The sequence below is a fragment of the uncultured Romboutsia sp. genome, assembly GCF_958366745.1.
Taxonomy (GTDB): domain Bacteria; phylum Bacillota; class Clostridia; order Peptostreptococcales; family Peptostreptococcaceae; genus Romboutsia; species Romboutsia timonensis.
Genome location: NZ_CATXCO010000002.1, coordinates 1 through 49,793 on the forward strand (window position 1 = coordinate 1; position 49,793 = coordinate 49,793).

A 49,793-nucleotide genomic window follows, 5' to 3' on the forward strand; every position below is an offset into this window, starting at 1 on the left:
TTATATCTTTAGTTTTTCTATACTTTCCCTTAGTTTCTCAGCTTTTATTCTTTCTTCTTCAGCTTTTATTCTATTTTTTTCTGCACTTTGTAATATGTCTTCTAATTCTATATTATCAGTATCTATAAATTCCTTAGCTCTAGTTATTATATAATCACTAAGTCCTAATTTTTTAGATATTTCAAAGGCATTTGATTTACCTGGAACACCTATTAATAATTTATAAGTAGGACTTAATGTATCTAAATCAAACTCAACTGCAGCATTTTCTACACCATCTTTAGTAAGTGCATAATTTTTTATTTCAGTGTAGTGAGTTGTAGCTATACATCTAGCTCCAGCCATAGCTACATCTTCAAGTATTGCTATAGCAAGTGCTGCACCTTCTATAGGATCTGTACCTGCACCTAATTCATCAAATATAACTAAAGAATTTTCAGTTACATCTTTTAATATAGACACAATATTTGTCATATGAGATGAGAATGTTGATAAACTCTGTTCTATACTTTGTTCATCACCTATATCCGCAAATATGTTGTCATATACACACATGCTACTTCCATAATCTGCGGATATATGAAGCCCACTTTGAGTCATAAGAGCAAATAATCCAACAGTTTTTATTGTTACAGTTTTACCACCTGTATTTGGCCCAGTTATAACTAAAGTATGAAAATCTCTTCCTAAATACACACTATTAGGTACTACAGTTTTTCTATCTAATAATGGGTGTCTACCATTTTTTATATTTATAAACTTATCTTTATTTAATGTAGGTTCTACACCTCTCATTTTCATTGATAACTTACCTTTTGCAAAAGCAAAGTCAAGTCTACCTAGTATCTCTTGATTTGATATTAAATCTTCACTTACTTCACCAACCATAGCTGATAATTCTTGAAGTATTCTTTCTATTTCTTCTTGTTCACTAAGCCTTAATTGTCTAAGTTCATTGTTCATATCAACTATACTCATAGGTTCTATGAATAATGTAGCTCCTGATGAAGATTGATCATGAACTATCCCTGCAACTTGAGATCTATATTCAGCTTTTACAGGAACGACAAATCTATCTCCTCTTACTGATATTATTGCATCCTGTAAATATTTTTGATATGTAGTTGATGATATTATAGAGTTCAATTTAGATCTTATAGATTGATTCTTTTGAACTATTCTTCTTCTAATATCTCTAAGTGTTGATGATGCATTATCTGATATTTCTAATTCACTTATTATTGCATTATATATTGCATCTTCTATCTCTCTATATGCATATAATCCATTTGATAAAGATTGTATTATTGGATAATTAAAATCTTCTTCATCACTACCTGATAGACTATTTCTTAATGTTCTAGCAGCTCTTAAAGTATCTGCTATCATTATTAAACTTCCTGGATCAAGGCTTGCTCCTACCCCAGCTCTTTTTACTTTATCTTCTATATCATGTATTCCTTGTAATCCAACATATCCTCTTTTAGTAAGTATTGATTGCGTTTCACTTGTTTCTTGCTGCATATACTTAACTTCTTCAAAATCTGAACTTGGAACTAACTCTTCTATATATTTTAAACCTAACGAAGATGAAGCTTTACTTTTCAATAATTCAATTATTTTATTGAATTCTAAAACTCTCAGCGATTTTTGGTTCATAATGCCTCCTTAAATTTTCATTTTTTTATTTCTATTTTACTATGTGTATTTTACACATTTTGTATTATACTATTTATATGGCTATTTTATATTATACATAATGATACTTTATTTGTGATATAAAAATATTATTTACTATTTTTTAAATATCTATCTTAACTTAATCTAAAAGGAGTTGTTTTTATGGAAAATGTTTTAAATGGATTACAACCTGAACTTGTTTTCAAATATTTTGAAGAAATATCTCAAATACCTCGTGGTTCTGGAAATGAAAAAGCTATAAGTGATTATCTAAAAAAGTTTGGTGAGGATTTAGGCCTTGAAACTATACAAGATGATACTCTTAATATAATAATAAGAAAACCTGCTACAAAAGGGTATGAAAATTGTCCTGGTGTAATACTTCAAGGACATATGGATATGGTTTGTGAAAAGAATAAAGATACCGACCATAACTTTGTTACTGATCCTATAAAATTAAGAGTTGAATATGATATGATATATGCAACTGGAACTACTCTAGGTGCTGACAATGGTATAGCTGTAGCTATGGGAATGGCAGTACTTGCATCTAATAACTTAGAACACCCTGCTATAGAAGTTTTAATAACGACTGATGAAGAAGCTGGAATGAGTGGCGCTATGGCTTTCGATGGCTCTCTATTAAAAGGTCAATACATAATAAATCTTGACTCTGAAGAAGAAGGATATTTACTAGTTAGTTGTGCTGGTGGAGTTACTGCATTATCTGAACTAAATGCTGAGTATACTAATATTGATTCTAATAAACAACCTTTATTAGTAGAAATAAAAGGATTACTTGGTGGACACTCTGGAATTGATATAATAAAACAAAGAGCCAATTCTAATATATTAATGGGAAGACTTTTAAATTTATTATGTATTGATTACGACTTAGCTAAAATTCAAGGTGGTTCTAAAAACAATGCAATACCTCGTGAGTGTGAAGCTATAATAGTTGTAGATAAAAATGATGTTGAAAAAACTAAAAATTGTATAAATGAAATAATGAATACATTTAAACATGAATTCAGTACTTCTGACCCAGGCATAAATATAGAATGTACTGAAACTACTGTTGATAAAGTATTTGATGATAAAACAAAAACAAATGTAATTAGTTTACTAAACTTAATACCTAATGGAATACAAACTATGAGTATGGATATAGAAGGTCTTGTTGAAAGTTCAACAAACTTAGGTGTTGTTCATACCACTGAAAATTCAGTTACATTTGAGTGTGCTGTTAGAAGTTCTGTAAAAACATTAAAAGATGATATAACTAATAAAATGGATCTACTTGCTACAAACTTAAATGGAAAATTAATTTTAGATAGTGATTATCCAGCTTGGGAGTATGCTAAAGGTTCTAAATTAGAAAAAATATGTGTTGAAACTTACGAAAAATTAACTGGTAAAAAGCCAATTATAATGGCTATACATGCTGGTCTTGAATGTGGATTATTATTAGATAAAATGCCTCATGCACAAGCTATATCTCTTGGACCTGATATGTTTGAAGTTCATACGCCTAATGAGCATTTAAATATATCTTCTACTAAACGTACTTGGGATTATTTAGTTGCTATATTAAAAGGTATGAATCAATATTAATATATACGTTTCTCGTTAAACATAACAATGAGCTATCTGCAAATTTAATTTGCAAATAGCTCATTTATTTTTATATAATTTATATCTATTCTGTTATAATCTCTCCAGTATATTTATCTATCTTTATATTTCCTAGGCTTTGTCTATGTGTATGTGTTTCATGACTTCCATCATCACTATCTACTACTTCAACATAAACATCTATGAAATATAAATCTCCTATTAATTTTATATCCTTATCTTCAACTAATATATTATCTCCATACTCTGCCTTTAATATATTTATAGCTGTATCTTTTGATATAGGATTTATGCTATCTTTATCTATACTATTTAAATTAGTATCATTATTTTCTTGAAATTTACTGCAACCAAATATAGATGAAGTTATTATTAATATAAATAAACTTATGCCTATAATTTTTTTATTCATAAAAAACTCTTACTACTATATAAGTGTTTAATTATCTTTTTTTAGATTTAAAGTTAACTTTTGTAACCTTTGATTTTTTGTTATTTATAGTATTTCTTTCTGTAGTTAACTTTCCTTCTTTAAATCCTAATAATACTTCTACTTCATCTTGATTTAAGTGTAATCCCCAATTTGATAAATTCATTACTAAACTAGCCTTACTTATTATATTATTATCTATTAATACATCTATAGATTTTTTTAATAGCATCGGACTTGTAGCTTTTATATTTTCTTCTAGGGGCTCTTTCTTTAACCATCCCTTTTTATCCATTTCATTCATTAAGTACATATATTTTTTGTAACTTATTTCACCTAATTGATATGATCTTAATATTATAGCTGATATTGGAACTATCCACTTTTTCTTTAATTCAACATAATCTTCTAAGTCATTTACCATTTTTAAATCTTGTATAAAACTTTCTTTAGGCATTAAAAACGCACAAGCAAATTCATCTTTAGAAAATTTCTTTGACTGTATATTTGCCTCAGTTGCTACGATATATGCTAATTCATATGCTAAATCATAGTTTCTTGTACATGCTGATTTTTTATCATTACCTAAAGATACAAAGTATCTACTATTTCCATTTACAGTTTGTTTTTGACTAAATGATAAGGCTCCTTTTTTGTTTATATTAGCATCAGATACTATCATTCCATTTATCTCAAGTAAGGTTAACATGTTACCTATAATGCCATCCCCTAAATTCCAGTATCTTCTTACCTTAGTTGCTAACTCTTCTATATCTTCATTTTTATTTAAATCAGTTGGTATATTCATTTGTGGGAATTGGATATACCCTTCTAAAAATGTTAATATCCTATGAGTCATAGCTAATTTTTCTTTAAAAGCTATTTGCTCTACTTTTGGTATTGTACATTCTGGTCTTATATGTGTAGAATCTATAGTCATTTTTATATTGTCTGCATATTTAAAGAATTCTCTTGGAAATCCTAGTGCATTTGATAGCTTCATTTCATTTTCTAATGTTGGTTTATATTTATCTTCTTCAAATGCAATTATATCTTTTTTATTTATATTAGTTTCTTTAGCTAATACATCTATTGTTTTACCTCTATACATTCTAGCTTCTCTTAATTTTCTTCCTATAAATGCTTTTTTGCTCATATTTAAGTCTCTCTTTCATTGTTTATAGAATTTATTTTAATAAAAAATTCGCTACGCTCATATCGCCAACGATATGACACTCGCTACCACTTTGATCAACATGTTGGCGAAGCATTTCGGTCACATCCGTTGCTTGAGCCACTGCGTGGGCGAAATATTTCAAAATGTCATTTTTTAAATTTCTTCATTTTTAAATTATTAATGCTCTGGATAATTTTATACCCAGAGCATTATTTAACTTTTATTATTTTGTAATATTATCATATTTGCTTAATATAGTCAATTTTACATATTATAGCACTAGAATATGATTTATTATTCTACACCTTTGTAGTAATGACCTGCTGTTGTACCCTTTTCATCTAATTTATTATAAAGTTTAGTAGCTTTTGTTGCTAATTTATAATCATTAGATAAAACTTCTTGATAGGCTTCTATAACTTCTTTAACAGTCTCTTTATCTTCTAATGTAAAGTCTAATCTAAGTACATTTATACCTATTTCATGTAATTCATATAAGTTGTCTAGCATACAAGTTACATTTGAATTATATATTGTACTCCTACAGAATATATCTTGTGAAACTCTAAATTCATCACCTTTAGAATTTCTTAATGCATATATACTTTCTTTACATTTAGCAACTCTTTTATCCTTTTTACAATCACGAACAATTACTCCCATAGGACAGTATTCTGTTATCATAAGTGGAGTATATCCATATACTACAGATTCTATATTTATATCAGTGTACTTTATTGTTTCTTTTATCTCGTTTATATTTAACTCTTGAGATATACATAAAGTATCTGCACCTATTTCTTTATAGTAATTTATAGTTTCACTATTAAATGCATTTAAGTAGTAATCTATGTTTAATTTTTTATCTTTAAAGTAATCTATTGAACCATAGTTTCCTACTTGTACAGATTCTACACCTGCATTATTAGCTTTTGCTAAATGATTATATTCTTTATTTCTTATTATTCTAGGTGCTGAGTATATTACTTTTTTATTATACTTCATAGCTAAACTCATACCTTTATCTATTGTGTTAGTATCTTCATAATATATTCTATCTACACCACATTCTAATGCACTTTCTAGTTGTTCTAAGTTTTTAACTTTAACAGAAATTTCCTGTTGTTTATTTCTATTATATAGTACTGGCTTATACTTAACTATTTTATTTTTATATTTTCTATTTTTTATACTTACTCTTTCTTTATCTAAAAGTTCAATACAATCTCTTCTCATTTGATTTAGTAAACTTATTGGTAAACTAACATTATCATCTAATTCAATTTCTAATAAGTCTAATTCATAAGGTGTATTTCCAAGTTTTCTTAGTTGAGTTTCTACTTTTTCCTTACTTAAAGCAACCTTCATAGCTTCTTCAACTATTTTATCACCTTCTATAGTGGCTTCATTACTATGTCTATCTTTTAATGTAAGTATTGGCTTTTGACCTAATTTTATAGTAATTTTTGCATCAATTATATTTTTTACAAATTCTTTATCTTGTGTAAATGTAGCTTGAACTCTATCCATTAGTTCACTATCTGATGTTTTAAATACTATTTGTCCTTTTCTAGCTTCCCCAACAAAGTCAAGCTCTATAGTTTCACCTTTATATCCTATAGTTTCTATATTTCCATTTTTTATTATTCTACCTATAGTACCGCCGCCAAGGTTTATACCATCACCCTTTTTAAGAGTATTTGCTAGTTTTATTTTTAATCTTTTTGCTTTTTTATTATAATCTACTACTGTACCAACATATAGTCCTTGGTTGTTTGGAAGTTGTGAGTTCATCATATCCTTACCAACATCACCTAGTAATAATCCTTTAGTGAATTTTCTATTAAATATTGTATATAAATCATTTATTGTTTCATCTGAAACATTTAATTTATTTGTAGCTAAATATTCATCTATAGTTTTTCTGTATCCATCTATAACAGTTGCAACATACTCTGGTCTTTTCATTCTACCTTCTATTTTTAGAGAATGTACTCCTGCATCTATTACTTTATCAATTTCTTCTATTGCATTTAAATCTCTTGGACTTAGTAGATAATCTCCGTTGCTATTTACAACTTCTCCTGTGTATACATCAATCAGTTCATATCTTTGTCTACAAGGTTGTGCACATCTACCTCTGTTACCTGAACGATTTCCTATCATAGAACTCATTAAACATTGTCCAGAATAGCATACACACAATGCTCCATGAACAAAAACTTCTATATCTGCTTTACAATTGTCACATATATACTTAATTTCTTCTACTGTAACTTCTCTCGCAAGTACTACTCTATCAAATCCTACACTTTCTAAATATTTAACATCTTCTAATGAGTGTGCAACCATTTGAGTACTTGCATGTAATTCAAAATCAGGTAATTCTCTTTTTATAAGTCTAGCCATACCTATATCTTGAAGTATTATTGCATCTACATCTATATCATATAAAAACTTTGCATATTCTAAGAAATCTTCTATTTCATTTTCTTTTCTTAATGTATTTGTAGTTACGAAAACTTGTACACCTCTTATATGAGCATATTTTACAGCTTCTTTTAATTCATCTCTATCAAAGTTATTTGCAGATGCTCTTGCTCCAAAATCTTTTCCTCCAAGGTATACTGCATTTGCCCCATTTTGTACCGCAGCTTTTAATGCTTCAAAAGACCCAACGGGTGCTAATAATTCTACATCTCTCATATTGTCCTCCTTCAAGGCATATTTATACTACCTATATAATATACCTTAAATACTAAAATTAAAACCTTCAGGTTCCCCTGAAGGCTTAATTTATTTTTTATCTAGTTGCTTTATAAAATTTTAATTCATTTTCAATCTCTATCTTTTCCAATTGTACTCTATATGCGTCATTTTGGAATTTAGAAGACATTTGCTCAGCAACTCTAGCTTTTTCTTCAGCAATTTTAGTTAAATCTTTAAGTTCATTAACTTCAACCTTATACTCTTCAATTTGCTTATCTTTAGATTGAATATCACTTTCTAATTTAAAAATTTTACTTTTTTGCTCTTCAATTAACTTATTCAACTCATCTATCTTTGTCTTTAAGTCTTCTTCTTCTTTTGCTTTGCCTTGTAGAGATAATTGTAATTTCTTCATCTCTAATTTTAATTCTTCTTCACCAGTACCAACCTTTTTATTAAGTTCTTCGTTTTCTTTTGATAGTTTGTCATTTTCCTCGCCACATTCAAATAGTTCATTAGCTATATTTACAGCTGATAATATAGCTAATACTGATGTGCTTAATTTAGGATTTGCTTCACTTATTCTTTTAATTTCTTCATCAACATATCTTGCTACATTTAACATATGTTGTTCAGATTTCTCTCCTACCATTGGATATTCAGAACCATTAATTTTTACTATAACTTTATTCATTTCCTTCATACTAACACGCCCCCTACGTTAGTTAGTTTGATCTTAAGTTTGCGTTTAATTTCTCACTTAGCTCACTTAATATCTTTTCATGTACTTTTGCTACATCTTCATCAGTTAAAGTTTTATCTTTACTTCTATATGTTATAGAATATGCTATAGACTTATGCCCTTCTTCTATTTGAGCACCTTTGTAAACATCGAATAATTTATAACTTTCTACTAAATCTTCACCATTAGCTTTTATTATATCTTCTATTTGTTTAACAAATACTTCATCTTTAACTATTAATGCTATATCTCTAGATGTAGATGGATATTTTGGTAATGGATTGTATGACTTAGTTAAGTTTAAGTTTTCAAATACTGTATCTATATTTATTTCAGCTACATATACTCTTTGTCCTAAGTTGTAGTTTTCTATAACATCTGGATGTAATTCTCCAAAAGTTCCTATATATATATTATTATACACTATTTTTGCACATCTTCCTGGGTGGAATGTTAAATTTGTAGTTTCTGGCTCTATTTCATAACCTTTTAATCCTACATTATTAAGTACAGATTCTATAACTCCTTTTAACACGAAGAAATCTACTTCTTTACCGTACATTCCTACACAGTATTTCTTAGTCTCTATTGGTAATCCTTCTTGTGGTATAAATGTATTTCCACATTCAAATGCAGATACTTCTTCAACTTTATGAGATATATTTGTAGATATAACATCTAACATATTAGGTATTAAAGTAGTTCTCATTACAGAAGTTTCTTCACCTAATGGGTTCATTATTTTAACAAAGTTTCTCTTTTCATCATCAGCTGGAAGATTTATTTTATCTACACCTCTTGGGCTTACAAATGAATATGTTAATATTTCATTTAATCCGCAAGCTATAGAGTTAGATTTTACATTGTCTATAAACTTTTGTTTTTCAGTTTTTACACCTGCAGTAGCATTACCTTCTAAACTTGCAGATGGTATATTGTCATATCCATATATTCTAGCTATTTCTTCTAATATATCTGCATCTTCAGTTATATCTAATCTAAATGTTGGAACTTCTAACTCTAAAACTTCAGAAGATACTAAATTACATTTAAATTCTAAGCTTTCTAATATATTTATGAATTGGTCCATAGGTACATTAACACCTAATAATTTATTTATTCTAACTGGATTAACAGTTACTTTTTGAACCTCTTCTTTTTGTGGATAATAGTCAAGCATTCCATTAAGAACTGTACCACATCCTAACTCTTCTATTAATTGACATGCTCTATTAACAGCTTCTTCTGCTAAGTTTATGTCTATTCCTTTTTCAAATCTTGAAGACGCTTCTGTTCTAAGACCTAATTTCTTAGATGTAGCTCTTATGTTTTCTTTAGCAAAACTTGCTCCTTCTATAAATATAGAAGTTGTTGTATCTTTTATTTCTGAGTTTTCTCCACCCATTATACCTGCTAAATCTAAAGTTTTATCTTGGTTTCCTATAACTAACATATCTGATGTTAAAGTTCTTTCAACACCATCTAATGTAGTGAACTTTTCACCTTCTTCTGCCATTTTAACAGTCATTTTATTGTATTTTATATCATCTAAATCAAATGCATGAAGTGGTTGTCCAAGCTCTAACATAACGTAGTTTGTTATATCAACTATGTTGCTTATAGGTCTCATTCCTGCTTCTATAAGTTTTCTTTGCATCCAGTATGGAGATTGCCCTACTTTAACATCTTTAACTACTCTACCACAGTATCTCTTACATAAATCAGTTTGTATATCTATTTCAAATGACATTTCTTCATCGCAAGCCTGAACTTTTATTTCAGGATATTTTAATTCTTTTCCTAAAGTAACAGCAGCTTCTCTAGCTATACCTATTATTGATCTACAATCTGGTCTGTTTGAAGTTATTTCAAATTCTATTAATGCATCGTTTATTCCTAAAACATCTCTTACATCCATTCCTAACTCAAATGAATCTTGATGATCTAGTATATATATTCCATCTTTTTTATGATCTTCAACAAATGCAGATGGTATAGTTAATTCTTCAGCACCACAGAACATTCCTTCTGATAATACTCCTCTTAACTTACCTTTCTTTATTTTGAAATCTCCAGGTAATACTGCACCTATTCTAGCAACTGGTACATAATCTCCTACTTTTATATTTGTAGCATTAGTTACTATTTGAAGTATTTCTCCGTTTGCAACTTCAACCTTTGTAACTTTTAATCTATCTGCATCTGGATGTTGTTCTATTTCAAGTATCTTACATACTTCAACTCCGTTTGTTTCTTTTCCAAAGAAATCTACTTTTTCAACTTTTGAACCTGTCATAGTCATCATATCAGCAAATTCTTGTGTATCTATATCTATGTCAACATAGTCTCTAAGCCATTTTAAAGGTACTAACATATTCAAACCCTCCTAATTAAAATTGATCTAAAAATCTCATATCATTTTCGAATAATAATCTTATATCATCTATTTCGTATTTAAGCATAGTTATTCTATCTACACCCATACCGAAAGCAAATCCACTATAAACTTCTGGATCTATTCCACAGTTTCTAAGTACGTTTGGATGAACCATACCTGCACCTAATATTTCTATCCATCCTTCTTGTTTACACATTGGACATCCAGCACCTTGACACTTAAAGCAAGTAACGTCTACTTCTGCACTTGGTTCTGTGAATGGGAAGTTATGTGGTCTAAATTTAGTTTTCGTATTTTCTCCGAATAACTTCTTAACAAACATATCTAATGTTCCTTTTAATTGAGCCATAGTTACATCTTTACCAACTACTAATCCTTCTATTTGATGGAACATTGGTGAATGTGTAGCATCTGGAGCATCAAATCTGAAACATCTTCCTGGAGCTATTATTTTTATAGGTAATTCTTGACCTTTCATAGTTCTAACTTGAACTGGAGATGTTTGTGTTCTAAGTAATAATTCACTATTTATATAGAATGTATCACTCATATCTCTTGATGGATGGTCTATTGGTGCATTTAATGCATCAAAGTTATTTTCAACAGTTTCAACTTCTGGACCTTCTGCTATAGAGAATCCCATTCCCATAAATATTTCACTTACTTCATCTATTATTTGAGATATAGGATGTTTCTTTCCTACTTTAACAGCTTTAGCTGGCATAGTAACATCTATAACTTCTTCAGCTAATTTCTTTTGCTTTTCTATAGCTTTTAATTCTTCTTTCTTTGAAGATATACTTCCTTCTATAGATTCTCTTACCTTGTTAGCAACTTGACCTATAACTGGTCTTTCTTCTGCTGATAACTTACCCATTTCTTTAAGAATAGCAGTTATTTCACCTTTTTTACCTAAGTACTTAACTCTTAGGCTTTCTACAGCTTCTATACTAGAAGTATCTTTAATTTCATTTAAAGCGGCTTCTTGTAAATTAAGTAATTTTTCTTGCACTATATATCACCCTTTCACTATTTATTCACATAAAAAAAGCCCTTCATCCCAACCTAGGGACGAAAGACTATTATTTCGCGGTACCACCCTAGTAGTCTAAAATTACAAATTTTAAACCACCTCAAATAAACTTAACGCGTTTTAACGTTAAAGCCTACTATTAATTTCAGCTTTAATACTCCAGAGGGAACTTCTTTTGAATTCTTATAAAGTACTTTCAGCCTTGATACTTTTCTCTGTGTTAAGTTAATTCAAAATACTTTTCTCTTTCATTGTATTTTAAAATATATTTTTTTATATAATTATAACATATAAAATGTATAATTAACAACTTTTAAACCAAGTATTTTTTTATCTCATACATAAGTATAGCAGAACTTATTGCTGCATTTAAAGATTCTGCCTTGCCATATATAGGTATTTTAACCAATACATCTGATTTTGATACTAATTCTTCATTTATTCCATTAGCTTCATTACCTATTACTAATGCAGTCTTATAATTATACTCAACTGTATTGTAATAATTATTTGTATCTAAGTAACTAGATACTATATCAAATTTCTTTAACTTAAGTATCCTTAATGCTTCTTCTTGAGTAGCATGAATTACATTCATATCAAATATAGATCCCATAGTTGATCTTATTACTTTTGGATTGTATATATCTACACATCCTTTTAATGCAATTATTGCATCTACTCCAGCTGCATCAGCTGTTCTTATTATAGTTCCCATGTTCCCTGGGTCTTGTATTCTATCTAAGATTAATACAAACCTATTATCATCAGTTAAATTTTTTTCTAATGTCCTTTGTTTAAATTTAACCACACCTATTATACCTTGAGTATTTTCAGTATCTGTCAAATCTTCAAAAATTTTATTAGTAGTTTTGTATACTCTTATATCCTTTTTCTTAAGTGTTTCTAAAAATTCTTTATGCTCTTGCTTTTTTTCAAAATCTTCATTTATGAATACGTAATCTAACTTAGCTCTACATTCTATAGCAAGTGTTAATATTCTATATCCTTCTATTATAAATTTTGATTCTTTATTTCTATTTTTTGATTTTAATAAAGACTTTGTGTATTTTATTTTATCATTATCTTTAGCTGTTATTATCATAGACATAACTACTTTCTCCTAATTATATCTTTATTTTCAGAAGTAATACTACTTATATTGCTACTTTGACCAATCACAACTAATATACTTCCTGCTTTAAGTTCTTCATCTGGTGCTGGTGTTACATTTATACTCTTACCATTTTTTATAGCAAGTACAGTTATTTCATATCTTGCTCTTAATTCTAAATCAACTAGAGTTTTTCCTACCCAGCTAGTTGGTGTAACTATTTCTACTATAGAATACTCTGGATCTAGTTCTATATGATCTAATATGTTATCTGAAACTAAATTATGAGCAACTCTAACTCCCATATCTCTTTCTGGGAATACTACTCTATCAGCTCCTATTTTATAAAGAACTTTTGCTTGTAATTCATCTTTTGCTTTACATACAATTTGAGATACTCCCATTTCTTTAGCTATAAGTGTTGCCATTATAGATGCTCTTATATCAGCTCCTATTGCTATTATAGCTACATCAAAGTTTCCTAATCCTATTGATCTTAGAGCTTGCTCATCAGTAACATCTACTATAGCTGCATGAGTAACTTTGTCAACTATGTTCTGAATTATTTCTTCACTTTTATCTATAGCCATTACTTGATGACCTAAAAGATGCATAGTTGTGGCTACTGAAGATCCAAATCTTCCACACCCTATAACTATATATTGTTTCATAACTTTTACCTCTCCATATACTAAATAAATTTATTTTTTATTTATCCAACTATTATTTTACCTTCTGGATACCTAATAAGAGGATTTTTCTTGACTCCTCTTGATGCCAATGCCATAAATATAGTTAAAGATCCAACTCTTCCCATAAACATAAATAGCATTATAAATATCTTTCCTAAAATACTAAGATTTGGACTTCCACCTATACTAAGCCCAACTGTAGCAATAGCAGATACTACCTCAAATCCAACTTCAAGTAAGCTAAAATCTGGATCAGTTATAGATATAATAAGAGTTCCCATTAAAAATAGAGCTACACCTATTAAAAATATTCCTAATGATTTTTTTACAGTAGTTTCACTTATCCTTCTTTCACATACTTCTATATCTTGTTTTTCTAATATAAATGACTTTACAGTTAATATTAATGTAGCTATTGTAGTAGTTTTTACCCCTCCACCTGTCGATGCCGGAGATGCACCTATAAACATTAATATTATCATAAAAAATATACTATTTTCTCTCATAGCAGCTAAATCTATTGTATTAAATCCAGCCGTTCTAAGTGTTACTGATTGGAATAGTGATGCTAATATTTTTCCTCCAAACCCTAATTGACCTAGTGTTTTTGGATTATTATATTCTAATACTAGTATAAATAGCATTCCAAATCCTATTAAAACAAAAGTTGTAAAAAGTACAACTTTAGAATGTATATTTAATTTTGATAACTTCTTATTTCTTATTAAATCAAGGATTACAGGGAATCCTATACCACCTAAAATAATTAATAGTGATACTGTTATAGTTATAGTAAAATTATTTACATAATATGTTAGTGATGAAAATGGACCACTAACTACTCCCATTAAGTCAAAGCCTGCATTACAAAATGCTGATATAGCATGGAATATACTGTACCAAATCCCTTTTAAGATCCCAAATTGAGGTATGAATACAGTTGATAATAATAATGCTCCTGTACCTTCTATTAAAACTGTTGTAAGTAATATGTACCTAGTTAGCTTAACTAATCCTGATAAATCTATTTGATTCAAAGATTCTTGTATTAAAAGTCTTTCCCTTAGGTTTATTCTTTTCTTGATTATAAGAGCAAATAATGTTGTCATAGTCATAAACCCTAATCCACCAATTTGTATTAAGGTTATAATTATTAGTTGTCCAAAAAAACTCCAATAAGTCGATGTGTCAACCGCAATTAATCCTGTGACACATACTGCCGAAGTTGATGTAAATAATGCATCTAAGAATCCTATGCTCTCTCCATTTTGAGTAGATATTGGCATATTAAGTAAAATAGCTCCTATCAATATTATAATAGCAAATCCTATTACCATTATTTGAGTAGGTTCCATTTTATTTATTAGATCAGAAAGTTTTTTTACAATTTTTCTCACTATTTTAAACCCTCCTTTGTATTTTGGGATTAATTTCAAAATAGTTAATAATCATTATTTTATTATATTCCAAAACTCTATTAAAAACAACAATACATACCTTAATTTATATAATTATATTATATATATTTAAGAGACTTTTTATTTACTAATCACTTAAAATATATTTAAATAAAAAAAGCTCTTGAATATAAAATTCAAAAGCTTTTTCTATATAATTAAGCTAATTTAGATTTAGCAACTTCTACTAACTTAGCAAATCCTTCTGCATCATGTATAGCCATTTCAGCTAACATTTTTCTGTTAACTTCAACACCAGCTAATTTTAATCCGTTCATGAATCTTGAGTAAGATAATCCATGAGCTCTTGTTCCAGCGTTTATTCTTTGTATCCAAAGTCTTCTGAAGTCTCTCTTCTTTAACTTTCTTCCTATATAAGCGTTCTTTAACGCCTTCATTACAAATGTATTTGCTGGTCTATATAATTTGCTTCTTGATCCTATAAATCCTTTTGCAAGTTTTAATACTTTCTTATGCTTCTTACGAGCGTTCATAGCTTTTTTAACTCTTGCCATCGTTATGACCTCCTTCGTCTTCCTCTGTTATTAATTGTTTATCTATTTTTTATCCGATTTTTAGTATGGTAATAATTGTGCTATTCTTCTAGCATCTCCTGCTGTAACTATTCCAGACTTTCTTAATTGCATCTTAGTCTTAGCAGCTTTCTTAGTTAATATGTGTCTTCTGAAAGCTTTAGCTCTCTTTAATTTTCCAGTTCCAGTCTTTTTGAATCTTTTAGCAGCACCTCTATGAGTTTTCATTTTAGGCATGTTAATTTCCTCCTCTCAGTTAATCATTTATTTCTTTGGATCTATCATTACAACCATGTTATTTCCCTCAAATGCTGGGGCTTTAGTTGGTTCTCCAAACTCTTTTACTATATCTATAAACTTTAACATTACTTCTTTACCAATGTCTTTATGTCCTAATTCTCTACCTCTAAATCTAAGTTCAACTTTAACTTTATCTCCTTTTTTAAGGAACTTTATAGCTTGATTAGCTTTAGTATTTAAGTCATTAGCTTCTATACCTGGTCTTAATCTAACTTCTTTTATGTTTACTACCTTTTGTTTTTTCTTAGATTCTTTTTCTTTTCTAGATTGTTCATACTTGTACTTACCGTAGTCCATTATCTTACATACTGGCGGATTAGCATTAGGTGATATCATTACTAAATCTAGATTTTTATTATTAGCTATTGTTTGAGCTTCTTTAGCAGACATTACTCCAAGTTGCTCTCCATTGTCTGAGATAACTCTTATTTCTTTATCTCTTATTTGTTCATTGATTGCTAGTTCCTTACTAATGGTAGGACACCTCCAAATTTTTTATAAAAATAAAAGCGAATGATTAAAATCATCCGCATATAAGTTAACACATTTAAACAAGTTTTATATATTAAAAAAATATATAAACTTAACTTATATTTACACTTACAACACTTATCGTAAGGTGAGAAGCGGACTTCTTCTTGTTTTCTTTATTATCTTACTTTATTTACTATATCACTTATCAATTAGTTTTTCAAGTATTTTTTTATTTTTTTTATAAAATAATTTAAATTAAGTAATCATATATACAGTTTATGGTTATACTTTAAGATATTAGAAATTTATTATTAAAATAAAAAAATTTAAGTAATAAATTTTATAAACTATGGAAAATCTAAAATAAATAAACAATTTTTATTATCTGAGGTGTATGGCTATGAAAATGTGGGAAAATTTTTTTAAGAAAATAAATAAACCAGTGCCTGTGTTTGCCCAAACAACTAAGATGGAAAAGGAAAATTCAAGTGAAGATTCTAGTTCATCTAAACCTAAGACTACATTTTGCGATGTTGCTGGATTAGAAGAAGTTAAAGAGGAATTATTTGAAATAGTAGACTTTATGAAGTTTCCAGATAAATACAAAAAAATGGGCGCAAAAATACCAAAAGGTGTATTATTTTATGGTCCTCCTGGTACAGGTAAAACATTACTTGCATCAGCAGTTGCTGGTGAAACAAATTCTTCATTCTTTAATGTTACTGGATCTGAGTTTGTTGAAAAATATGTTGGTGTAGGTGCTAAAAGAGTAAGAACTCTTTTTGAAAAAGCTAGAAAAGAAGCTCCAAGCATAATCTTTATAGATGAAATTGATGCAATAGGTGCTAAAAGACATTTAGAAAGTAATAATGAAAAAGACCAAACATTAAATCAGCTTTTAGTAGAAATGGATGGTTTTACTAAAGATTCAAATGTAATAATAATAGGCGCTACTAATAGACTTGACTTACTTGATGAAGCTTTACTTAGACCCGGTAGATTTGATAGACATGTTCATATAGGTGCTCCTAACTATCATACTAGATATGAAATTTTAAAAGTTCACACTAACAATAAGCCAATAGCTCCTTCTGTAAATTTAGAAACTTTAGCTAAAAAAACTCATGGATTTAACGGTGCACATCTTGCTAATATAGCTAACGAGGCTGCAATTTTTGCTGTAAGAGATAACAGCGATGTAATCACTGAAGTTCACTTTGACAAAGCCTTAGAAAGAGTTATAGCTGGACTTGAGTCAAAAAACTCAACTCTAATCGAGAAAGAAAAGAAAATAGTCTCTTATCACGAGGCTGGACATGCATTAGTTAGTGATTTAGTAGGAATTTGCCCTATACAAAAAATATCAATAGTTCCAAGAGGACAGGCTTTAGGTTATGTTCTACAATTACCTGATGAAGATAGATACATCTATACTAAAGAAGAACTTCTTGGAAAAATGAAAATACTTCTTGCAGGAAAAGCATCAGAAGAAATTATATTCAATCATAAATCTACTGGAGCAAAGGATGACTTAAAGAAAGTTACAGAGATAGCTAATCAGATGGTTTGTGAGTATGGAATGAGTAATCTAGGATTTATGACTTTAGATGGAAATAATAAAACATTTTTATCTGAAAAAATACAAGATGAGGCTAATAGAATAGTACAAGATTGTTATAACGAAACTTTAGATATATTAAGAAATAACATAAATGACCTACATATAGTTTCAAATCATTTATTTGAAAATGAAACTATGACTCATGAAGAATTAAAATCTTTAATAAGAAAAGAAATGTGTTAAAACAAAAAGAGTAATCTAAAATATAGATTACTCTTTTTATTATAAATTAGTCTTGTATTACATTCTTTCTACTTTCAACTTCTTCAGATATAGTAGTTATAAATTCATCTAAACTTATGCTTCCTACTTCACCGTTATCTCTTGATCTTACAGATACAGTCTTATCAGCAGCTTCCTTTTCACCAACTATTAACATATAAGGTATTTTTTGAAGTTGAGCTTCTCTTATCTTGAATCCTGTCTTTTCTGCTCTATCATCTATTTCAACTCTTATTCCTCTATCAAATAAAGCTTTTTTAACTTCATTTGCATAATCATTATACTTATCTGATATAGGTAATATTCTAACTTGAGTTGGAGCTAACCAAACTGGGAATTTGCCAGCATAATGCTCTATTAATATACCTATGAATCTTTCTATACTTCCAAATGCAACTCTGTGTATCATAACTGGTCTATGTTTTTCACCATCTTGACCTATATAAGTTATGTCAAATCTTTGAGGTAATTGCATATCTAATTGTATAGTTCCACATTGCCATGTTCTTCCTAAGCAATCTCTTAGGTGGAAGTCTATCTTAGGACCATAGAATGCTCCATCACCTTCATTTAATATATATGGTAAATTAAGCTCTTCTAAAGCTTCTCTTAAACCATTTTCAGCTGCTTCCCACTCTTCATCTGAACCTATTGAGTTTTCAGGTCTAGTTGATAATTCTAAGTGATATTCAAATCCAAAAGTCTTATAAACTCTATCAATTAAATCTACAACACCTTTTATTTGATCCTTTATTTGTTCTGGTAACATGAATATATGTGCATCATCTTGAGTAAATGCTCTAACTCTCATAAGTCCATGTAATGCACCTGATAATTCATGTCTATGAACTCTACCAAGTTCTGCAACTTTCATAGGGAATTCTTTATATGAATGTGGCTTAGCATTATAATATATTAAAGAACCTGGACAGTTCATTGGTTTTATAGCAAATTGTTGCTCATCTATATCTACAGTGTACATATTTTCTTTATAATTGTACCAATGTCCTGAAGTTTCCCATAATTTTTGATTTAGTATTATTGGAGTCTCTATTTCTTGGTATCCATCTTCTCTATGTATTTCTCTCCAGAACTTTAATAATTCGTTCTTAAGTTCCATACCTTTTGGTAAGAATAATGGGAATCCTGGACCTTCTTCAGGTATAAAGAATAAGTCTAATTCTCTACCTAATTTTCTATGGTCTCTTTTCTTAGCTTCTTCTAACATGTGTAAGTATTCTTCTAAGTCTTTGTTTTTCTCAAAAGATATACCATATATTCTTTGAAGCATTTTGTTTTTTTCATCTCCACGCCAATAAGCTCCAGCTACGCTTAATAATTTAACTGCTTTAACTTTTTTTGTTGAAGGTAAGTGAGGTCCCCTACATAAGTCAGTAAAGTCTCCTTGCTTATAGAAAGATATTACTTCCCCTTCTGGTAAATCTTCTATAAGTTCTACTTTATATATTTCATTATTTTCTTTTGCCCATGCTAAAGCTTCTTCTCTTGGTAATTCATATCTTTCAACAGCTATATCTTCCTTAGCTATTTTCTTCATTTCTTTTTCTAATTTTTCTAAATCTTCATTAGTTAATCTATGATCTAAGTCTATATCATAGTAGAATCCATTTTCTACAGTTGGTCCTATTGCAAATTTAGCTTCTGGGTATAATCTCTTTATAGCTTGAGCTAATATATGAGCTGATGTATGTCTGAATACATCTTTTCCTTCTTCATCATCAAACTTGAATAAGTTTAATTCACAATCTTCTTTTACTATATGGTTTAGTCCTACAACTTTTCCATTTACAGATGCAGCAACTACTGCTCTAGCTAAACCTTCACTTATAGACTTAGCTATGTCCATAACTGAAAGTTCATTTTCGAATTCTCTTACAGATCCATCTTTTAAAGTAACTTTTATCATTTTATTTCCTCCTTAGTTAATTTTTTATAATAAAAAAACTCGTCCCAAATAAATATATTGGGACGAGTATTAATTCGCGGTTCCACCCAAGTTGAAGTATTTAAATACTTCCTCTTGATGACTATAAGGTTGTCACCCGAACACTTTCACATTTTACAAATGCTACTAAGTTCAGCTCCAAGGTAGTTTTCAAATAGTCATATTAAGATAAGTTTCCAGCCTATGACTTATCCTCTCTGTTTAATTGTTTCTATTTTACTCTTCCTTTTCATTGCTATTTTTTTAATTATTACATTAATTATATCAAATACTTAATTTAGTATCAATAACAATATTTTATATAAATATTGTTATTATTCCTTGAACTATTCCTATAAAAAATCCTAATATAAGTCCTAATACTTCAATATGTCTTAATTCATTTTTTACAATTTGTAATATTATTGTCTCCAATTCATATAAATCTAATTCATTGATTTTATCTTCTATAATTTCTTTTATATTTATACGATTCTTTGTTTTAATTATCATTTCTTCAGATAATTCATCTATTCCTTCTCTTATTTCATCTTCGATTATTTCAGAAACATAATTTTGAACTAAATTTCTTATTGTGCTAGGAATAAGAGTCATCTTTTCACTAAGTATTAATTTCACTCTTACTTTTATGTAATCAATTATATGTTGTTTATCTTGCTCTGTTATTATATTATCCGTTATTTCATCAATAGATATAAATTGCTCTTCCACTACCTTTGCTATATTAGTAGCAATTTCTGTCTTTCTCTTTGGTATCATACCTATTATCTCTATATTAAGTATCGGTATTTTTATTGGGTTTATTGGTCTAAATATTAATTTTATAGCTATTACATTTGTTATATACCCTATTAGCCCTCCTATAACAGCTAAGATTAATATCCTAATTATGTTATTCATGCTAAGTTCTCCTTTTTTCGATATATATTTATAATTAATTATAAATATAATATACCATTAAAAAAGTAATTTTTCTAACTATATATCTTATCCCTTTATAATGAATTCATTTAGCATGAAGTTAATTTCTGTTAATACAGGTTACTTTATCACCAAATATCGATTTAATTATTTCTATTATTTCTTTAGAAGAATTATTGTTTAAAGAATCTATTATTTCTATTTTACCAGGACATAGAGTAAGAAGATTACTCATTAAAAAATCTTCATAATTCAAATTTTCTTCTATTACCATATCCATTATTTCTTCATCATTTATACTATCAATCTTATTACCATCTTTATCGTAAAGTATAAATGAATTATCTTCTTTTATATGTATTCTTAAAAGTTCTAACTTTTCTTGCTGTATATCAACAAAATACTTAAGCACATTGATAAACTCATCTTGGTCTTTTTTTATGAAGTATTCTTCCCATGCTAAGTCTACTATAGTTGATATATAATTATTAAATTCTTTCATTCTAAACTTTACAAAACCTTCTATATTTATGTAGTCTTCATTTAGTATATAATTATATACTTTTTCATATAAAGATTGCTTTATTATAAAATATTTTTCTTTAAACATATTCAATGCACACATATATATCTTTTGAATTTCTTCACTAGAATCAGAACTATATTTTTTTATTACATACTTTCTAAGAAGTTTATTTTCCATTATATCAATTATCAAGTTAACAATTTCATCTACGATTTCTTCATTATGTATTTTATCTTTATTATTATTTTTTAATACTACCTCTATATAGTCATTATTGTATGTATATTCTTTTTCAAGTTTATGGTTAGTTAATAACTTTTTAACAGATGTTTCATCTTGTCTGTTTAAGCTTAAATAAATATCTTTATTGGTCATTTTTCTCACTCCCTTCTAACATCTTGTTAAAATACCTAAAAATAAACTTCTTCTACTTTTATTATTTCTCTATATAAAGTTTTAATTCATTTTATAAACGACACCGAATGTCATTACCCTACATTTAGTTATTACCTCAATATATAATTTAGAAAGTTGAACTTAATCCACTCTCTATTTATCAATTGCTATTTATAGATCATAACAAAATACAATTTAATATACATTTTAATTTCAAATGTAATGTTTATAATTTTAATAAAATTAATTATCACTTATATATTTTTATATAAAAAAAAATGATAGCTTAAAGCTATCATTTTTTTATCTTTCACCTTTTTTATATGGATTTCCAAGTGCCGCTGGAGCCTTAGAACTTTTAACAAATAGTACTAATACTATTAATGTCATTATATAAGGTATCATTGATAATAAGTTTTCATTTATGCTAAATGGTAATTCTGGATTTCCAAAGTATACAGATAATGCTGTTGAGAAACCAAATAGTAAACATGCAGCCATTGCCCATTGAGGTCTCCATTTACCAAATATTACAGCAGCCATCGCTATATATCCATGACCTGATATTAATGTAGGTCTAAATGAAGAAACAACTGCTAAACTCATTGATGCTCCACCTAATCCTGCTAATATACCTGATATTATAACAGCTGCATATCTAGTTTTAGCAACACTTATTCCTAATGTATCTGCTGCACCTGGATGCTCTCCAACTGCTCTTATTCTAAGTCCGAATTTAGTTTTATATAATACATACCATGTAACTGCAACTAATATAAATGCTATGAAAACTGTAGCATATGCATTGAATATTGTATCTAATATACTTCCCGATGGGAATAAACCATTTAATGGTCTTGGTATTTTTTGTTCCATTGGTATTGTTGGTGTCATAGTTGCACCATCAAACATTATCTTAGATGCGAATAACGCAACTCCAGGAGCTAATAAGTTTATTGCAACCCCTGATATAGTATGGTCTGCATTGAAAGTTACAGTTGCTAATGCATGAACTAAAGCAAATAAACCTCCAGCTAAACCACCTATTATAAATGCTAACCATGGATTACCTAACATGTATCCTGCCGCAGCACCTGCGAAAGCACCTATAGTCATCATACCTTCTATACCTATGTTAACTATACCTGAATTCTCTGAAAATACTCCACCTAATGCCGCAAATATAAGGGGTGTAGAGTACATTAAAGTAGTACTAATAATTAAAGCTATATCTTGCATTATGCATTACCCCCTTTATTTTTATTCTCTCTGAATTTTATATATAACATTCTTAATACACTGCTTAAAGCTATAAAGTATACTATAGAACCTATAACTATATTTACTACTTCAGAAGGAGCCCCTACAGCTTGCATCTTAGTTCCACCGTATTTAAATGCTCCAAATAATAATCCTGAGAATATAACTCCGATAGGATTGCTGTTTGCAATTAATGCAACAGCTATACCGTCAAATCCATATCCTTCTGGACTCGCTAATATAGTAATATTTTGAGATACACCCATTACTTGTATAGCACCTGCTGCAGATGCAAGTATACCTGCTATAGCCATAGATTTTAATATTGATTTATTAACATCTATTCCACCATATTCAGCTCCAAACTTGTTGTGTCCAACTCCTCTTAATTCATATCCTAGAGTAGTTTTAAATAATATAAATGCTATTGCTAAAACAAATATTATTGATATAACTATACCCCAGTTAACCTTTGTAGCCGGTCCTACTAAATCTGTTAACCAGTTTATGCCTATAGTTGCTGAATCATGTATACTAACTGATGCTTCACTATTTGGCTTAGCTAACCATGTATTTTTTATAGTAAAGTTACTTAAGTAGAATGCTATCCAGTTAAGCATTATAGCTGCTATAACTTCATTTATTCCAAACTTAGATTTTAACCATCCTGCAAATCCACCCCATATAGCTCCACCTAAACAAGCTATTAAAAGAGTAAGTGGTACATGTATTATTGCAGGTAATGGTATTGCAGAACCAACCATAGTTGCAACTAAAGCACCTATTATAAACTGACCTTCTGCACCTATATTGAATAATCCTGTTTTAAATGCAAATGCAATAGATAAACCTGTTAGTATAAGTGGTGTTGATCTTATTATAACCCATGCAATATACTTAGGCTTACCAAATACACCCTCTATCATAGCTGAATATGCTTGTATAGGGTCTTTTCCTGCTATTAATAATGCTATTGCTCCAACTAATAAACCTAAAACTATTGATATTAAGGAGAATAAAATAGTATTATCAACTAAAGAAATTTTCTTTTTACTTGCCTTACTACTCATTATCTTCACCTCCTGCCATCATTAGACCTAATGTATTTTCATCTGCATCTTTTGCGTCAACGATTCCTACTATTTTACCTTCATATATAACCGCTATTCTATCTGATACATTCATAACTTCATCTAATTCTAATGAAACTAATAATACAGCATTTCCTTCATCTCTTTGCTTTACTAATGCTTGATGAACGAATTCTATTGCTCCAACGTCAAGACCTCTTGTTGGCTGAGTAGCTATAAGTAATTGAGGCTCTCCTGTAGCTTTTCTTGCTGTTTCTATATTGTCAACTTCTCTACCTATTATAATCTTTTGTTGGTTACCACCAGATAAAGCTCTTGATTTAACAGTATGATCTGTAGGTCTTACGTCAAATCTTTCTATTATTTCATCAGCATACTTTTCTATAGCATCTTTATTTAATATTCCATTTTTAGAGAATCTTGGATCTTTATAGTTTTGTAAAACTGTATTTTCTGCAACAGTAAAATCTAATATTAATCCTCTTTTATGTCTATCTTCTGGAATATTTTTTATTCCGTTGTCAAATATCTCTTTTGGTTTTTTGTTGATTAATTCCTTTGAATTTACTTTTATACTTCCACTTTCTGCTTTTCTAAGACCAGTTAATACCTCTACTAGCTCTGATTGTCCATTTCCATCAATCCCTGCAATACCTAGTATCTCTCCAGCCTTAACTTCTAGTGATAATCCATCTACTACAGATACTTTTCTGCTATCCTTTACTAGTAAATCTTTTATTTCTAGTACATTTGATGTTGGTCTAGCTTCTTTTTTATCAACTTTGAAGTTAACTTCTCTACCAACCATCATTGCTGCTAATTCATCTTCAGTTGTATCAGATACTTTTACAGTGTCTATATACTTACCTCTTCTAATTATTGTACAATGGTCTGCAGCTGCCTTTATTTCTTTTAACTTATGAGTTATTATTATTACAGATTTACCTTCTTTAGTTAAGTTTCTTATAATTTGTATAAGTTCTTGTATTTCTTGTGGAGTAAGAACCGCCGTAGGCTCATCTAGTATTAATATTTCTGCTCCTCTGTATAAAGCTTTTAGTATTTCTACTCTTTGTTGCATACCAACACTTATATCTTCTATTTTTGCATTAGGATCAACATATAATCCATATTTTTCTGATATAGCTTTAACGTCTTCTATCGCTTTATTTATATCTATTGATCCAAGACCTTTTGTAGGCTCAACTCCTAATATTATGTTTTGCGCTACAGTAAAAGGTTGCACTAGCATAAAGTGCTGATGAACCATACCTATTCCATTTGCTATCGCAACATTAGGATTATCCATATTAACTAATTTTTCGTTAATATATATCTCTCCAGATGTTTGCTGATATAAACCATACAGTATATTCATTAGAGTAGATTTTCCTGCACCGTTCTCTCCTAAAAGAGCATGTACTTCACCTTTATGTACAGTCAGGTTTATATTATCATTCGCAACAAAGCTTCCGAACTTCTTAGTTATGTTCTTCATTTCTACGACTTTTTGACTGTAGTTGATATTACTATTATTCATCGCTCTTTCTTTTCCTCCTTATTTAAAATTCTCAGCCTTTTTATTATACTAAAATATAACTAACATAACAAACTTTTTATTTTGATTTTTGTTTTAATTTGTTTTTTTTTGTATTATAATAATTTTTTATAAAATATTAATATAGTTTGTATTATTATTTCCAAAATCTATTTAAATATTTTAAATATGTAATACATTTAAAAAGACTATCCTTTTTATGAAGATAGTCCTTTTTATAGTTAATTTATTATTATTTATTTAATTGCTCAAATTCTTCCTTAGTTGCAGGAACTTTTACCTCTCCTGACTTAACTTTTTCAGCTTCTTCAATAACATATTTTAATACATCTGGTGGAACATTCTTTTCACTTGATTGAGGTATGCCAACACCATTCATAGCTAATGTATTAATTATTACTTCTCCACCTTTATAGCTTCCATCAACTACTTTAGATAATAATTCTACTACTGCAACATCTATGTTTTTCATAGCTGAAGTTATTACATTTTTTGGAGCTAAAGCATTTTGATCTTGGTCAACACCTATAGCTTTTTTACCATTTTCTTTAGCTGCTTCTATAGCACCTATTCCAACTGCACCTGCACAAGTGAATATTATATCAGCATTTTTTGAATGCATTTGGTTAGCTATAGTTTTTCCTAAAGCTGAATCTGTGAAACTATTTGCATATTGTACCATTACTTCTGCATCTGGATTTGCAGCTTTAACACCTGCTCTAAATCCGTAATCAAATTTACTTATAACTGGTGATTCCATACCACCTATAAATCCAACTTTGTTTGTTTCTGTCATTCTACCAGCTATTAATCCTGTTAAGTAAGCTGATGCATTATCTTCAAATAATAATGATGTTACGTTTTCTGGTTGTTCTCCTTCACAAACTGCATCTATTAATGCAAATTGTTGTTCTGGATAATTTTTAGCAGCTTCTGTTATAGCTTGCTCTAATTTAAATCCAACACCTATTATTAAATCCATTTCTTCATCAGCAAATGTATCTATATTTTGAACATAGTCTGCATCTTGTTTAGACTCTAAATATTTTATTTCTAATTTATCTTTCCCAAATTTTTCTTGAGCGTCTTGGAATCCTTTCCATGTTGATTGGTTAAATGATTCATCATTTACCCCACCAGTGTCTGTTATCATCCCTACTTTAAATACTTTGTCACCATTATCTGTTGACGCATTAGAGTCTGATTTAGCTCCACATCCTACTAACATACTAGCACTCATTACTGTAGCTAAACCTAAAGCTATAAGCTTTTTAAGTTTCATATGTATCCTCCTAATATTCTTATAATATATAATATTTAATTTTATTTTACACCATTTTACACTTTTTTTCTACAAAAAAATTGTATATATTGATATTTTTGTATATAACTTTATATTAAATTTAATTGTATTTTGTATTTTATTAAATATATGTGATATACTATTTAACCAACAATGCCTTCGCTATTAAAGCAATTATATAATTTCTAAGTTTTATGTGATATGATTTTGACACTTTATACTAATATTATCTTTTCTATTATAATAAAAAATGATACTAGGCATATACAATAAGTATTTTCCCCTTTAGTATCATTTTATAATGCAAATATGCAATTATCTCATTCCTGGATAATCTAGTTGTCTTAATGCTTCATATACTACTATAGCCACTGAATTTGACAGATTTAAAGATCTAGCTTTTTCAATGTTTAACATAGGTATTCTTATACATGTTTCTAAGTTTGCTTTTATAAGGGATTCAGGTAAACCTTTGGTCTCTTTTCCAAATACAATAAATGAATTATCAACATATTTCACATCAGAATGAGCTTGATCTACTTTTGTTGTGGCATAGAAAAATGTTCCATTTGGATTTTTTTCAACAACTTCTTCGAAACTATCATAATATTGTATATTTGCTATATCCCAGTAATCAAGACCACTTCTTTTTAAATATTTATCTTCTAATGAAAATCCTAGTGGTCTTACTAAATGTAAAGTTGCACCTGTAGCAGCACAAGTTCTTATTATATTTCCTGTATTTTGAGGTATTTCTGGTTCTACTAAAACTACATTTATTGACATTTCGTCCTCCTATTTTTCACTCTATTATATTTCTTTACAATTATATCAGAAATTCATATTTCTAAGAACTTACTTTCTAAAAGTTGTTCTTATAGTATTTACAATATTTCGTTATTGGACAAATTTCACACTCTGGTTTTCTAGCTTTGCAAATTCTTCTTCCATGAAATATTAATAAATGATGGGAGTGAGACCATCTTTTCTTTGGTATGGCATCCATAAGAGCAAACTCTGTTTTTTCAGGTGTTTGAGTATCAACTATACCAATTCTATTTGAAACCCTAAATACATGAGTATCAACTGCCATGGCATCTTGTCCAAAAGCATTGCTAAGTACTACATTAGCAGTCTTTCTTCCTACTCCAGGAAGTTTAGTTAAATCCTCTAAATTATCCGGAACCTCTCCATTATACTCATTACATATTTTTTCTGATGTAGACTTTATTTTTTCAGCCTTACTTTTATATAGTCCACAAGTTTTTATTTCCTCTTGTATTTCATCTATACTAAGTTTTGCAAAATCCATTGGAGTATTGTATTTTTTAAACATCTCCCCTGTAACTTTGTTTACCCTTACATCTGTACATTGAGCCGATAATATAGTTGCTACTAATAGTTCAAATGGTGTAGTGTAATCTAGTTCACATTTTGCATCTGGATATGTTTCTTCTAATATATCTAATACTTTATTAATATTTTTCATATGATTCTCCCTTAAACCTCTTATTTATGCTATTATTATCTATCTTGACTACTATATAATAAGTCTTATAATTTTAACAAACAATAAAAGTCTTAATATTCTATAATTGTGTATATAATAAAATTTGTTGTAATATTTCAATTTATATAAAAATAAGAAGGTAAAAGTTTATAACTCCTACCTCCTTATTATTTTACCCATTAATATTTTATATAAAACTACTTTTTAGATGGACTTTGTAACTCATTAAATTCTCTTAATCTTTCTATTACTAGTCTTTTTACTTCATCAAATTTAACATCCATTAATATTTCTATAGCTTCTTCTACTCTTTCAACTGTATATATAGTAAATTTACCTTCTTCTATTGCATTTGTTACCTCATCAGATAAAATTAAGTTTCTACTATTATTTTTTGGTATTATTACACCTTGATTATCATTTAGTCCTTGTTTTTTACAAGCAGAATAAAATCCTTCTATTTTTTCACTTATTCCACCAACTACTTGTATTTCACCTTTTTGATTCATAGAACCTGTTGCAGCTATACTTTGTTTTAAAGGTATTTTACTTAATGATGATAGTAAAGCGTATAATTCAGCACCTGTTGCGCTATCTCCATCTACGCCTCCGTAATTTTGTTCAAAGCATATATTTGCATTTAATGAAAGCGGGAATTCCTGAGCAAAGTTCTCTGCTAAATATCCACCTAAGATTAAAACACCTTTATTGTGTATTGGTCCACTCATATTAACTTCTCTCTCTATATTAACTATTCCTTTGTTTCCTGGGCTAGTTGTCACAGTTATTCTAGAAGGTCTTCCAAATGAATATTCACCTGTACTCAGTACAGACAATCCATTGATAACACCAACTCTACTTCCCTTAGTTTCAATAAGTGTAAATCCATTTTCTAGTGATTCATCCATCTTATTTTCTATTCTATTTAATCTTTTCTTTCTTTCTAATATAGCTTTTTGAACATCAAACTTATCTACATATTCAGCATCTCTAATTTGAGCACATACATCACCTTCAACTATTATTTCCATTATTTTATTAAATTGAGTTGAAAGTTTATATTTATCTCCACAAATTCTAGTACTAAACTTTATAACCTCTTCAACAGCATCGTAAGTAAAATGTTTTAAATTATTTTTGTTACATTGATATGCTATAAATCTAGCAATTCCATCTTCATTATTTTCATTTTTATCCATTTCATTGTCAAAATCTACAAATATTTTAAAATACTTACTAAAATCAGAGTCGTAGTTATAAAGCACATTGTACATATAATTAGTTCCTATTAATATAACTTTAATATCTATAGGCATATTTTCAGGTTTTATTGATGTTTGTGTATCTACACCTATTTGTCTTGATTGAATAGCTCTTTTTAACATATCCCAAGATAATGGATATCTTAGAAGTTGATCAACATATAAAACTAAATATCCTCCATTTGCTTTGTGAACCGCTCCTGGTATCAATTTTGTAAAATCTGTTTTTACATTTCCATTATAGTAATCATACTCTGCTTTTCCAAATAAATTAGATGGACTTGGATTTATTTCAACTATTACCGGTGCTTTAGAATTTTCTCTATCAATTCCATTATCAACAAATAAGTTGACTTTATATTTAAGGAAATGTTCTTTATCATATTTATCTTTTAATTCTTCTTCATCCATATAGAATAAATAAACATATTCTAATATATCATCTCTCATATTATTTAAGTACGCTTTAACTTTCTCATAACTATTATATTTCTCTATTAAACCTTCAATATGAGGGTCTATTACAAATTTAGCAATTTCTTCTTCTAATTCTAATAATGCTTCTTTTGCTGCATCTTCTAAGTCTCTAATTTTATATACTACTTGTATTGCAGCATTTTCTAATTCTCTTTTTACTTTATAGAACTCTTCATCTGTATAGTCATCATCTTCAGCTTCTTCATCTTCTTTATTGTCATCTATAGGTATAAATACCATACCAACTTTACTATTTTTTAATTTAAATCCTTTTTCTTCCGCATATTTTTTTATCTTTTTAAGTAATGCATCTTTTTCTATTTCATATTCTTCTATTAATTGATTTTTTCCTATTTCAAAATCTTCACTTTCAAAGGCATCTCTTAGTTCATCAAGTAAAGTTTCTATAAGCTTTTCAATATCTTTTTTGAATATTTTGCCTAGACCTTTCTCAAGCCCAATTATTAATGGTTCTCTGTTATTTTCAAAATTATATACATAGCACCAATCTTTATGATTCCCTTTTTTAGCTGCATATTTATTTAAAGCATTCATAGCGTATGTTGTTTTACCTGTCCCTGAATCTCCTGCTAAGTACATGTTATACGCTGGATTATCAATTTTTAATCCTATTTCCATAGCTTCTATAGCTCTTTCCTGACCTAATATGCCTTCTAGAGGTTCTATCTCAGATGTATTGTTAAATTTTAGCATTGACCCTCCCCCCTTCTATCTATATATATATATTCTATGACTAATAGCTTGTAAATGTTGAGTTATCTAATACTAATTTTATTCATTATATAAAATATCTTTCCATTTAAATTGTTTATAATAAAAAAAGAAGCCTTTGACTTCTTACTCATTCGGCTTCTCTGAAACTATATTTATATTTCTTTTTATTATGTTCTTACCTCTCCAACTAAATGCCCTATTTCCATACCTTCTCTTAAATTCCTTATTCGATATATCATTAATTTCTTCAGCATCTAGTTTTAAAATTGTATCTTGTTTGAATCTTTCTATAGAGGTTATTGGAATATTTTTATTGTGAGGACATATATCTTGGCAAATATCACATCCAAAAACTTTTTTATTTTCTTTCAATACTTTTTCCTCTTCCTCTTCAAGATCTCCTTTTTTTTGTGTTATATAAGATAAACATCTTTTAGGATTCATTTCATAATTTCCTAAAAGAGCATTTCCCGGACAATATTTTACACATTTTCCACATTTTATACATGTTTTTTCTAACGGAGTATCACTTTGAAACTCATAATTAGTCAATATATATCCTATAAACACATACGAACCATATTCATCTGTAATTATATTATTATTTATTCCAAAATATCCTATACCAGATAAATAAGCCAAATATCTATCTACTAGTGGACCATTATCTGCAAATATCTTATAATCAAAATTATCTATATTATCTGATAAGTGGTTACATATTTGTTGCAACATATCTTTAACTACTATATGATAATCTTCTCCATAACAATACTTTGATAAATTACTTTCATTGAAATTTCCAATATAGTAAGGAAATGCACATACTATTATAGATTTTACATTTTCCATCGTTTCTTTTGGATTAACTCTCTTTTCTATAATAGGTTCCTCCATACCAGTTGTATATCCATTAAATAATCTTTGTTTTATTATCTTTTCTAAATCGTAGTAGGGACCTACTCCAGCTATACCGACACAATCTATTCCTATAGATTTACAAAAATCTTTTAATTCTTCTTTCTTCATAAAAAACCTTTCATTAATTAAATATTAGTTTTATAATAACTAGAGTATAAGGGTGGTGATATTTTGATTAAATTAACAATACCAGGTAGACCTATTAGTAAATCAAACTTTAAACTCCACAATGTCCATGGGCAGGCATGGATGCCATCAACAGGTAAACATTCAAAATATTTAGCTTATGAAAACATGATTGCTGGATTTATAAATCAACAATACTTTGGTGATACAATTGAAGAAGACTTGATAACTATACTAAAGTTATATTTCCCAAATAAACGCATGGGTGACTTACACAACTATCCTAAAAGTATATGTGATGGTATAGAAAAAAGTGGAATAATAAAAAATGATAAACAGCTTAAACCAGTATTATTATTTGACTTTATAGATAAGGATAATCCTAGAGTTGAAATAGAACTTTATCCTGTTTCAGAGTATGATGTATCCTATGTTATATCTAAAAAGTAATTTATATATAAAAGAGAACTTAAAACTTAAGTTCTCTTTATTATTATCTATACTCTATATTTTTAACCAAGCTTAGATGATACCTCTTTTAACATTTCCCTTATAGGTAATTCATATGGACATTTAGTTTCGCATAATCCGCATTCTACACATGCACTTGCTTTAACTTCTAACGATTTATATCTTTCCTTTGCCCAATCCTTTAAATTATATCTTGCATAGTATCCTTCTAACAAGAAGTTTTGAGGTATATTTATTTTTAATGGACATGGTAAGCAATATTCACATCTTCTACAAAACCTTTTACCCATAATATTTCTTATTTCTTGTATCTTAAGTTCATCATCTTTCGTAATATTAGTATCTTGTAGCACTGATACATTCTCTCTAACTTGTTCAATACTTTCCATACCAGGTATAACTACATCTATATAATCTTTTGAAAGTATATATTTTATTGCTAACTTTGCATCATCTATAGCTCCACCTGCTAAAGGCTTCATTACTATAATTCCTATATCTTTTTTATTAGCTTTTTTAAAAACTTCATCCGCTTGATCTTCAATTATATTATATGGAAATTGTATAGTCGAAAACTTTTCATCTTCTATTGACTTTTCTATAGTTTCTAAACTATGGCTAGTTATTCCTATATATTTTATTTTACCTTCTTCTTTTGCTTCTAATAATGCTTTATATGCTTTATTTTCATCAAATATAGTTTTATATTCTTCTGGCTTAAGATTATGAATTTGATATAAGTCTATATAATCTGTTTTTAAGTTTTTCAAACTTATTTCTATATCTTGCTTCATTGATTCATAATCTCTAGCCATACTTTTAGTAGCAATAAAAAACTTTTCTCTTTTACCTTCTATAGCATTTCCTATATACTCTTCACTTATAGTATAAGCTCTTGCAGTATCTATAAAATTGACATTTTTATCAATTAATTCATTTATCACTTTATTAGTTTCTTCTTGTGTTATCCTTTGAATTGGTATTCCACCAAAACCGACCCTATTTACCTTCATATTAGTTTTACCTAATAATCTCATATATATCCCACCTTATAATATGTTTTCTTATTATATTATAAGGTTATTTTATTATATAATCAAAATCTATTTATCAGACAATATTTCTTTTATCATAGCTATTTCTTTTTTATGACCTTCATCCTCAAGAGGTGTCTCTAGGAAGAAAGGCAGTTTATTTAATTTAGGATGACTCATAAAGTTTATTATAGCATTTAAACCAATTTCACCCTCTCCTATTACTGCATGTCTATCTTTTTTCCCTCCAAAAGGCATCATACTATCGTTTAAATGTACAGCCTTAAGTCTATCTAATCCTATTATGCTGTCAAACTCAGCTAAAACTCCATCTAAATCATTTACTATATCATATCCTGCTGAAAATATATGGCATGTATCTAAACATACACCTAATTTTTCATTATGAGTTACCCCATCTATTATTCTTTTGATTTGTTCAAAAGTAAATCCAATTTCAGTTCCTTTCCCAGACATAGTTTCAAGAAGAACAGTTATATTTTCTTCTCCTGTTAGTGTTTCATTTAAAGCATCTACTATTCTTTGTATACCAAAATCTATCCCTCCACCAACGTGGCTACCTGGATGAAAACACATATACTCTATTCCTAAAGAATCCATTCTTTCTATATCTTCTTTTATAACTTTTCTTCCAAATTCATATACTTCATCCTTTGATCCACCTAAGTTCATAGTATAAGGTGCATGTGCTAAAAGTGGTCCAAAATTATATTCTTTTCTTATTTTTTGAAATTTTTCTATATCCTTTTCATCAAATTCTTTAGCATTTCCTCCTCTTGGATTTCTACTAAAGAATTGGAATGTATTTGCTCCAATATCTACTGCTGTTTGAGCTGCCTTACCAAATCCTTTTGATATTGAAATATGTGGTCCTATTACAAGCATTTTCAATCTCTCCTTATTAATTAATTTTTTATATTACTAATATACCCAAAAAAATAAGTATCAATAAACATTGATACTTATCATAAATTACATGTTTCTTTTTTTTGTACTGGTATCGAAACCATAACTATATCATATTGTAACTCTTCATCTTCTGACTTTCTTTTATGTATTATTTCTTCTATTTTATATTTTATAGTATTGTTAAGTTCTATAAGTTCATTTTGCGTAAGAGATATATTATGATAATCAACTATATTTTTTTCTTCTAATACTTGTTCTTCCGCAGCTTGATAAAATAATTCTATTATATCATCAAATTTTGATAAAAATGCTTCATCATCATCTTCTCTTAAAGAGAAATTTATTACATTTTTATCTATAACTATATTCTTTGCTTTTGGATAATAGTATTTTTCTACAATTCCCGATTTAATCTTCTCTTCTACTAATTCTAAAATCCCCACATTATAAAGAGTTTTTATATGATAATTTATTTTTGCATGAGGTTCATCAAGCATCTGAGATAACTGTTTAGCCGATAGCGGTAAGTTATTAAATGCTTTTAAAATATCTATTCTTTTCGGATGCGCAATAGCTTTTATACATTCTAAATCTCTAAGTACAAGCACTTCTCTCATTCCCCCACCCCCTGAAATATTTTTAATTACATTTTAATTATATAAGAAGGCTTTAGAGTTGTCAAAAAATTCCATATTTTAAAATATATTTAATTCTAACTTTTCAGATAAATCTTCTAAAACCTTAACTCCAGCTATACTATTTCCTTTTTTATCAAGAGCTGGTCCATAAACTCCTATACCCATTATGTCTGGAACAGAAGCCATTATACCTCCCCCAACACCAGATTTTGCAGGTATTCCAACCCTTATAGCAAATTCACCCGATGCATCATACATTCCACAAGTAACCATAAATGTTTTTACCATTCTAGAAACTTTTTCACTAATTAATCTTTCTTTACTTTCTATATCTATTCCATACATTGCAAGATTTATTCCGATTCTTGCTAAATCTACACAATCTATTTCTATAGAGCATTGTTTAAAATATAAATCTAGTACTTCTTCTACGTCACCATCTATAAATCCATCATTCTTTAATAAGTATGCCATGGCTCTATTTCTATCACCAGTTAGCTTTTCTGACTTATAAACTTCATAATTTATCCCAATGCTATCATTATTAGCTAAACGTCTAAAGAACTGTAACATTCTTTCTTCTTTCTCTTCTAAACTACTACCTTTTATAAGTGAAGTAGTTACTATTGCACCTGCATTTATCATAGGATTTGAAGGTTTTTTTGTATCATTTGTTTCTAATTTCATTATCGAGTTAAATGGATCTCCACTTGGCTCCATACCTACCTTAGAAAATACAGTTGTCCAATCATTATCCATTAAAGCCATAGCTAAAACTATAGGCTTAGATATACTTTGTATAGTAAATTTAGTATTATAATTTCCAGCTGTGTATATTTTATTATCCTTGTCAATTATACATATACCTAAATCACTTCTTTTTGCATTTTTTAATTCTGGTATATAGCTAGCAACTTGGCCATAATTAGTATACTTTCTATTTTCATCTATTACTTGTTTTAATAAGTTATTCATTAGTTCCTCCTTAGTAAATGATATTTATAAATATATTATGTAATATAAAAAGGAGTATATCAAAATATATTTATATATAATAATTATTATTATATATAAATATTCTAATATAGCCCCTCTTCCCCATTAATCTACTATTTTACTTCCCCCTATAAATTCCCTTAGTATAGATGTAGAAGGTATATCTGATGTATCTTCTAATTCAATAAAATACTGTAGGAATTTAAGAATCCTATTGGCTTCTATATATGCTTCATCATCACTTTTTATTTCTTCTAGCAATGGTTTAGCATATTTTTTTAATACTGCTAACTCATAAACACAAGCTGAGTTAAATATTATATCAGCTTCTTCTTGATATGGAAATATATTTTTCTTTTCTCCCCTTCTTACAGAATCCCAATTCATAATAGTGTGTTTAGCGCTATATCCTCTAAAGTTATGATCTCTTACCATTCTTCTTATAAGCCTTAAGTCTGTAGTAGGTATTCTATTATAATCATCTAAATTTATTTGTGTCAAAGCACTAATATATATTTTAAATTTGTCTTCATCTAGTATTGATGATGTCAATATTGGATTTAATCCATGTATCCCTTCTAGTATTATAGGCTGATTTTCTTTTATTTTTAATTTTTTATAATTTTCTTCTCTTTTTCCTGTTTTAAAATTAAATTTAGGTAGATTTACTTCTTTTCCATCTAATAAACTTTTTAAGTCTGAATTAAATTTCTCTAAATCTATTGCATATATTGATTCAAAATCATATTTACCGAATTCATCTAAAGGTGTATCCTCTCTATTTAAAAAATAATCATCTAGTGAGATTGATACAGGATTTAGTCCATTAACTTTAAGATGTATGCATAATCTATTAGCAAAACTAGTTTTTCCAGATGAAGATGGAGCTGCTATAAGTACAACTCTTTTTTTCTTTTCTTTTATCATATCTGCTATTTGAGATAATTTTTTCTCGTGTAAAGCTTCAACCGTCCTTATAACTTCTCCATATTGATTATTTTCTATTATTTTATTTAAAGTTATAACTTTATCTACATCAATTACCTTAGCCCACTCTTCCGCTTCTTTATAAATATTTGCAAGCTTTGGTTGTGGTACATACTCTTTAGCTTTTGTTTTATCAGATTCACTCGGACCTAATAATATTACCCCATTTTCATACTGTTTTAAATCAAAAGTTTTTATATATCCTGTTGAAGGTAACATATGTCCATAAAAATGATTTATATAATTATTACATTTATATATTTTTACATCATCATGTTCTTTATATCTTAATAACTCAGCTTTTTCATACATTCCATGCTCTTCAAATATCTTAATAGCATTTGACTTTGTTGTAGATATTTTTTCTATTTTATAATTTTTATCTATTATATCTTGCATCTTATTTTTAATATTTTTTAAATCAAAATCTTGAAGTTTTGTATTTGTATGAACTTCACAATAAAGTCCCCTTGATAGAGAATGTTCAATCGTAACTCTAGCTTTATCGAATAATTCATTACAAGCCATTATAAATATAAAAGACATTGTCCTAGAATATACTCTTGAACCATCTGCATTTGTTGTATCTATAAATTTTATATTGCAGTCTTCTTTTACTTTATAACTTAATTCTCTTAATTTATTATTTATATTTGCAAGTGTTATATATCCTTTATATTCATTTTCTATGTCTTTTACTATATTTTCTAAAACTATGCCTGAAGAGCCTTCTTCTAAGTAATACTCTCTATTCACATTATTAATGCATATATTTATTATGCTCATAACATATACTCCCTTCTTTCAATATATTAAAAAGGGGTATATCATACCCCTTTTTTTATTTTATCTAATATATCTATAGTTTCTTTTATATGGTTATGATTAATTTCTAATATTAAGTACTTTGCATTAACACTTAATAACTTTTTTATTTCATTTTCATGCAAAATACCTCTACCTATACCTAAATGACTATCATCGATACCATTATTGTCACTTAAATGAATTATCTCTAATCTATCATTTAAATTGCTGATATAGTCACTATTATTTATTAAGTTATGACCTGTATCATAGCAAAAACATAAATTTTGACTTTTAATTTTATTAAATATATATTCAAAATCATCACATATATATCCAATATTTGAAAAATCTCCATTCTTAGAATATGTATTCTCTATAGATAACCTTTTATTACTTACTTTTAATAATTCTTCAAAAAATGAAACACTATTATCTAAGTATTTTATTCTATTTTTATATAATCTTTCAGATATTACATAACCTAAATGCATATTAAAATACTCTATGTTTAAATCTTTCAGTCCATCTTCAATTTTATTTATAAAATCTATCCATGATTTTCTTATATATTTTATATTTTCACAAGAATTAAGCTCCATTGGAAGATGTATTCCTAAAGATAAATTTAATTTATCAAACTCACCTTTATATTTACTTAACTTAATACATTCATCTAAATTATCTATGCCTACTTCTATATGATTAATTTTATCAACTTCTCTACAAAGTTCTAGAGCTTTATCTAAATTAAATAAAAGAGCAGATATACCTAATCTCATATACTTACCTAACTTACAGTACCTATTTTATTAAATGGGAATAATCTTATCATAACTTTTCCCATTATATCTTTTTCCTTAACTAATCCAACTTCTTCATATCTACTATCTAAACTTTTTTCTCTATTGTCCCCCATAGCAAAAACTTCACCTTCTGGAACTATCAAATCTATGTCTCCACTAGTATAATTATCATGTATATATGGCTCATCTAAAAGTTTATCATCTACATATACTTTAGAATCTTCTATTTTTATATGTTGTCCTTCTGTAGCTATAACTCTTTTAACTAAGTCTTTTGGTTTTCCATCATCTTGTAATAGGTTAGTTTTGAATACTATTATATCACCATCTTTTGGTTCTCCTATTTTATAAGCCATTCTATTTATTATTAAATAGTCATTTTCAACTAATGTTGGATACATTGACTCTCCTCTAACTAAAGTAGGTCTTATAAACTGAGTTATTATAAAGGCAAATACTAATGCTGTTGCAATTACTTTTATCCACTCAATTAGCTCCTTCTTAAACTTTTCACTCACTCACACCATCTCCTCTAAAATTAATGATTTTCATAGCTTCCTATCATATGGACAGCCATCTCATTGATATCATCATATTTATTTGAACTAATACCTAAGTCCAAAAGTTCACATGCTTTAACTAAATCTCTCATAACTTCCATAGGACTTCCGTAAATATTTTCAATTTCCTCTTTGCTTATACCCTTAAAACCATGTCCTACAGGGCTTTCATTTCTAAGTCTTATCAAACTTTCTAACCTATCGTTATTTAGTATTTCTACTACCTTTTCCATTCTTTTAGTTTTCTTCACATGTCTATTTATGTACTGAGTTACACCTTTGATTAGGTTACCACTATAAATATTATACTTCTTTTTTAATGTATATAGTATATTTTTCTTTGATACCATATATCCATGCATTGATACTTTATAGTTTTTAGACTCTTTAGTACTTACAAATATGTACTTAAATAATGCTTCCTTTAATCTATAAAGTCTACCTAAAAAATCTATATATTCTTCATTTACAATTTGAATTTTTATATTCTCGATTAATTCAGATAATATATCTTCCGGTTCCCCCTGTTCTAAATTATTAAGATTAGTTATCAATTTTTTTATTTCTCTTCTGGTTAACATCTGACTACTCATTTTTTCTATAGATTCTAAAGCCCTTTTAAATTCAAAATTAACAGAATACTGACACGATTCAATTAAAAAATATAAATCTCCATCTATAATTCCGGCTTCTTCTAGTATCTCTAATACTGCATCATAATCATATCTTTGTAAAAATTTTGATATAGCATACTCTTGATTTTCACTTAAAATCTCCATAACCTACCTCCATAAAATAGTTTTATATTTTATTATTGAACTATATTGGAGATTTTATTAAATAATTTTAGTAATTTATTCTTAATCCTTTAGGATAATGGTTCTTTAATATACCATTAGATTCTTTTCCCCATCCAAGGCCTATACCTTCTACACAGACTAAAACCCATCCTCTACTTTTTCCTGTTTCTATAGTATTTCCTCTTAAATAGTCTAAGATTTTATCATCTTGTACACTAAAGTTTTCTACATTTTTTACATCTTCCATTTTTAAATAATGAGATAGTGCATGAGAGGGCTCGAATCTATTTTTCTTTAGCATTCCTAAGTGTAAACCATATCTTAATACCTTTAACTTTTTGGTATCTGGATGTTCTTCAGGCAGTAAATATAAATTTTCGCCTCTGATATCAAATCTACTTTCTACAGATATATTTAAAAATTTCTTTTCAAACTCTCTATAATCCTTTACTTCTTTATCATTATTTTTTATTTTTATATATTTTACATTACAATCTTCATTCTCTAGTTTTTGAATTTTAGCAACAAAATGACCTTCTCCACTTACTTTATGTGGCCATATTCTTTGCATTTCAATTAATTTAGCATTTTCATATTCAGATATAAACTCATTTATTACATCTTCATTCTCCTCTTTTGCAAAGGTACAAGTAGAATATACTAATATTCCCCCATTTTTTAACATATCATATCCATCTCTTATAATCTCTTTTTGGATACTTTGGCATTCTAAAACCTTAGCATAACTCCAATCCGTTATGGCAACTTCATCTTTCCTAAACATACCTTGTCCTGAACAAGGCGCATCAATTACTACCTTATCAAAATATCCTGTAAATAACTTTCTCAAATTATTAGAATCAGTATTTGTTATTATACAATTTCTAGCCCCAAATCGCTCTAAGTTTTCTCCTAGTGCTCTTATTCTAGTAGGATTTATCTCATTTGATACTAATAATCCTGTATCATTTAGTTTCGATAATATATATGTAGATTTTCCTCCTGGGGCAGCACACATATCAAGAACTTTATCTCCTTCTTTTATATCAAGATGAGGTACTACACTCATTGCAGATGGTTCTTGTAAATAATATGCGCCTGATTCATGTAGTGGACTTTTCCCTGGTCTATCTACTTCCTCATCATAATAAAATCCTTCATCCGCCCAAGGTATCGGTGTTAAATTATATAAATTTAAATTTAATAATTCTTCTTTATTTATTTTTAAAGTGTTGATTCTTAATCCTGTTGTTTTAGGTTCATCATAACTTTTTATAAAATCATCATATTCATCCATAAGAAGTTCTTTCATGTCATCTAAAAATCTTTGTGGTAATTTCTTCAATTTTAATCGTCCTTTCTCTTTTTATGCCTAATAAATTTATATCTTTTTAAAAATTTTTTTCTAGAATTATTTGTATATTCATCTAGTTTATCTAGACTGCTTTTCCATAAATATACTATATAAACTATAAACACTATAATAGACCATCTATATTGTATCATCAATATAAAATCAAAAACTCCATGTAATAAAATAGGCAATACTATAGATAATGTTAAATATTTTCTTTTTTTAGCTTTAGAGCTAGTAAATCTATATTTTGAAATGTAGTATCCCATAATTACAGCAAACATCATATGTGCAGGAACTGATATTATAGATCTTATGACTCCAACTTCAAAAGCTGATGTTTGGTCCTCAAATAATATATATATAATATTTTCAATAGTTGCAAACCCCAAGGATAAAAATACTGAGTATATAATACCATCTAACCTTTCATTAAAGCTTTTTTCTTTTAGCAAATTGGGTATAAGTACTAACTCTTTTAATCCTTCTTCAACTACCCCTGCAACTATAAAAGACATATAAAAAATATTAATTTTTCCTGTAAATATATTTGTTTTTATAAGTATTTCTTCTGCATAAATTGCTAATGTACTTACTAAAATACCAAGTATAAAAAACTTACTTAGTACACGTATTGGTTCCTTATCATATTTATCTTTTAAATATATCCATAATATAATTGTTGCAACTGGTGCTATAGCCAATATTAATAGATCTAATTTCATAAATTAATCCTCTCTTTATATTTTATAGATATATTATTTCCATTTATCCTTAACAAAATAATAGCTATCTTCATAGTATGAATGTAGAAAAGTATTATTTATATGAAGAGGTGATTATATGCAAGATGGTTTCCTAACAGTTAGTGTTATTGACAGTGCAACTAATAGGCCTATCGAAAATGCAACTGTAAATATTTATAAAAATCCTGAATCTGGAGAAAGACAAACTCAAATATATCAAAATTTAAAAACTGATAACTCCGGTCTAGTTACTGGTATCACGTTAGATGCACCTGACCTTCAATATTCTCAACAACCTTCAGATGTTAGACCTTATAGTCAATATACTGTAGAAGTAATTTCAGAAGGATATGAAACAGCTATTATCGATGGAACTCAAGTATTTCCTACTGTAGAGGCTAGACAAAATGTCCCTCTAAATACTCAAACACGACGTAGACACTTTTACTATAGAAAAAATGAGAATGTTTATGATATAGGTGATAATACTTTGTACGGAACATATCCTCCTAAAATACCAGAAAGTGATTTAAAGCCTTTACCACCACCAACAGGATTTGTTGTCTTAGACAATCCTGTTGTTCCCGAATTTGTAGTTGTTCATGATGGTTTACCTGAAGATAGTTATGCTCCAAATTACTGGATTCCATTTAAAGAGTATATAAAAAATGTAGCTTCATCTGAGATATATTCTACTTGGCCAGAACAAACTATATATGCAAATGTAATAGCTATAATATCATTTACTCTAAATAGAGTTTTTACAGAATGGTATAGAAATAAAGGACTTAACTTTACAATAACATCATCTACTGCATATGATCATAAATTTATAAACAATAGAAATTTCTTTGATACTATAAATGTTGTTGTTGATAGTATTTTTAATACATTTATAAAAAGACCTCCAACAGCTAGACAGCCTCTTTTAGCTCAATACTGTGATGGTAAAAAATCTCAGTGTCCTAATCAAATGACTCAATGGGGAAGTAAGGACTTAGGAGATCAAGGAATGGATTATAAAAGTATTTTAAGATATTTTTATGGTGATGAAATAGTCTTTGAAGAAGCACCTGTTGTAAGTGGTGTACCTGTATCATTCCCTGGAGATACATTACAGGTTGGATCTAGCGGAAAATATGTTAAAACTATACAACATCAATTAAATGCAATATCAAACTCTTACCCTGCTATTCCAAAAATAAAAGAAGATGGTGTTTATGGAAATAGCACTGCCGAAGCAGTTAGTACCTTCCAAGGAATCTTCGGTCTTCCAAAAACAGGCGTTGTAGATTTTAAAACTTGGTACGAAATTTCTAGAGTTTATGTTGCTGTTACTAAAATAGCTTCTTTAAATCCAAATATTTAAGTAATAAAAGACCACTTTTATGTGGTCTTTTATTACTTAAATATTTCTTTATATTCTGGTTTTAATATATGATCTATTTTATTAACATTTATTATAAATTCAGGTATACCAGCTGCATAAGGAGCTATATCATATAAATCGAAATATACTACTATATTATCATCTTGTATATAAAATTTTTGTTTATCTTCTATACTTTTAAATTCATACACTCCCTTATTCTGTTCATCTAACTTTATTAATTCCTCTATTTGATTTCTTATTTCTTCATTTATAATATTTTTATAGTCTGACCCTTCTTTAAATAAATTATCTATCGTTAAAAAATTTCCATTTCTTATATCTATATTGTATGCTACATTCTCGTAATATCCATGAGCTCCACCTGCATACTTATAATATTTTATCAATATACTTAATATATTATCGCTATTTTTCTTTACATCAAAATCAACATTAGCAACAAATTTATTTTCTACTTCAGAGAGTGCATCGTTATATTCTTTTGCTTGCTTTTGTGAATCATTAAAAAACTTCATTATACTATTTGTTATTTCATCGTTTATATTTTTTGATATATCTTTATTATCAATCATTATTATAGGTATATTAATAATACTATTTATATACTTATTATTCTTAGTTATTGTTTGGGTATCTATATTAGCAATTATACTGCTAGTTTGTATCATCTTTATTTTATTTTTAAATATAGTAAAAGGAATTTTAAATTCATATGCTAAATCTTCTTTACTTGATTTGTATGGATTAAAATAAATATTTATTCCTTCATCTATTATTTCATAATTTGTATATTTATTAATTTTTATTTTATTTTTATCAACCTTCAATTTATTATCTTTTATATAATCTATTATATAATCATAAATCACATCTTCATAATCTTCATTATCCTTTAATAAATTATTTAAGAAAATTCTTTGACCTGTATTTAAGTCAAAAACATAGCTATCTTTTTCTTGCTTAAATTTATTGTCTTTATATCTTATTTCTTTATATATTACAATATTTAATAAACTTTTATTTTCAAAAACTATATGATAATTTATATTAACATTAGTTTTAGAATTATTTTTATAAAGCTGAGATTCTTGCCTCTCATGATTTATTGAATCATTTATATTTCTTCTAATATACGAATTTATATATCTTTCAACTTCTTCATTTGAATAATGTATCTCTGGCATTCTTGCACTTATTACTAAGTTTTTTTCATCGATTTTAATTTTTTCTTCTGTTATCTTTACTAGTTTAAATCCTTGATATAAATTCGTTTGTAATCCATCTTTTATATTAAATATATCAAATACGCTAAATATTGTAAGTATCATTATAGCTAATAATATGTACTTATATTTTAAGAAGTTTTCTAGTCTATTCATGTTTTGATTTTCCTCCTAAATATAATTCCTTTTATTTTATATTTAGATTTTTTGTATTTTTTATCCCCATAAAATATAAAAATACTCTATTATTAATTTTCAAATTTAAAATTTCTATATAAAAATAAAAAAACTTAAGAATGTATCTTAAGTTTTTTATTTTAACTATTTTTTTATAAGTTTTACTATTGTTTCAACGTGTGGAGTATTTGGGAACATATCCATACATTTTACTTTTTCTAATTCATATCCGTATTTTTTAAATTCAACTAAATCAAGAACTAAAGTCTTAGGGTTACAAGATATATAAACTATTTCCTTCGCACCAAAGTTAGATATATCTCTTACTGCATCCTTATGAACTCCTGGTCTTGGTGGGTCTACTATTATTAAGTCTGGCTTATCTTTTAAGTTTTTAACAGTTTTTGCAACATCTCCTGCAACAAACTCACAGTTAGTTAATCCATTTAATTTAGCATTTTGATTTGCAGCAACTACAGCTTCTTCTATTATTTCTATTCCATATACCTTCTTCGCTGCTTTAGCCATAACTTGACCTATAGTTCCCGTTCCACTATATAAGTCAAATACAACCTTATCATTGTGGTCTCCTACAAACTCTCTAGCTATAGTATATAATTCTTCTGCTCCTTTAGTGTTAGTTTGGAAGAATGAGAATGGAGAAACTCTAAATCTTAAGCCTAAAACTTCTTCATGAATATAATCTCTTCCATGTAATACTCTTAATTCATCACAGTTTACAGCATCTGCTAATCCATCATTTATTGTGTGTAATATACTTACTAATTCAGCTTCTGTATCTAAATTTAATAACATATCTTTATATTCATTCATATTAAAATCAACTTGAGAAGATGTTACTATATTTACCATAAGTTCATTAGTATTTATACCTTTTCTAACTACAAGGTTTCTTAAGTACCCTTTATGATTTACTGTTCTGTAGTAAGGAAGTTGTTTTTCATTAAAGAATTCTACTGTTGAAGTTAAAACTTTTATAAAGTCTTGATCAACTAAGAAACAACCATCAACTGTCATTATATCTATATGCCTTCCTTTTTTATGAAGACCTAATGTTAATGGTCCATCTTTCATTTCATCTCCGAAAGTATACTCCATTTTATTTCTATATAATCTATTTTGAGGACTTCCTTGTATTCCTAAGAATTTAAAACCAAATAAATCTTGTTGTAAGAATAAATCCATAACTTGTCTTTCTTTGATTTCTAATTGCTTTTCATAAGGAACAGATAATATCGTACATCCTCCACATTCGTTAAAATGCTTACAAGGAGTTTCTGTTTCTATCGGAGAGTTTTCTAATAACTCTAACATCTTAACATCTGCTTTTCCACTTTTTGTTCTTTTTACAGCAGCTTTAACCTTTTGTCCAGTTATTCCACCTTTCATATGTATGTCTCTGTTTCCATACCTACTTACAGATGTTCCTCCAAACTCCATTTTATCTACTTCAAACTCTATAACGTCTCTTCTTTTCACTAATGCTACCTCCGCTAGTTGTTTATATTATCAAATTATCTTTCTTCTATTAACTTAACTTCTTCTTCAGTTAATTCTCTATACTCTCCTAATCCTAAGCTTTCATCTAATTTTAATTTACCCATAGAAAGCCTTTTTAAGTATACTACTTTTTTGCCTACACTCTCAAACATTCTTTTTACTTGGTGGAATTTGCCTTCATGAATTGTAAGTTCTATTTCTGACATATCATCACTTTTTAAAATTTTTAATTGTGATGGCATAGTTTCATATCCATCATCAAGAATTACACCTTTTTCAAATGCAAGTATATCTTCTTCAGTTACTTTTCCTTGTATTTTCGCATAATAAGTTTTTGGTACATGCTTTTTAGGAGATAGTACTCTGTGAGCAAGTTGTCCATCATTTGTAAGCACTAGTAGTCCTTCTGTATCTTTATCTAGTCTACCTACTGGAAATGGTTCAAACACTAAATATGATTGGTCTATTAAATCTAATACTATTGGATCATATTTATCAAATGTAGCTGATATATATCCATCTGGCTTATTTAACATTATATAGACAAATTCTCTATATACTATTTTTTCTCCATTAAATCTAATATCATCACTTTCAGAGTCAACTTGTACTCCTGGATTATTTATAACTTTTCCATTTACAGATATTAAACCTTGTTTACAATATTTCTTTAATTCAGCTCTACTAGCTACCCCTACGTTAGAAAGTAATTTATCTACACGCATTTTTTTTCCCATTAAAAATGTTCTCCATTCTCATAGTATTTTTCTTTTTCAAAAACTGTAAATGCTAAATCCATACTTTCTATGTTTAAATTTTCTCTTATATTATCTGTTATTATTTTTGCAACTGTATCTTGTACTTCTTGACCTCTATCAAACCAAGCTACCTCTACAAAAGGATATACATCGGCTATTTTTCCATCTCTTATAGCTACAGATTTTATACATTCTATTTCAAAATAGTCTCTTGGGCATTTTACTGCATCTATTAATTCATCTATCATCTTTTCACTTATTTCACATATTTGATTTTCATTTATTCCTCTTATTTTTATTTGTGGCATAATATATTTCCTTTCTATAATAAAAATTTATCATTCATTCTTATTTAAGTATTATTATACTTTTAATTTCAAGTTATTACAATTTACTATGTACTTTTTTTCCATAAACGTTATAATATTAATTGATGGGTAAATTTTAGAATTTAGTAAGTAGTAAATAAAATCAAAGCTATAACAAAATTTCAAATTCAACTTAATTATGGAGGTTTTAACTATGTTAGTTTCTGCAAAAGAAATGTTAAATAAAGCTAGAGAAGGTAAATATGCAGTTGGTCAATTCAATATAAATAACTTAGAATGGACTAAAGCTATATTATTAACTGCACAAGAAAACAATTCACCTGTTATATTAGGTGTTTCTGAAGGCGCTGGTAAATATATGGGGGGATACAAAACTATAGTTGGTATGGTTAATGGAATGTTAGAAGAGTTAAACATAACTGTTCCTGTTGCATTACACTTAGATCACGGTAGTTATGAAGGAGCTTTAAAAGTAATAGAAGCAGGATTCTCTTCTGTTATGTTTGATGGTTCTCACTACTCTATAGAAGAAAATGTAGCTAAAACTAAAGAAATAGTTGAGATAGCTCATTCTAAAGGAATATCTGTAGAAGCAGAAGTTGGTTCTATCGGTGGAGAAGAAGATGGTGTTGTTGGTTCAGGTGAAGTTGCAGATCCAGCTGAATGTAAGTTAATATCTGACTTAGGTGTTGATATGTTAGCTGCTGGTATAGGTAACATACATGGACAATATCCAGAAAATTGGGCAGGATTAAACTTTGATGCTTTAGAAGCTATAAACAATGCTACAGGAGATATGCCATTAGTTTTACATGGGGGAACTGGTATACCTGCAGAAATGATACAAAAAGCTATCTCTTTAGGTGTATCTAAGATAAATGTTAATACTGAGTGCCAATTAGCATTTGCTGCTGCTACTCGTAAATACATAGAAGAAGGAAAAGACTTACAAGGTAAAGGATTTGATCCTCGTAAAGTTTTAGCTCCAGGATTTGAAGCTATAAAAGCTACTGTTAAAGAAAAAATGGAATTATTCGGATCTATAAATAAAGCTTAATTTTATAGACTAATTCTTTCTTTATAAATTTAAAATTTACATAAAAAAGAGTATAGTCTAATGATTAATCATTAGATTATACTCTTTTTATTTTATTAACTATAAAATTTTGATGCTCCTGTTAATTGTCTTTTACCTATTAACTTAGATAAATTAGTAAGAGATGCTATTTTTATATCCTTAAAACTTACAAGAAATACAAATTTAAAGTCTGTAAATGTTTCATCAATATTATATACCTCAAAATAACATCTTACATTATCTAATAAATACTTATCTTGTATTTCCTCTTCAATTTCATCTGTAGCATCTTTTAAGTACGCTCTTACATCTTCAAATAAAACATCAAAATAAGACTCATCTATATCATTCCCTATCTCTTCTTTTATTTCATCTATATCTTCCATATTAAATACATCTCTAGATAACTGACAATCATAAACCATTATATTTTCTTGATTTATTGTTTCTGAAATATCTTGTATATATTCAAAATCAGGGCGAAATCTTAAAATATTTTTAACATCACTACTATTTATTTTAATTTTTCCTTTTTTATTTTCTAAATTTAGTTCTATCATTCGATTGCCTCCCACTTCTCCCAATAATAGTACTAATTGTACTCCTGTATAAATCCGTGTATATCTATCCAATTATTAACTCTTACTATATTTTCATGTTCTATCTCTTTATTATAATTAGTATCTATTAGCAATACTTTCATACCTTCATTCGCAAGCTGCATTGCATTTGATGGATTATCTTCTATAAATATATGACACTCTAATTCTTTTGCTTTTTGTATTTTATAATCACTACCTAATAAGTATACATCGATCTCTTCAAATCCATTTTCATTTAGCCAATTTTTAGTTATATCTGTTAATTTAGCATCTCTAGCTGTTACAAAATATAAATTATGATTTTTCTTTAGTTC

44 protein-coding genes, 1 pseudogene and 2 other annotated features are annotated in these 49,793 nt (G+C 28.0%); of the genes and pseudogenes, 5 read left to right on the forward strand and 40 right to left on the reverse strand.

What is annotated here, in order from left to right; all coding sequences use genetic code 11:
- Positions 1–1,659, reverse strand: a complete 1,659-nt coding sequence (locus tag Q5F54_RS00300; protein ID WP_302333861.1) for an endonuclease MutS2 — start codon at positions 1,657–1,659, stop codon at positions 1–3.
- Between the two features lie 183 nt (positions 1,660–1,842).
- Between Q5F54_RS00300 and Q5F54_RS00305 the strand changes: the two genes are divergently transcribed.
- On the forward strand, positions 1,843–3,294 hold the full coding sequence (locus Q5F54_RS00305; RefSeq protein WP_281537330.1) for an aminoacyl-histidine dipeptidase: 1,452 nt from the start codon (positions 1,843–1,845) through the stop codon (positions 3,292–3,294).
- An 85-nt stretch (positions 3,295–3,379) separates the two neighbouring features.
- On the opposite strand, the gene Q5F54_RS00310 is transcribed toward Q5F54_RS00305, so the two are convergent.
- The 12 genes from Q5F54_RS00310 to infC all read right to left on the reverse strand — a co-directional run bounded on the left by Q5F54_RS00310 (position 3,380) and on the right by infC (position 16,374).
- The gene (locus tag Q5F54_RS00310; RefSeq protein WP_071119405.1) at positions 3,380–3,727 is read right to left on the reverse strand and encodes a PepSY domain-containing protein; all 348 of its coding nucleotides are present in this window, start codon (positions 3,725–3,727) and stop codon (positions 3,380–3,382) included.
- 31 nt (positions 3,728–3,758) lie between these two features.
- Positions 3,759–4,901: an XRE family transcriptional regulator gene (locus Q5F54_RS00315; protein ID WP_288525422.1), complete on the reverse strand. Its 1,143-nt coding sequence runs from the start codon at positions 4,899–4,901 to the stop codon at positions 3,759–3,761.
- A gap of 315 nt (positions 4,902–5,216) precedes the next feature.
- Complete coding sequence (locus tag Q5F54_RS00320) at positions 5,217–7,628, reverse strand: DUF3656 domain-containing protein (protein ID WP_288525423.1); 2,412 nt, start codon at positions 7,626–7,628, stop codon at positions 5,217–5,219.
- Between the two features lie 97 nt (positions 7,629–7,725).
- Positions 7,726–8,334, reverse strand: coding sequence for a cell division protein ZapA (gene zapA / locus Q5F54_RS00325; RefSeq protein WP_083334993.1), 609 nt, complete (start codon positions 8,332–8,334; stop codon positions 7,726–7,728).
- 22 nt (positions 8,335–8,356) lie between these two features.
- Positions 8,357–10,747 (reverse strand): phenylalanine--tRNA ligase subunit beta, encoded by a 2,391-nt coding sequence (pheT, locus tag Q5F54_RS00330; RefSeq protein ID WP_288525425.1) that lies wholly within the window; start codon positions 10,745–10,747, stop codon positions 8,357–8,359.
- A 16-nt stretch (positions 10,748–10,763) separates the two neighbouring features.
- The gene (gene pheS / locus Q5F54_RS00335; protein WP_277230796.1) at positions 10,764–11,783 is read right to left on the reverse strand and encodes a phenylalanine--tRNA ligase subunit alpha; all 1,020 of its coding nucleotides are present in this window, start codon (positions 11,781–11,783) and stop codon (positions 10,764–10,766) included.
- A gap of 52 nt (positions 11,784–11,835) precedes the next feature.
- Positions 11,836–12,065 (reverse strand) — a binding site (T-box leader).
- Between the two features lie 52 nt (positions 12,066–12,117).
- The gene (locus Q5F54_RS00340; protein WP_281537333.1) at positions 12,118–12,915 is read right to left on the reverse strand and encodes an RNA methyltransferase; all 798 of its coding nucleotides are present in this window, start codon (positions 12,913–12,915) and stop codon (positions 12,118–12,120) included.
- Between the two features lie 2 nt (positions 12,916–12,917).
- On the reverse strand, positions 12,918–13,589 hold the full coding sequence (locus Q5F54_RS00345; RefSeq protein WP_071119400.1) for a TrkA family potassium uptake protein: 672 nt from the start codon (positions 13,587–13,589) through the stop codon (positions 12,918–12,920).
- A gap of 41 nt (positions 13,590–13,630) precedes the next feature.
- Positions 13,631–15,007: a TrkH family potassium uptake protein gene (locus tag Q5F54_RS00350; RefSeq protein WP_277230801.1), complete on the reverse strand. Its 1,377-nt coding sequence runs from the start codon at positions 15,005–15,007 to the stop codon at positions 13,631–13,633.
- A gap of 218 nt (positions 15,008–15,225) precedes the next feature.
- A complete protein-coding gene (gene rplT, locus Q5F54_RS00355) occupies positions 15,226–15,582 on the reverse strand; it encodes a 50S ribosomal protein L20 (protein WP_071119399.1) in 357 nt (118 codons plus the stop codon).
- 60 nt (positions 15,583–15,642) lie between these two features.
- Positions 15,643–15,837 (reverse strand): 50S ribosomal protein L35, encoded by a 195-nt coding sequence (rpmI, locus tag Q5F54_RS00360; RefSeq protein ID WP_071119398.1) that lies wholly within the window; start codon positions 15,835–15,837, stop codon positions 15,643–15,645.
- Between the two features lie 27 nt (positions 15,838–15,864).
- Complete coding sequence (gene infC, locus Q5F54_RS00365; protein ID WP_074010952.1) at positions 15,865–16,374, reverse strand: translation initiation factor IF-3; 510 nt, start codon at positions 16,372–16,374, stop codon at positions 15,865–15,867.
- A 400-nt stretch (positions 16,375–16,774) separates the two neighbouring features.
- On the opposite strand from infC, the gene Q5F54_RS00370 reads away from it, so the two are divergent.
- Complete coding sequence (locus Q5F54_RS00370) at positions 16,775–18,178, forward strand: ATP-dependent metallopeptidase FtsH/Yme1/Tma family protein (protein WP_277232181.1); 1,404 nt, start codon at positions 16,775–16,777, stop codon at positions 18,176–18,178.
- Positions 18,179–18,224: 46 nt separating this feature from the next.
- Here the strand turns inward: Q5F54_RS00370 and thrS are convergent, their stop codons facing one another.
- The 11 genes from thrS to queG all read right to left on the reverse strand — a co-directional run bounded on the left by thrS (position 18,225) and on the right by queG (position 32,251).
- The gene (gene thrS / locus Q5F54_RS00375) at positions 18,225–20,144 is read right to left on the reverse strand and encodes a threonine--tRNA ligase (RefSeq protein ID WP_277232178.1); all 1,920 of its coding nucleotides are present in this window, start codon (positions 20,142–20,144) and stop codon (positions 18,225–18,227) included.
- 55 nt (positions 20,145–20,199) lie between these two features.
- Positions 20,200–20,425: a binding site (T-box leader), on the reverse strand.
- 55 nt (positions 20,426–20,480) lie between these two features.
- Positions 20,481–21,083: a DUF445 domain-containing protein gene (locus Q5F54_RS00380; RefSeq protein WP_288305435.1), complete on the reverse strand. Its 603-nt coding sequence runs from the start codon at positions 21,081–21,083 to the stop codon at positions 20,481–20,483.
- 121 nt (positions 21,084–21,204) lie between these two features.
- Positions 21,205–22,005: a putative sporulation protein YtxC gene (gene ytxC / locus Q5F54_RS00385; protein ID WP_281537371.1), complete on the reverse strand. Its 801-nt coding sequence runs from the start codon at positions 22,003–22,005 to the stop codon at positions 21,205–21,207.
- Between the two features lie 324 nt (positions 22,006–22,329).
- Positions 22,330–23,265, reverse strand: a complete 936-nt coding sequence (locus Q5F54_RS00390) for an ABC transporter permease (RefSeq protein WP_071119392.1) — start codon at positions 23,263–23,265, stop codon at positions 22,330–22,332.
- A complete protein-coding gene (locus Q5F54_RS00395; protein ID WP_071119391.1) occupies positions 23,265–24,356 on the reverse strand; it encodes an ABC transporter permease in 1,092 nt (363 codons plus the stop codon). Before Q5F54_RS00395 ends, Q5F54_RS00390 begins: the two co-directional genes overlap by 1 nt.
- Positions 24,349–25,917, reverse strand: coding sequence for an ABC transporter ATP-binding protein (locus Q5F54_RS00400; RefSeq protein WP_071119390.1), 1,569 nt, complete (start codon positions 25,915–25,917; stop codon positions 24,349–24,351). The genes Q5F54_RS00395 and Q5F54_RS00400 overlap by 8 nt, the downstream gene beginning before the upstream one ends.
- Before the next feature lie 250 nt (positions 25,918–26,167).
- Positions 26,168–27,217, reverse strand: a complete 1,050-nt coding sequence (locus Q5F54_RS00405; protein ID WP_071119389.1) for a BMP family protein — start codon at positions 27,215–27,217, stop codon at positions 26,168–26,170.
- 336 nt (positions 27,218–27,553) lie between these two features.
- Positions 27,554–28,024, reverse strand: a complete 471-nt coding sequence (trmL, locus tag Q5F54_RS00410) for a tRNA (uridine(34)/cytosine(34)/5-carboxymethylaminomethyluridine(34)-2'-O)-methyltransferase TrmL (RefSeq protein WP_071119388.1) — start codon at positions 28,022–28,024, stop codon at positions 27,554–27,556.
- Positions 28,025–28,100: 76 nt separating this feature from the next.
- The gene (gene nth / locus Q5F54_RS00415) at positions 28,101–28,727 is read right to left on the reverse strand and encodes an endonuclease III (protein ID WP_071119387.1); all 627 of its coding nucleotides are present in this window, start codon (positions 28,725–28,727) and stop codon (positions 28,101–28,103) included.
- A gap of 218 nt (positions 28,728–28,945) precedes the next feature.
- Positions 28,946–31,201, reverse strand: a complete 2,256-nt coding sequence (locus Q5F54_RS00420) for a Lon protease family protein (RefSeq protein ID WP_281538017.1) — start codon at positions 31,199–31,201, stop codon at positions 28,946–28,948.
- A 144-nt stretch (positions 31,202–31,345) separates the two neighbouring features.
- The gene (gene queG, locus Q5F54_RS00425; RefSeq protein ID WP_288525428.1) at positions 31,346–32,251 is read right to left on the reverse strand and encodes a tRNA epoxyqueuosine(34) reductase QueG; all 906 of its coding nucleotides are present in this window, start codon (positions 32,249–32,251) and stop codon (positions 31,346–31,348) included.
- A 63-nt stretch (positions 32,252–32,314) separates the two neighbouring features.
- Between queG and Q5F54_RS00430 the strand changes: the two genes are divergently transcribed.
- A complete protein-coding gene (locus Q5F54_RS00430; protein WP_071119384.1) occupies positions 32,315–32,719 on the forward strand; it encodes a RusA family crossover junction endodeoxyribonuclease in 405 nt (134 codons plus the stop codon).
- 62 nt (positions 32,720–32,781) lie between these two features.
- Here the strand turns inward: Q5F54_RS00430 and Q5F54_RS00435 are convergent, their stop codons facing one another.
- The 10 genes from Q5F54_RS00435 to Q5F54_RS00480 all read right to left on the reverse strand — a co-directional run bounded on the left by Q5F54_RS00435 (position 32,782) and on the right by Q5F54_RS00480 (position 42,377).
- On the reverse strand, positions 32,782–33,777 hold the full coding sequence (locus tag Q5F54_RS00435; RefSeq protein WP_288523258.1) for an aldo/keto reductase: 996 nt from the start codon (positions 33,775–33,777) through the stop codon (positions 32,782–32,784).
- A gap of 66 nt (positions 33,778–33,843) precedes the next feature.
- Complete coding sequence (locus tag Q5F54_RS00440) at positions 33,844–34,680, reverse strand: deoxyribonuclease IV (RefSeq protein ID WP_071119382.1); 837 nt, start codon at positions 34,678–34,680, stop codon at positions 33,844–33,846.
- Positions 34,681–34,760: 80 nt separating this feature from the next.
- Complete coding sequence (locus Q5F54_RS00445) at positions 34,761–35,321, reverse strand: transcriptional regulator (protein WP_071119381.1); 561 nt, start codon at positions 35,319–35,321, stop codon at positions 34,761–34,763.
- Between the two features lie 78 nt (positions 35,322–35,399).
- The gene (gene glsA, locus Q5F54_RS00450; RefSeq protein WP_071119380.1) at positions 35,400–36,317 is read right to left on the reverse strand and encodes a glutaminase A; all 918 of its coding nucleotides are present in this window, start codon (positions 36,315–36,317) and stop codon (positions 35,400–35,402) included.
- 126 nt (positions 36,318–36,443) lie between these two features.
- The gene (locus Q5F54_RS00455; protein WP_281538014.1) at positions 36,444–38,111 is read right to left on the reverse strand and encodes a nucleoside kinase; all 1,668 of its coding nucleotides are present in this window, start codon (positions 38,109–38,111) and stop codon (positions 36,444–36,446) included.
- A gap of 41 nt (positions 38,112–38,152) precedes the next feature.
- Positions 38,153–38,914 (reverse strand): sugar phosphate isomerase/epimerase, encoded by a 762-nt coding sequence (locus tag Q5F54_RS00460; protein WP_281538013.1) that lies wholly within the window; start codon positions 38,912–38,914, stop codon positions 38,153–38,155.
- Between the two features lie 8 nt (positions 38,915–38,922).
- Positions 38,923–39,456, reverse strand: a complete 534-nt coding sequence (gene lepB / locus Q5F54_RS00465; protein ID WP_277230648.1) for a signal peptidase I — start codon at positions 39,454–39,456, stop codon at positions 38,923–38,925.
- A gap of 20 nt (positions 39,457–39,476) precedes the next feature.
- Positions 39,477–40,277, reverse strand: a complete 801-nt coding sequence (locus Q5F54_RS00470; RefSeq protein ID WP_281538012.1) for a hypothetical protein — start codon at positions 40,275–40,277, stop codon at positions 39,477–39,479.
- A 67-nt stretch (positions 40,278–40,344) separates the two neighbouring features.
- Positions 40,345–41,643, reverse strand: coding sequence for an RsmF rRNA methyltransferase first C-terminal domain-containing protein (locus tag Q5F54_RS00475; RefSeq protein ID WP_281538011.1), 1,299 nt, complete (start codon positions 41,641–41,643; stop codon positions 40,345–40,347).
- 2 nt (positions 41,644–41,645) lie between these two features.
- Positions 41,646–42,377 (reverse strand): PrsW family intramembrane metalloprotease, encoded by a 732-nt coding sequence (locus Q5F54_RS00480; protein WP_281538010.1) that lies wholly within the window; start codon positions 42,375–42,377, stop codon positions 41,646–41,648.
- Between the two features lie 118 nt (positions 42,378–42,495).
- On the opposite strand from Q5F54_RS00480, the gene sleC reads away from it, so the two are divergent.
- Positions 42,496–43,767, forward strand: a complete 1,272-nt coding sequence (sleC, locus tag Q5F54_RS00485) for a spore cortex-lytic germination protein SleC (protein ID WP_281538009.1) — start codon at positions 42,496–42,498, stop codon at positions 43,765–43,767.
- 32 nt (positions 43,768–43,799) lie between these two features.
- Here the strand turns inward: sleC and Q5F54_RS00490 are convergent, their stop codons facing one another.
- The 4 genes from Q5F54_RS00490 to Q5F54_RS00505 form a co-directional block, all read right to left on the reverse strand.
- The gene (locus Q5F54_RS00490) at positions 43,800–45,170 is read right to left on the reverse strand and encodes a DUF3298 domain-containing protein (RefSeq protein ID WP_281538008.1); all 1,371 of its coding nucleotides are present in this window, start codon (positions 45,168–45,170) and stop codon (positions 43,800–43,802) included.
- Between the two features lie 165 nt (positions 45,171–45,335).
- The gene (rlmD, locus tag Q5F54_RS00495; protein WP_288701355.1) at positions 45,336–46,691 is read right to left on the reverse strand and encodes a 23S rRNA (uracil(1939)-C(5))-methyltransferase RlmD; all 1,356 of its coding nucleotides are present in this window, start codon (positions 46,689–46,691) and stop codon (positions 45,336–45,338) included.
- A 35-nt stretch (positions 46,692–46,726) separates the two neighbouring features.
- On the reverse strand, positions 46,727–47,449 hold the full coding sequence (locus Q5F54_RS00500; protein WP_281538006.1) for a pseudouridine synthase: 723 nt from the start codon (positions 47,447–47,449) through the stop codon (positions 46,727–46,729).
- Entirely contained in the window at positions 47,449–47,778 is a 330-nt protein-coding gene (locus Q5F54_RS00505; protein ID WP_288525434.1) for a DUF1904 domain-containing protein, read from the reverse strand. The genes Q5F54_RS00500 and Q5F54_RS00505 overlap by 1 nt, the downstream gene beginning before the upstream one ends.
- Before the next feature lie 214 nt (positions 47,779–47,992).
- Between Q5F54_RS00505 and fba the strand changes: the two genes are divergently transcribed.
- The gene (fba, locus tag Q5F54_RS00510) at positions 47,993–48,856 is read left to right on the forward strand and encodes a class II fructose-1,6-bisphosphate aldolase (RefSeq protein WP_071119369.1); all 864 of its coding nucleotides are present in this window, start codon (positions 47,993–47,995) and stop codon (positions 48,854–48,856) included.
- Between the two features lie 95 nt (positions 48,857–48,951).
- Here fba and Q5F54_RS00515 read toward each other — a convergent pair whose 3' ends face one another.
- Entirely contained in the window at positions 48,952–49,437 is a 486-nt protein-coding gene (locus tag Q5F54_RS00515; RefSeq protein ID WP_281538004.1) for a hypothetical protein, read from the reverse strand.
- A 32-nt stretch (positions 49,438–49,469) separates the two neighbouring features.
- Positions 49,470–49,793, reverse strand: a pseudogene (locus tag Q5F54_RS00520) (hydrolase); the annotation flags it as partial.

Coding starts and splice junctions, on each gene's coding strand:
- Q5F54_RS00395 (WP_071119391.1), bottom strand. CDS start 24,356: ATGAGTAGTAAGGCAAGTAAAAAGAAAATTTCTTTAGTTGATAATACT.
- nth (WP_071119387.1), bottom strand. CDS start 28,727: ATGAAAAATATTAATAAAGTATTAGATATATTAGAAGAAACATATCCA.
- Q5F54_RS00390 (WP_071119392.1), bottom strand. CDS start 23,265: ATGCAAGATATAGCTTTAATTATTAGTACTACTTTAATGTACTCTACA.
- Q5F54_RS00490 (WP_281538008.1), bottom strand. CDS start 45,170: ATGAATAGACTAGAAAACTTCTTAAAATATAAGTACATATTATTAGCT.
- ytxC (WP_281537371.1), bottom strand. CDS start 22,005: ATGACCAATAAAGATATTTATTTAAGCTTAAACAGACAAGATGAAACA.
- Q5F54_RS00505 (WP_288525434.1), bottom strand. CDS start 47,778: ATGCCACAAATAAAAATAAGAGGAATAAATGAAAATCAAATATGTGAA.
- zapA (WP_083334993.1), bottom strand. CDS start 8,334: ATGAAGGAAATGAATAAAGTTATAGTAAAAATTAATGGTTCTGAATAT.
- rpmI (WP_071119398.1), bottom strand. CDS start 15,837: ATGCCTAAAATGAAAACTCATAGAGGTGCTGCTAAAAGATTCAAAAAG.
- Q5F54_RS00305 (WP_281537330.1), top strand. CDS start 1,843: ATGGAAAATGTTTTAAATGGATTACAACCTGAACTTGTTTTCAAATAT.
- Q5F54_RS00310 (WP_071119405.1), bottom strand. CDS start 3,727: ATGAATAAAAAAATTATAGGCATAAGTTTATTTATATTAATAATAACT.
- Q5F54_RS00515 (WP_281538004.1), bottom strand. CDS start 49,437: ATGATAGAACTAAATTTAGAAAATAAAAAAGGAAAAATTAAAATAAAT.
- sleC (WP_281538009.1), top strand. CDS start 42,496: ATGCAAGATGGTTTCCTAACAGTTAGTGTTATTGACAGTGCAACTAAT.
- Q5F54_RS00405 (WP_071119389.1), bottom strand. CDS start 27,217: ATGAAACTTAAAAAGCTTATAGCTTTAGGTTTAGCTACAGTAATGAGT.
- rplT (WP_071119399.1), bottom strand. CDS start 15,582: ATGGCAAGAGTTAAAAAAGCTATGAACGCTCGTAAGAAGCATAAGAAA.
- Q5F54_RS00315 (WP_288525422.1), bottom strand. CDS start 4,901: ATGAGCAAAAAAGCATTTATAGGAAGAAAATTAAGAGAAGCTAGAATG.
- fba (WP_071119369.1), top strand. CDS start 47,993: ATGTTAGTTTCTGCAAAAGAAATGTTAAATAAAGCTAGAGAAGGTAAA.
- Q5F54_RS00345 (WP_071119400.1), bottom strand. CDS start 13,589: ATGAAACAATATATAGTTATAGGGTGTGGAAGATTTGGATCTTCAGTA.
- glsA (WP_071119380.1), bottom strand. CDS start 36,317: ATGAATAACTTATTAAAACAAGTAATAGATGAAAATAGAAAGTATACT.
- Q5F54_RS00470 (WP_281538012.1), bottom strand. CDS start 40,277: ATGGAGATTTTAAGTGAAAATCAAGAGTATGCTATATCAAAATTTTTA.
- queG (WP_288525428.1), bottom strand. CDS start 32,251: ATGAAGAAAGAAGAATTAAAAGATTTTTGTAAATCTATAGGAATAGAT.
- Q5F54_RS00435 (WP_288523258.1), bottom strand. CDS start 33,777: ATGAGATTATTAGGTAAAACTAATATGAAGGTAAATAGGGTCGGTTTT.
- Q5F54_RS00400 (WP_071119390.1), bottom strand. CDS start 25,917: ATGAATAATAGTAATATCAACTACAGTCAAAAAGTCGTAGAAATGAAG.
- Q5F54_RS00455 (WP_281538014.1), bottom strand. CDS start 38,111: ATGAGCATAATAAATATATGCATTAATAATGTGAATAGAGAGTATTAC.
- Q5F54_RS00320 (WP_288525423.1), bottom strand. CDS start 7,628: ATGAGAGATGTAGAATTATTAGCACCCGTTGGGTCTTTTGAAGCATTA.
- Q5F54_RS00340 (WP_281537333.1), bottom strand. CDS start 12,915: ATGTCTATGATAATAACAGCTAAAGATAATGATAAAATAAAATACACA.
- Q5F54_RS00500 (WP_281538006.1), bottom strand. CDS start 47,449: ATGGGAAAAAAAATGCGTGTAGATAAATTACTTTCTAACGTAGGGGTA.
- Q5F54_RS00460 (WP_281538013.1), bottom strand. CDS start 38,914: ATGAGATTAGGTATATCTGCTCTTTTATTTAATTTAGATAAAGCTCTA.
- Q5F54_RS00380 (WP_288305435.1), bottom strand. CDS start 21,083: ATGAATAACATAATTAGGATATTAATCTTAGCTGTTATAGGAGGGCTA.
- pheT (WP_288525425.1), bottom strand. CDS start 10,747: ATGTTAGTACCTTTAAAATGGCTTAGAGACTATGTTGACATAGATATA.
- trmL (WP_071119388.1), bottom strand. CDS start 28,024: ATGTCAATAAATGTAGTTTTAGTAGAACCAGAAATACCTCAAAATACA.
- Q5F54_RS00420 (WP_281538017.1), bottom strand. CDS start 31,201: ATGCTAAAATTTAACAATACATCTGAGATAGAACCTCTAGAAGGCATA.
- Q5F54_RS00480 (WP_281538010.1), bottom strand. CDS start 42,377: ATGAAATTAGATCTATTAATATTGGCTATAGCACCAGTTGCAACAATT.
- Q5F54_RS00370 (WP_277232181.1), top strand. CDS start 16,775: ATGAAAATGTGGGAAAATTTTTTTAAGAAAATAAATAAACCAGTGCCT.
- Q5F54_RS00440 (WP_071119382.1), bottom strand. CDS start 34,680: ATGCTTGTAATAGGACCACATATTTCAATATCAAAAGGATTTGGTAAG.
- Q5F54_RS00445 (WP_071119381.1), bottom strand. CDS start 35,321: ATGAGAGAAGTGCTTGTACTTAGAGATTTAGAATGTATAAAAGCTATT.
- Q5F54_RS00300 (WP_302333861.1), bottom strand. CDS start 1,659: ATGAACCAAAAATCGCTGAGAGTTTTAGAATTCAATAAAATAATTGAA.
- thrS (WP_277232178.1), bottom strand. CDS start 20,144: ATGATAAAAGTTACTTTAAAAGATGGATCTGTAAGAGAATTCGAAAAT.